Source organism: Corynebacterium nasorum (genome assembly GCF_022345765.1).
In the GTDB taxonomy this organism is placed as follows: Bacteria; Actinomycetota; Actinomycetes; order Mycobacteriales; family Mycobacteriaceae; genus Corynebacterium; species Corynebacterium kefirresidentii.
The window spans coordinates 1-57,671 of record NZ_JAKRDR010000012.1; the positions used below are offsets into that span (position 1 = coordinate 1).

General features: G+C 58.9%; 46 protein-coding genes, 1 tRNA gene and 1 pseudogene (1 of these 48 running past the window's edge). 24 read left to right on the plus strand and 24 right to left on the minus strand.

The genetic code is table 11. The annotated features are described in order from the left end of the window. Positions 1 to 200 precede the first annotated feature (200 nt). A complete protein-coding gene (locus tag MHK04_RS08775; protein WP_411350904.1) occupies positions 201 to 3,920 on the minus strand; it encodes a multifunctional oxoglutarate decarboxylase/oxoglutarate dehydrogenase thiamine pyrophosphate-binding subunit/dihydrolipoyllysine-residue succinyltransferase subunit in 3,720 nt (1,239 codons plus the stop codon). Positions 3,921 to 4,103: 183 nt separating this feature from the next. Continuing rightward, on the minus strand, positions 4,104 to 4,832 hold the full coding sequence (locus MHK04_RS08780) for a hypothetical protein (RefSeq protein ID WP_200287751.1): 729 nt from the start codon (positions 4,830 to 4,832) through the stop codon (positions 4,104 to 4,106). A 116-nt stretch (positions 4,833 to 4,948) separates the two neighbouring features. On the opposite strand from MHK04_RS08780, the gene MHK04_RS08785 reads away from it, so the two are divergent. The 3 genes from MHK04_RS08785 (at position 4,949) to MHK04_RS08795 (ending at position 8,631) form a co-directional block, all read left to right on the plus strand. After that, positions 4,949 to 6,652 (plus strand): carboxylesterase/lipase family protein, encoded by a 1,704-nt coding sequence (locus MHK04_RS08785; protein WP_200287749.1) that lies wholly within the window; start codon positions 4,949 to 4,951, stop codon positions 6,650 to 6,652. Positions 6,653 to 6,733: 81 nt separating this feature from the next. Then, on the plus strand, positions 6,734 to 7,582 hold the full coding sequence (locus MHK04_RS08790) for a DNA primase (protein ID WP_200287747.1): 849 nt from the start codon (positions 6,734 to 6,736) through the stop codon (positions 7,580 to 7,582). 206 nt (positions 7,583 to 7,788) lie between these two features. After that, positions 7,789 to 8,631 (plus strand): hypothetical protein, encoded by an 843-nt coding sequence (locus MHK04_RS08795; RefSeq protein ID WP_239208265.1) that lies wholly within the window; start codon positions 7,789 to 7,791, stop codon positions 8,629 to 8,631. Here the strand turns inward: MHK04_RS08795 and MHK04_RS08800 are convergent. After that, positions 8,628 to 9,152 carry a hypothetical protein gene (locus MHK04_RS08800; RefSeq protein WP_275434376.1) on the minus strand — a complete coding sequence of 175 codons (525 nt, stop codon included), beginning with the start codon at positions 9,150 to 9,152 and terminating at the stop codon, positions 8,628 to 8,630. The genes MHK04_RS08795 and MHK04_RS08800 overlap by 4 nt on opposite strands. Before the next feature lie 106 nt (positions 9,153 to 9,258). Between MHK04_RS08800 and MHK04_RS08805 the strand changes: the two genes are divergently transcribed. Beyond that, entirely contained in the window at positions 9,259 to 10,500 is a 1,242-nt protein-coding gene (locus MHK04_RS08805) for an MFS transporter (RefSeq protein WP_239208266.1), read from the plus strand. A 15-nt stretch (positions 10,501 to 10,515) separates the two neighbouring features. On the opposite strand, the gene MHK04_RS08810 is transcribed toward MHK04_RS08805, so the two are convergent. The 3 genes from MHK04_RS08810 to MHK04_RS08820 all read right to left on the minus strand — a co-directional run bounded on the left by MHK04_RS08810 (position 10,516) and on the right by MHK04_RS08820 (position 15,567). Next, positions 10,516 to 11,730 (minus strand): Nramp family divalent metal transporter, encoded by a 1,215-nt coding sequence (locus MHK04_RS08810; protein ID WP_367404180.1) that lies wholly within the window; start codon positions 11,728 to 11,730, stop codon positions 10,516 to 10,518. 171 nt (positions 11,731 to 11,901) lie between these two features. Continuing rightward, positions 11,902 to 15,024: a DUF3427 domain-containing protein gene (locus MHK04_RS08815; protein WP_239208268.1), complete on the minus strand. Its 3,123-nt coding sequence runs from the start codon at positions 15,022 to 15,024 to the stop codon at positions 11,902 to 11,904. A 147-nt stretch (positions 15,025 to 15,171) separates the two neighbouring features. Further along, entirely contained in the window at positions 15,172 to 15,567 is a 396-nt protein-coding gene (locus MHK04_RS08820; RefSeq protein ID WP_239208269.1) for a (deoxy)nucleoside triphosphate pyrophosphohydrolase, read from the minus strand. A 133-nt stretch (positions 15,568 to 15,700) separates the two neighbouring features. Here MHK04_RS08820 and MHK04_RS08825 point away from each other — a divergent pair, with 133 nt between their 5' ends. Continuing rightward, positions 15,701 to 17,047, plus strand: coding sequence for a YjiH family protein (locus MHK04_RS08825; RefSeq protein WP_239208270.1), 1,347 nt, complete (start codon positions 15,701 to 15,703; stop codon positions 17,045 to 17,047). A gap of 8 nt (positions 17,048 to 17,055) precedes the next feature. Here MHK04_RS08825 and hutG read toward each other — a convergent pair whose 3' ends face one another. After that, a complete protein-coding gene (gene hutG, locus MHK04_RS08830; RefSeq protein ID WP_239208271.1) occupies positions 17,056 to 17,988 on the minus strand; it encodes a formimidoylglutamase in 933 nt (310 codons plus the stop codon). Positions 17,989 to 17,999: 11 nt separating this feature from the next. Further along, positions 18,000 to 19,385 carry an amino acid permease gene (locus MHK04_RS08835; RefSeq protein ID WP_239208272.1) on the minus strand — a complete coding sequence of 462 codons (1,386 nt, stop codon included), beginning with the start codon at positions 19,383 to 19,385 and terminating at the stop codon, positions 18,000 to 18,002. 186 nt (positions 19,386 to 19,571) lie between these two features. Between MHK04_RS08835 and MHK04_RS08840 the strand changes: the two genes are divergently transcribed. The 3 genes from MHK04_RS08840 to MHK04_RS08850 all read left to right on the plus strand — a co-directional run bounded on the left by MHK04_RS08840 (position 19,572) and on the right by MHK04_RS08850 (position 22,572). Next, positions 19,572 to 20,279, plus strand: coding sequence for an IclR family transcriptional regulator (locus tag MHK04_RS08840; protein ID WP_239208309.1), 708 nt, complete (start codon positions 19,572 to 19,574; stop codon positions 20,277 to 20,279). A gap of 75 nt (positions 20,280 to 20,354) precedes the next feature. Next, positions 20,355 to 21,908: a histidine ammonia-lyase gene (gene hutH / locus MHK04_RS08845; protein WP_239208273.1), complete on the plus strand. Its 1,554-nt coding sequence runs from the start codon at positions 20,355 to 20,357 to the stop codon at positions 21,906 to 21,908. 73 nt (positions 21,909 to 21,981) lie between these two features. Beyond that, positions 21,982 to 22,572 carry a flavin reductase family protein gene (locus MHK04_RS08850; protein ID WP_239208274.1) on the plus strand — a complete coding sequence of 197 codons (591 nt, stop codon included), beginning with the start codon at positions 21,982 to 21,984 and terminating at the stop codon, positions 22,570 to 22,572. Here MHK04_RS08850 and MHK04_RS08855 read toward each other — a convergent pair. Continuing rightward, positions 22,555 to 23,340: an SGNH/GDSL hydrolase family protein gene (locus tag MHK04_RS08855; protein WP_239208275.1), complete on the minus strand. Its 786-nt coding sequence runs from the start codon at positions 23,338 to 23,340 to the stop codon at positions 22,555 to 22,557. The two genes, MHK04_RS08850 and MHK04_RS08855, sit on opposite strands and share 18 nt — an antisense overlap. Before the next feature lie 188 nt (positions 23,341 to 23,528). Between MHK04_RS08855 and hutU the strand changes: the two genes are divergently transcribed. Beyond that, entirely contained in the window at positions 23,529 to 25,205 is a 1,677-nt protein-coding gene (gene hutU, locus MHK04_RS08860; protein ID WP_239206546.1) for a urocanate hydratase, read from the plus strand. Next, positions 25,206 to 26,375, plus strand: a complete 1,170-nt coding sequence (gene hutI / locus MHK04_RS08865; protein ID WP_023021800.1) for an imidazolonepropionase — start codon at positions 25,206 to 25,208, stop codon at positions 26,373 to 26,375. It abuts the gene before it with no gap. Here the strand turns inward: hutI and MHK04_RS08870 are convergent. Next, the gene (locus MHK04_RS08870; RefSeq protein ID WP_239208276.1) at positions 26,372 to 27,217 is read right to left on the minus strand and encodes a hypothetical protein; all 846 of its coding nucleotides are present in this window, start codon (positions 27,215 to 27,217) and stop codon (positions 26,372 to 26,374) included. The two genes, hutI and MHK04_RS08870, sit on opposite strands and share 4 nt — an antisense overlap. Before the next feature lie 142 nt (positions 27,218 to 27,359). On the opposite strand from MHK04_RS08870, the gene MHK04_RS08875 reads away from it, so the two are divergent. Together MHK04_RS08875 and MHK04_RS08880 are read left to right on the plus strand one after the other, a co-directional pair. After that, positions 27,360 to 29,219 carry a DEAD/DEAH box helicase gene (locus MHK04_RS08875; RefSeq protein WP_239208277.1) on the plus strand — a complete coding sequence of 620 codons (1,860 nt, stop codon included), beginning with the start codon at positions 27,360 to 27,362 and terminating at the stop codon, positions 29,217 to 29,219. 148 nt (positions 29,220 to 29,367) lie between these two features. Continuing rightward, the gene (locus tag MHK04_RS08880; RefSeq protein ID WP_239208278.1) at positions 29,368 to 30,594 is read left to right on the plus strand and encodes an HNH endonuclease signature motif containing protein; all 1,227 of its coding nucleotides are present in this window, start codon (positions 29,368 to 29,370) and stop codon (positions 30,592 to 30,594) included. A 20-nt stretch (positions 30,595 to 30,614) separates the two neighbouring features. Here the strand turns inward: MHK04_RS08880 and MHK04_RS08885 are convergent, their stop codons facing one another. From MHK04_RS08885 to putP, 3 genes are read right to left on the minus strand one after another with little or no spacing between them, the layout of a single operon-like run. After that, positions 30,615 to 31,064, minus strand: coding sequence for a hypothetical protein (locus MHK04_RS08885; protein WP_023021796.1), 450 nt, complete (start codon positions 31,062 to 31,064; stop codon positions 30,615 to 30,617). 44 nt (positions 31,065 to 31,108) lie between these two features. Then, a complete protein-coding gene (locus tag MHK04_RS08890; RefSeq protein ID WP_023021795.1) occupies positions 31,109 to 31,687 on the minus strand; it encodes an HNH endonuclease family protein in 579 nt (192 codons plus the stop codon). A gap of 37 nt (positions 31,688 to 31,724) precedes the next feature. Continuing rightward, positions 31,725 to 33,290: a sodium/proline symporter PutP gene (putP, locus tag MHK04_RS08895; RefSeq protein WP_023021794.1), complete on the minus strand. Its 1,566-nt coding sequence runs from the start codon at positions 33,288 to 33,290 to the stop codon at positions 31,725 to 31,727. A gap of 179 nt (positions 33,291 to 33,469) precedes the next feature. Between putP and MHK04_RS08900 the strand changes: the two genes are divergently transcribed. The 7 genes from MHK04_RS08900 (at position 33,470) to MHK04_RS08930 (ending at position 42,161) form a co-directional block, all read left to right on the plus strand. Then, complete coding sequence (locus tag MHK04_RS08900) at positions 33,470 to 36,493, plus strand: DEAD/DEAH box helicase (protein ID WP_524811745.1); 3,024 nt, start codon at positions 33,470 to 33,472, stop codon at positions 36,491 to 36,493. Positions 36,494 to 36,496: 3 nt separating this feature from the next. Continuing rightward, entirely contained in the window at positions 36,497 to 37,318 is an 822-nt protein-coding gene (locus MHK04_RS08905; RefSeq protein WP_086588051.1) for an SWIM zinc finger family protein, read from the plus strand. After that, on the plus strand, positions 37,318 to 38,448 hold the full coding sequence (locus MHK04_RS08910) for a metallophosphoesterase family protein (RefSeq protein WP_239208280.1): 1,131 nt from the start codon (positions 37,318 to 37,320) through the stop codon (positions 38,446 to 38,448). Before MHK04_RS08905 ends, MHK04_RS08910 begins: the two co-directional genes overlap by 1 nt. Beyond that, positions 38,448 to 41,033 (plus strand): AAA family ATPase, encoded by a 2,586-nt coding sequence (locus MHK04_RS08915; RefSeq protein WP_239208281.1) that lies wholly within the window; start codon positions 38,448 to 38,450, stop codon positions 41,031 to 41,033. Before MHK04_RS08910 ends, MHK04_RS08915 begins: the two co-directional genes overlap by 1 nt. A 4-nt stretch (positions 41,034 to 41,037) precedes the next feature. Continuing rightward, complete coding sequence (locus tag MHK04_RS08920) at positions 41,038 to 41,544, plus strand: MarR family winged helix-turn-helix transcriptional regulator (protein WP_200287721.1); 507 nt, start codon at positions 41,038 to 41,040, stop codon at positions 41,542 to 41,544. Between the two features lie 5 nt (positions 41,545 to 41,549). Beyond that, complete coding sequence (locus tag MHK04_RS08925) at positions 41,550 to 41,849, plus strand: molecular chaperone GrpE (protein ID WP_239208282.1); 300 nt, start codon at positions 41,550 to 41,552, stop codon at positions 41,847 to 41,849. A 108-nt stretch (positions 41,850 to 41,957) separates the two neighbouring features. Next, positions 41,958 to 42,161 (plus strand): hypothetical protein, encoded by a 204-nt coding sequence (locus MHK04_RS08930; protein ID WP_238801053.1) that lies wholly within the window; start codon positions 41,958 to 41,960, stop codon positions 42,159 to 42,161. 55 nt (positions 42,162 to 42,216) lie between these two features. Here MHK04_RS08930 and MHK04_RS08935 read toward each other — a convergent pair whose 3' ends face one another. Genes MHK04_RS08935 through MHK04_RS08945 form a run of 3 tightly spaced genes read right to left on the minus strand, consistent with a single transcriptional unit; the run spans position 42,217 to position 44,794 of the window. Then, on the minus strand, positions 42,217 to 43,383 hold the full coding sequence (locus MHK04_RS08935; protein ID WP_239208283.1) for an ABC transporter permease: 1,167 nt from the start codon (positions 43,381 to 43,383) through the stop codon (positions 42,217 to 42,219). A gap of 3 nt (positions 43,384 to 43,386) precedes the next feature. After that, entirely contained in the window at positions 43,387 to 44,286 is a 900-nt protein-coding gene (locus MHK04_RS08940) for an ABC transporter ATP-binding protein (protein WP_239208284.1), read from the minus strand. A 1-nt stretch (position 44,287) separates the two neighbouring features. Further along, positions 44,288 to 44,794, minus strand: a complete 507-nt coding sequence (locus tag MHK04_RS08945) for a hypothetical protein (protein WP_239208285.1) — start codon at positions 44,792 to 44,794, stop codon at positions 44,288 to 44,290. A gap of 97 nt (positions 44,795 to 44,891) precedes the next feature. On the opposite strand from MHK04_RS08945, the gene MHK04_RS08950 reads away from it, so the two are divergent. Then, positions 44,892 to 45,689, plus strand: coding sequence for a MerR family transcriptional regulator (locus MHK04_RS08950; protein WP_239208286.1), 798 nt, complete (start codon positions 44,892 to 44,894; stop codon positions 45,687 to 45,689). Between the two features lie 64 nt (positions 45,690 to 45,753). Here the strand turns inward: MHK04_RS08950 and MHK04_RS08955 are convergent. From MHK04_RS08955 to MHK04_RS08975, 5 genes are all read right to left on the minus strand, one after another. Beyond that, a tRNA-Arg gene (locus MHK04_RS08955) sits at positions 45,754 to 45,827 on the minus strand. Positions 45,828 to 45,880: 53 nt separating this feature from the next. Beyond that, a complete protein-coding gene (locus tag MHK04_RS08960; RefSeq protein WP_239208287.1) occupies positions 45,881 to 47,467 on the minus strand; it encodes an alpha/beta fold hydrolase in 1,587 nt (528 codons plus the stop codon). A gap of 119 nt (positions 47,468 to 47,586) precedes the next feature. Further along, positions 47,587 to 48,207 carry a LutC/YkgG family protein gene (locus MHK04_RS08965; protein WP_239208288.1) on the minus strand — a complete coding sequence of 207 codons (621 nt, stop codon included), beginning with the start codon at positions 48,205 to 48,207 and terminating at the stop codon, positions 47,587 to 47,589. Then, the gene (locus tag MHK04_RS08970; protein ID WP_239208310.1) at positions 48,204 to 49,709 is read right to left on the minus strand and encodes a lactate utilization protein B; all 1,506 of its coding nucleotides are present in this window, start codon (positions 49,707 to 49,709) and stop codon (positions 48,204 to 48,206) included. Before MHK04_RS08970 ends, MHK04_RS08965 begins: the two co-directional genes overlap by 4 nt. After that, positions 49,709 to 50,494, minus strand: coding sequence for a (Fe-S)-binding protein (locus MHK04_RS08975; protein ID WP_049361528.1), 786 nt, complete (start codon positions 50,492 to 50,494; stop codon positions 49,709 to 49,711). The genes MHK04_RS08970 and MHK04_RS08975 overlap by 1 nt, the downstream gene beginning before the upstream one ends. 210 nt (positions 50,495 to 50,704) lie before the next feature. On the opposite strand from MHK04_RS08975, the gene argS reads away from it, so the two are divergent. The 4 genes from argS (at position 50,705) to thrB (ending at position 56,166) form a co-directional block, all read left to right on the plus strand. Then, positions 50,705 to 52,357: an arginine--tRNA ligase gene (argS, locus tag MHK04_RS08980; protein WP_023021777.1), complete on the plus strand. Its 1,653-nt coding sequence runs from the start codon at positions 50,705 to 50,707 to the stop codon at positions 52,355 to 52,357. Then, positions 52,358 to 53,695: a diaminopimelate decarboxylase gene (lysA, locus tag MHK04_RS08985; protein WP_239208289.1), complete on the plus strand. Its 1,338-nt coding sequence runs from the start codon at positions 52,358 to 52,360 to the stop codon at positions 53,693 to 53,695. It abuts the gene before it with no gap. Between the two features lie 173 nt (positions 53,696 to 53,868). After that, positions 53,869 to 55,212 carry a homoserine dehydrogenase gene (locus tag MHK04_RS08990; RefSeq protein WP_239208290.1) on the plus strand — a complete coding sequence of 448 codons (1,344 nt, stop codon included), beginning with the start codon at positions 53,869 to 53,871 and terminating at the stop codon, positions 55,210 to 55,212. 24 nt (positions 55,213 to 55,236) lie between these two features. Next, on the plus strand, positions 55,237 to 56,166 hold the full coding sequence (gene thrB, locus MHK04_RS08995; RefSeq protein ID WP_200287707.1) for a homoserine kinase: 930 nt from the start codon (positions 55,237 to 55,239) through the stop codon (positions 56,164 to 56,166). On the opposite strand, the gene MHK04_RS09000 is transcribed toward thrB, so the two are convergent. The 3 genes and pseudogenes from MHK04_RS09000 to MHK04_RS12350 form a co-directional block, all read right to left on the minus strand. Next, positions 56,153 to 56,812 carry a helix-turn-helix transcriptional regulator gene (locus MHK04_RS09000; RefSeq protein WP_239208291.1) on the minus strand — a complete coding sequence of 220 codons (660 nt, stop codon included), beginning with the start codon at positions 56,810 to 56,812 and terminating at the stop codon, positions 56,153 to 56,155. The two genes, thrB and MHK04_RS09000, sit on opposite strands and share 14 nt — an antisense overlap. Before the next feature lie 38 nt (positions 56,813 to 56,850). Next, on the minus strand, positions 56,851 to 57,306 hold the full coding sequence (locus MHK04_RS12345) for a TOBE domain-containing protein (protein WP_411350905.1): 456 nt from the start codon (positions 57,304 to 57,306) through the stop codon (positions 56,851 to 56,853). A gap of 129 nt (positions 57,307 to 57,435) precedes the next feature. Continuing rightward, positions 57,436 to 57,671: pseudogene (locus MHK04_RS12350) on the minus strand (ATP-binding cassette domain-containing protein) (its annotated part continues 181 nt past the right edge of the window); the annotation flags it as partial.

Below are 57,671 nucleotides of genomic sequence, written 5' to 3' on the forward strand. Positions count from 1 at the left end.
CAGCCGCCCGTATTGAACTACCAGCCCGAACCAACGACGCAAACCGCGCCACAACAACAGAATCCGGAACCCATTTCGACTCCACACAATCACCTAACCCATGTCAGGTGTTTCCACGACCGCTAGAAATCAAGACGTTGGCCCGCATGAGTAAACCCCAGTGAGGAGTCCTCACTGGGGTTTAAACATTTCGAAGAGCTCTAGATGTCAAAAGCCTCTTCCAGCAGGTTCTTCTGCTCAATCTGGTGCACCTTGGCATTGCCGGTGGCAGTCGAGGACTGGGCACGGCGGGAAACGCGAACCATCTCAGGCATATCTGGGATCAGGGTGCGCAGGTGCTCATTGTAGAACGGCCATGGACCCTGGTTGGCCGGCTCGTCCTGTACGAAGCGAATCTGGGTGGCATTCGGGTAAGCCTCAAATGCCTCGCGCAGGCGGTTGAACGGAATCGGGTGAAGCATCTCCACGCGGACGATGGCGATGTCATCGCGGCCGTCGGCCTCGCGCTTCTTCTCCAGATCCCAGTACAGCTTGCCGGAGACCAGCATGATGGTCTTGACCTTGTCGGTATCGCCAACCTTCTTGCCGTCAACGTCAACGTAGTTCGGATCGTTGATAACGGACTGGAAGCGCTTGACCTCGGTGAAGTCCTCCACGGCGGAGGTGGCCGCCTTGTTGCGCAGCATGGACTTCGGGGTGAAGACGACCAATGGACGCTTCATCTCACCGAGAGCCTGGCGGCGCAGCAGGTGGAAGTGGTTAGCCGGGGTGGAAGGCTGAGCCACGGTCATGGAACCCTCAGCGCACAGCTGGAGGTAGCGCTCGATGCGGGCGGAGGAGTGGTCCGGACCCTGGCCCTCGTAGCCGTGCGGCAGGAGGAGTACCAGGCTGGACAGCTGGCCCCACTTGGCCTCACCGGAGGAGATGTACTCATCGATAATGGTCTGGGCGCCGTTGGCGAAGTCACCGAACTGTGCCTCCCACGCCACGAGGGCGTCTGGGTTGCCCACGGTGTAGCCGTATTCGAAGCCCATGCCAGCGTACTCGGTCAGCGCGGAGTTGTAGACCATGAACTTGCCGCCATTGCCCTTGGAGGTGGCGATGGCGTGCATCGGGTTGTACTCATTGCCGTTGCGTGGGTCGAATGTAACGGCGTGGCGCTGGGTGAAGGTACCGCGGCGGGAATCTTCACCAGCCAGGCGGACGACCTTGCCCTCGCCGGCCAGGGAACCGAAGGCGATGAGTTCGCCCCAACCCCAGTCGATGCCGCCCTCGCGGGAAGACTTCTCGCGATCCTTGGCTACCTTGCCCACGCGCTTGTGGTACTCGAAGTCCTCTGGTGGGTTGCCATAGGCGGCACCCAGCTCGGCGAGTTCCTCGGCGGTGATAGAGGTATCCAGGCCGCGGGTGAGCTCCTGGGAGGAGGTGATGCCGGTCTGCTCCTTCGGGCGAGCCTTGCCAGCTTCCTTGTGCTCGGCAAAGACGGACTCCATCTGATCGTGGAAGTCGCGTGCGGCTGCTTCGGCGTCTTCGGCGGAGAGGTCACCACGGCCGATGAGGTCGTTGGTGTAGCGCTCGCGCACTGCCTTGTGCTCGTCGATGACAGAGTAAAGCTCTGGCTGGGTCATGGATGGGTCATCGGCCTCGTTGTGACCGCGCAGGCGGTAGACCATGAGGTCGATGAAGACATCCTTGCCAAACTGGCGGCGGTACTCGGCAGCCATCTGGCCCACCCAGACAACTGCTTCTGGGTCGTCGCCATTGACGTGGAAGACCGGGCAGTCGAAGCCCTTGGCCAAGTCGGTGGCGTAGTGGGTGGAACGGCCGGAATCCGGGGTAGTGGTGAAGCCCACCTGGTTATTGACCACGATGTGGACGGTGCCGCCGTTGGTATAACCGCGCAGCTGGGACAGGTTGATGGTCTCCTGGACAATGCCCAGGCCGGTGAAGGATGCATCGCCGTGGAGCATGACCGGAACAACGGTGTGGCCCTCTGGGCCCTTGTCCAAAATGTCCTGCTTAGCGCGCGCGATGCCTTCCATGACTGGGTCCACGGCCTCGAGGTGGGACGGGTTGGCAGCAAGGGTGACCTTGATTTCGCCATCGCCGAACATCTGGAGGTGGTGGCCCTCAGAACCCAAGTGGTACTTAACGTCACCGGAGCCGCCGAGCTGGCCGCCCTTGTAGTTGCCGTCGAACTCGCCGAAGATATCGGCCAGCGGCTTGCCCACGATATTGAAGAGAACGTTCAGGCGGCCGCGGTGCGGCATACCGATGACGACCTCGTCCAAATCCTGGCCAGCGGCAGTATCGATGATGGAATCCAGCAACGGAATGAGGGTCTCAGCGCCCTCGAGGGAGAAGCGCTTCTGGCCCACGTACTTGGTCTGCAAGAAGTTCTCGAATGCCTCGGCGGCATTAACCTTCTGCAGGATGTACTTCTGCTCCGCGTTGGTGGGCTTCGGCATGCCAGCCTCGAGGCGGTCCTGCAGCCAGCTGCGCTCATCGCGGTCCAAGATGTGGGTGTACTCGGAGCCGACCTTCAAGGTATAGGCGGCGCGCAGGCGAGACAGCACCTCGCGCAGAGTCATCTGCTCCTTGCCGCCAAAGCCACCGACGTTGAAGGTGCGGTCCAGATCCCAAATGGTCAGGCCGTGGGTCGCGATATCGAGGTCGCGGTGATCCGGGTTAGGCAGTCCCGGCTGTACCCAACCCAGCGGGTTGGTATCGGCAAGCAGGTGGCCGCGGGAGCGGTAGGACTCGATGAGCTGCATGACGCGGGTGTTCTTGTCCACGCCGGAGTTTGGCACGTCCTGTGCCCAACGGAATGGCTCATAAGGCACGCCCATGGAGGAGAAGAGGTCGTCCCAGAACGCGCCGTCGACAAGCAGCTGGCCAATGGTGCGCAAGAATTCGCCGGACTCTGCACCCTGGATAACGCGGTGGTCATAGGTGGAGGTCAAGGTAACCAGGCGGCCTACGCCTAGGTCAGCCAAGCGATCTGCGGAAGCACCGGCGAACTCGGCCGGGTAATCCATAGAGCCCACGCCGATAATGGAGCCCGCGCCCTTAGTCAGGCGGGCGATGGAGTGGCGGGTGCCGATGCCGCCCGGGTTGGTGAGGTTAATGGTCACACCAGAGAAGTCATCCATGGTGAGCTTGTTCTTGCGGGAACGGGTAACAATGTCCTCATAAGCCGCAACAAACTCGGAGAAGGACTTGGTCTCGCACTCCTTGATGGCGGCAACGACCAGCGCGCGGGAGCCATCCTTCTGCGGGAGGTCAATGGCTAGGCCCAGGTTGATGTGCTCGGGCTGGATGACATAAGGCTTGCCATCCTTGAGCTCGTAGCGCACGTTCATATCTGGGTGCAGCTGCACGGCCTTGACCATGGCGTAGCCGATGATGTGGGTAAAGGAGATCTTGCCACCGCGGGTGCGCTTGAGGTGGTCATTGATCATGGAGCGGTTTTCCCACATGAGCTTGACCGGCATATCGCGCACGGTGGTAGCGGTAGGAATTTCCAGGGATTCTTCCATGTTCTTAGCAATGGCCTTGAACATGCCCTTGAGCTGGCGCTCTTCGCCGCCCTTGTAGTCCGCAATATGGTCCAGCGGGGACTCAGACTTCTTTACGGACTGCTGTGCCTTAGCGGACTTCTCCTGTGCCTTGGACACGGACTTATCCACGTTGGTTTCGCGGACCTCCTGCTTGCGGGCGGTAGTAGTACCCTCAGTCTTCTTCGCGGCTGGCTTAGACGGCTTCGCGACCTCCTTGGCTGGGGCCTTAGACTTAGGCGCGCCGTTTGCCTCGAAGTAGTCGCGCCACTCCTTATCTACGGAGCTCGGGTCCTTGGAGTACTGCTGGAACTGCTCGTCTATCAGCCACGCATTGGGGCCGAAGATATTCGATGTGCTCACGGCAGGTATTCGCCTCATTTCTCTGCTTTAAAATGGTCGTTTATTCGACTTTAGTGCGGCCTTTGTACGAGCGCATACGTCACCCGCCAAAGAGTCTGCCTACATGATACGGGGCATACCCCTAAACTCACTATGTTAGGGGTATCAACAGCCCCACTTTCCGGTTTCTGGCTACCCCTAGCCTTAGGTAAGGGGGGAAAGCTGCTCGCCGGCGTGCTCGATGACCTGCTTGGCCAGCTTGCGATTGGCGGTGGTGCCTAATACCGCGCCAATGCCCATGGGCATCAGTTTGCTTACCCACGCCCACTTGAGGCGTTTGGTGACTTGTTTGGTAAAAAGCTTGGTCAGGCGGCCGTTGATGCCAGATAGAGTGGGGCCGGAGAATCGGGACAGGCTAGCGGCCGAGCGCATACCAGCAACGCTATTGAGGTCCCCGACAAAGGTATCGACCAAAGCGGACCCCTTCGAGCCGGTGAGCACGACGAGTACAAGGGCGCGGCGGCGCTCGGGGGACTTGATGTCATCGCCACGCAGGTAGGCAGAAGCCAAGATGTACCAAGCTGCGGCCTCTAAGAAAACCACGGACTCGCCTGCGATGGTGGCAGCGCCGGTTACCAAACCAATACCCGGGATGGCGGCGGATGCACCTGCGGCCGCACCGGTACCGGAGGTGATATTAAGGAAGTGCTTGTCAATGAGCTCCTGCAGCTTCTGTGGGCTTGCGCCCTTATTGCGCTTTTTCAGGCTCTCGACATACTTGATGATGACGCCAGATTGTATCGATACCGCGCGGTCCAAAGAGTTGAGCAGGGCAGAGGTAAAGCGGTTGCTGTCCTCCGGATCGATGTCATAGGTATCGACGGTATCCACCTCGGTGGAGTTGTCCTTTTTATCTTTAGTGAATAAACCCATGTGTCCTTCTCTTTCGCTAAAACTTATCCGTGCCCAGCATAGTAAAGGCTGCATTAATGTGCCGCCGCGCCGCAATCAGATCGCCCTGGGCGTGCAGGCCACCTAAGCTAGTGGACATGGTTAGGCCGCACGAGAATTACCGCGATTCCGGGGATGTCTTCCCGGAGGAGTCCTCCGCGGCGGCGCGACTGAAGGCGGAGCAGGCGCACGAACGCGCCCGCCGCGCCTACGAGGAAGCTCGAAACGCCCTGGCAGATGAGCTGACGGTGCGCACCACCTCTGGTTGGGTGCGCGGTGTTATTGAAGAGGACCTGCGCCCCGATCGCCCCATTAGCGCCGGGCCGGTGTTGACGTGGCGCGGTATCCCGTTTGGAGATACCACCGCTGGGGACAATCGCTTCCGCGCCCCGCAGCCCGCGCCGGCGTGGGAGGGCGTGCGCGATTGCAGTCAGTTCGGCCCGCCGGCCCCGCAGCCCACGTACTCCTGGACCGACCGCATTATCGGCTCCGAGGACTGCCTGTACCTCGACATCGTGCGCCCGCGCACCGAGGAGAAGCTTCCTGTGGTGGTCTATTTACATGGCGGCAGCTTCATTATGGGTTCGTCTCATATGCTCATGCTTCGTGGTTTCGAGCTAGCCACCCGCATGGACGTGGTCTACGTATCCATCAATTTCCGCCTTAACTCTTTGGGTTATTTGGACCTGCGCAGCCTAGGCGGCGACTGCAGTGCCAACCCGGCGGTGGCTGACCAGATCTTGGCATTGCAGTGGGTGCGCGATAATATCGCCGCCTTTGGCGGTGACCCTGACTCTGTCACCCTCATGGGCGAGTCTGCCGGCGGTGCGGCCGTTTTGACCTTGATGACGAGCCCGCCCGCGGAGGGCCTATTCCATCGCGCCATCGCCCAGTCCCCGCCGATCGCCATGATTCACTCCCGGGCTCAATCCACCTTGTGGGCGCGCGAGCTGGTTCACCGGTTGGCCTTGCCGCGCCGCACCTCGGTAGAGGATCTGCGGCAGGAAAACTTTGCTGATTTGGTGCGCTCCGGCCAGTCCATGATGTGGCGGGCTGGAGAGCTCATTCACCTTAATTCTTGCTATGCGCCCACGGTGGATGAGGAGCTTATTCCAGAACACCCCATTGCCGCCTTTGAAAACGGCCACCAGCATCAAGTTCCGCTGCTCATCGGCACGAACTCGGACGAGGCTAGCTTTGGCAAATTCCTCTTCCAGCGCCAAAGCTCCCGTGAGCGCGCCGCCCTGCGCCTATTGGCCTCCTTCGATCCCCAGCATGCCCCTGAGGTGGTTGCCGCTTATGACGGCGCAGTGGCCCGCGAAGACTTTGCGCACCTGCTTGCCGACGCCCTCTTTTGGGCACCCTCCACCCGCATCGCCGCCGCCCACGCGCAGGTGGCACCAACGTGGATGTACCGCTTCGACTTCGCCTCTGCCGTACTCAAGTGGTTGGGCCTAGGGGCCATGCACTCGATGGAGCTGGGCAACGTCTTTGGTGACCCACATTCTTCGCGCGCGTCCTTCCTTACTAATTGGGGCTCGCGCGCGGAGATGGAAGAACTTACCGCCACCATGCAGCAGCACTGGTCCGCCTTTATCCACGGTGGCCGCCCGAAGATGAGCTGGCCGCGCTACGGGCTCAAGCAGCGGGCCACCATGATCTTTGATGCGGAAGCCTATATTGAAAACGCCCCGCACGAGCTCAAGCGGCAAGCGTGGGAAGGATACCACATGTTGGAGTGGGGAAGTGGGCGCCCAGAGCTGGTGAAATCTTTGGGCTTCCAACCATACGGGTGGGAATAGCGGTAGACTCCACAGTGACCGCGGGCGGCGGCTTGCCTACCGTGGGGACCTCTGCTTCCGAAGGATGGATTTTAAACCACCATGAGCTTTTTCGAAGATATTGCTTCTGCATTGGATGCCGAGGGCATCGAGTCCCGCGTCAATGATGACGTCATGTTCGTTCCAATCACCTCTGATCTGGAAATCCAATTTATTGAAATCGATCCGCTCCTGCCTGCAGCAAATGTCTATATCGCTGCGGCAGACGTTGATGAAGACGATGAGGAATTTGAGGCAGTCTTGGTCTCCGTCGCCTTCTCTGTAGATGACGCCGTGGAGGCGGTTTCTCGCCACATCGCTACCGACCAAGTGGTCACCGTCCTGCGCGACCTGCTGGAGGGCACCGATGAACGCATTGCGGAACTAGAATTTTCCCAAGATGAGCTCAACCCACACCTTGTCGTGGCTGAAGTAGCCAATGACTCGGAGCTGCGCGTGCTTGTGGAAACCATAGACGGTGTCCCTTCTGCCATCGTCCGCTTCCTCGCTTTCGACTTCGACGAAGACGATCTAGATGACATGGAAGATGAGGCCGTCACCCTCGCCTGGGAAGTTGATGAAGAGGATGAGGATCTCGATGAGGCCGACCGCCTCGCCCTCTTTGATAACGCCGACTTTGATGATGTCCCCATCGTGGAGGTTCCTGCCGAGGCCCTCGAGCTTGGTACCTACACCGATTTCGATCGCCTCTTCGACGTCCTGGGGCTTGTTTCTGAGCAAGCTTTGGACTGGGAAGCGCAGCTCGTATCCTTCGATGACGAAGACTATGAAGAACCGGACGTCTACGACATCTTCGGTGAGGATGATGGGGACGAAGAGGAGGACTACTTCGACAACGATGATGCCGACGTGGACGATGAATCCGAGGCCGAAGCAGCTGAAGATAAGTAAACCCTACCTCCCATAGCCCAGCTCACCGCCTTCTTGCGGTGGGGCTGGGCCTTTCTCTTTTTCAAAGCATTATTGCAGGTAGGGGTATAGATTATATATTCCTTATTGTCTTGCTACTTTCACGCGCCGGCAACTAGGCTTTAGAAGGTTCCCGGCCTGGGACTGAAAATCCGCCCCAGGCCAAACCTTATGAGGAGTAGAAAACCATGGCAGTGAACCGCGATACTACGTGGCGATACGTTCTTGTCGTTGTCGCCGTAGCACTCTCGCTTGCCGCGTGGTTTTGCACCGTCCTTGGCGTGTACTCCACGGTGACCGAGACTTTTGAGTCTTATCTGACCGCCAGCGTCTGGGTGCTGCTCTTGGTGGCCGCGGTGCTGTTATACACCTCGCAGTATGGGTTGGTGCCCAATTGCATCCTCTTGTATCCCATCTTCGGTGCCTCGATAAATTTATTGCTGGGCTCGTTGACGGTGCGCTCGCAAGCCCCGTTGTTCTTCGATGCCGTGGGCACCTCCATCGTGGCAATCATCGCCGGTCCTGTGCTGGGTATGGCCACGGGCTTGACCACCACGGTGTTGGGAGGAGTGTACTTTGCCTATGATCTCGCCTTTGCTCCTGTGGGCATCTTTATCGGCGCCGCCGTGGGTTTGATGGCCCGCCGCGGGGTATTTAATAGGCTCTCGTCGATCATTTTTTCCGGCCTCGGTATGGGCATCGGCTCCGGCGTGATGAGCGTATATGTCCTGATCTTTTCGTTCAGCGGGCGTCCACGCCAGGAACCGCAAAACCTTACCAAGTTCTATGAGCTGATCTTTCAAGATGAGCGCCTGGCCATCATCCTGCAAGGCCTTACCTCTGACATCTTGGACAAGGTCTTTACCGTTCTCATCGCCTGCTTGGTTTTGCGTTTTATGCCCAAGGCAATCGCTCGACACTACACGGTGACCTTTAACCGCGAAGTATTGAAAAAGATCCTGCACGCGCCTGACCCGCATGCAGCACCGGATGTGCCGGGGCAGCAGACAAAACAGCCCGTGACCGCTTAGGCGGCTTGGGTTAAGCCGGCGAATAACGACTCGGGGGAGCGGACGGGTTGAAAAGAGCTATCCACGAGCCATACATAGGTGGCATTGGGGCCGCGAGAGACCTCGTGGACGGCATCAACCATCTCCGCCGGCACAAGCGTGCGTACCCAGCCTTCGGCCACGGCAGGTTCCACCGTTTGGCCAAAGTTCTCGGTTATGCGGATGGTGATGAGGTATGCGGGAATGCGGTCTTGCCCAAAGCCGCGCACTCGGGCCTTTACGCGTGAACCCACGCGGTGGCGGGTAATGCTCATGCAGTAGTCTCCGCCCGGTCCACCCGCGGCCGTCGGCAGCTGCTTGAGTGGTGGGCGCCAGGTGGGAGTAGGGCGGGCCAGGGAACGTGGGTGGTGCAGGATAGCGGTAATGGACTCGATGGTGTCGTATTCGTGGTAGAGCAAATCTGCGGCAATCTCGCTGGCGGAACGTGGGAGGAACATCGGGGTGGACTGGGGAAAGTTCTTTTCTGCGTTGTACATGGCCATCACATTAGAACCCTGCGCGGACACTCGCCCACGCTAGTAGAACACCTGTACGAACAGAGATTGAAAATGGCTTTCCTGTAACTGAAGGATTAGAGTTGCAGCCGATATGATGAATACGCCAAGTGGGGAAATAAGCCCAGAACAAAAGCCGCAAATTCCACGCGAGATCTGGGTTATGGTCACCGCCGCATTCATCATCGCGCTGGGATACGGTCTCATCGCTCCGCTCTTGCCGCAGTTTGTGGTGAGCTTCGATGTCTCCATGGCCGCCGCGGGCCTGGTGGTTTCCATCTTCGCTGCCTCGCGCCTGCTTTTCGCGCCGATGTCCGGTTCATTGGTGGATCGCGTCGGCTCACGCCGCGTCTACCTCATTGGCCTCATGACCGTCGCGGTAACCACCGGACTCGTCTCCATTGCCCAAAGCTACTGGCACATCGTGGCCCTGCGAGCCCTAGCCGGCATTGGCTCGACCATGTTCACGGTCTCGGCCATGGGCCTTATCGTGCGCATGTCCCCGCCGTCGATTCGCGGCAAATGTTCTGCCACCTATGCCACGGCCTTCCTGCTAGGCAACGTTGCTGGCCCGGTTCTAGGCGCCAGCCTGTCCTTCCTGGGCTTTCGTTGGCCATTTTTCATCTACGGGGTGGGCGTCGCACTCGCCGCCTTCGTTGTCTGGTGGCAAATGCCCCGCGTCAACCACAAGCAGGCCAATAAGGATAAACTGCCGCCCATGCGCCTGCAGGAAGCCTGGGGTGATACCGCCTATCGCGCGGTATTAACTTCCAATTTTGCACATGGCTGGATCAATATGGGCGTGCGCGTGTCCGTCCTACCTCTTTTTGCCGCCTCTATCTTCCACAATGGCGCCGCGGCATCCGGCCTTGCGCTAGCAGTCTTCGCTGCTGGGAACGCCATCGTCTTGCAATTTTCGGGCAGGTGGTCCGATATCCACGGCCGCAAGCCACTTATCCTTATCGGCCTAGTCGGCTCCGCCATTTTCATGGTGCTCATGGGCCTGGCCACCAGCGTGTGGTTCCTCCTGCTCGTGTCCGCCTTCGCCGGTGCATCGTCCGGGCTCATTAACCCCTCCCAGCAGGCCGCGGTGGGAGACATCGTGGGCAATGAGCGCTCCGGCGGCAAGGTACTATCCACCTTCCAGATGGCCGGAGACTTCGGCCAAATCTTAGGCCCCATGCTCATTGGCCTGCTTGCCGACGCCTCCGGATTCCCCCTCGCCTTCACCGTTTGCGGCGCTATCGCCTTCATTGGCATCATTGCCTGGGCATTCGGCCGCGATCCGCACGCTGAGGTGGGGAATAAGCCGAAGCGGGTGCCGCAGGGGAAGTAGTAATTGGTATTTCGGCTAGAAAAGTTCGACCAATTGGGAAACGCATAGATAAACGAAGGCGACGGAGATTATCGCCATCAAAGTGTTGACGAACCAGCCGTTCCTCCATGTCTTTGGGGTGTGTTTGGTATTCAGCAATACCAGGAGGGTCAGGCCCAAAAATGGCATAAAGAAGGAGCCGAGAACCCCATAAGCGATGATTAGCCCAGTCGGCTTTCCAAGGAGCAGCAGCAACATTGGCGGAAAAGTTAGCCAGATGAGATAAGCACGGTAATACTTTCCACCGGTACTCGTTTGGGGATCGCCTTGCGGGATCTTTTTGAGGTGGCCAATATAGTCAGCGAACATGAGGGACACGCCATTCCAAACACCAAGGCAGGAAGAGAATGCGGCAGAGAAAAATCCAACGATGAACAGTTTGGAAAGAAAAGTTCCGTAGCGGTTTTCGAGTACATCCGCCATATCAACGAGTCCCTGATCGTTATCGGATACTGCGACGTTGGCGCTGTAGAGAAGTTCAGCACCGAGCACGAGTGTAGCCAGAACGAAGATTCCGGTGACTGCATAAGCTACCGTATTGTCCATACGCATAACCTTCATCCATTTCGGCGTGTACCATTCCTTTTCTCGCAGCCAGTAGCCGTAGGCCGCTAGCGTAATAGTGCCGCCCACTCCGCCAGCGATGGATAGTACATAGAGAAAGGAGCCATCTGGAATCTGTGGCACTAAACCCCCGATAATTTCGGGAAGGTTAGGGGCAGTAATGGCGGCGATGCCCACTACAGTGACAAACATAATCCCGACCAAGATGGCTGCAAGTTTTTCAAAAAGCTGATATTGGCCAACCCAAGTCAGGACGAAACAAGAAATGCCAGTAATAATTGCCCACATTTCGAGACTGGTGTTCGGGAAAAGGGCGCTGAGGGCCAGCCCAGTGCCGGACATCGCGGCGGCGCCGTAGACCAGCCCCCAAATAACGATATAAGGGGCAAAGTACCAGGAAGTCCAACGTCCCAACTCGCGCCAACCGTGGAACATCGTGTTTCCGGTGGCGAGGCTATACCGTCCGACACCTTCGACCAGTACGATCTTCATAATAGTGCCGATGATGACCGCCCAAAGGAGTGCGTAGCCATACCGCTGGCCGGCAATCATAGTGGCCACTAGGTCGGCCGCACCTACACCTGTCGCTGCGGCCACTAATCCTGGACCGACTAAAGTCCATTTCACTCTGGCCTGGTCTGTCGTTGCTGCGTCGTGCCTGCTGCCTGCAGGCCGGGCAGAATTTGATTCGTGGGTATGACTCATGGCGCCCTCTCGATCAGTTGTGTTTCTAATCACTATAGGGAGGGTGGTGCTTTTCTATCAGGAAAACGCAGATTTCAGTTTTCGATCGGCCGTCTATGCCACCGTTCTTCCGGCAGCGTAGAGCGCCTTGGGCATTGCTCGCTGGAGCTTCCATTCGAATTGGATCGGCTTTTCTCCATGGTGTGACACATAATCCACAGCGCCTAAATAGGTATAGGCGCTCGCTGTACCGACTTCGTTTTTCTTATTAAAGCGCGAGGCTATGAGAATCTTGCCATCACGATTCTTATGGCCGATGTAGCGTTTAGCCGCCTTCGACTTCAGCGTCGTTGTTGATTGAGACTCCCAGTGTAATAGATCGGGTGAAATTGGATAGTCTCGGTAATTCGTAGAGGCACTTACCTGTTCGTCTTTTTGAAACGTCACCAAGAACAGGTCCGTATTGATATCCGGGAAGTAATTCACGCCCTCGCGGGGAAGGTTTACAAGTTGTGCAAGGCTCCTAGTCTCCAAAGCACCAATTAGTTCGGCCAATGAATAATCCGCGTGCGTTTCCAACACAGAAGTCTCGCTATGCTGCGGAATGATTCGAGAAGAGTCACTGCACAGTTGCATAACCTGTTGCAATTCCCAAGCGACCTGCGGGTGCTGGCGCAAAATTGACAGAGCCTTGTCATAGGAACCGGGATGCGGAGAATTTGAGTTCGCCCAGAACCCGAGGACGAGCATTCGGGTGAAGGCTTGATCGGATTGAGCCATGTCGGCGTAGTGGAGATCTGGGGTGGAAAGGATGCGCAGATAGGCGTCGACTCGGTGCGGATCGTTGACGTGCAGGAAAACCCGAATCCGATTGAGCAGAAATGTTTCAGTCTCATTGGTGTTCTGCTGAATAAGGCCTTCTTCACGAAGAAGCCGCGTCCACGAATACTTTGAGGGGCGGTAGATATCTTCTAGCTGGAGATTTGATTCCTCAAGGAACTCTTTAAGATCTGTAGTTCGAATTTCAGAAAGTAATGCACGTACTTTGCGTAGTGAATTTCGTGAGATCTTCTTGACATTGCGAAGAACCTGCTCGGTTGTCGTTTGGTCTAGCTGAATATGTGATCCCGGCGGAGTTGTGGGAAATCCCTGTTCAATCTCTTCGGTCAAGCGCTTGCCCCGTTTCCGAGTTAGGGCACGGAACTTGCGCTCGAAATCAAAATCCGCATGCTGTTGGCCAATGAAATCGAAAATGACGCAGGAGTCTTTACCTGGAGATAGACGGAGACCGCGACCTAGTTGTTGCAGAAAGACCACGGGGCTTTGCGTCGGGCGGAGCAAAAGTAAGGTGTTAACAGCAGGAATGTCTACGCCCTCGTTAAATATATCTACAGAAAACAGAACTTTGACCTCACCCGTCTCCAGATCTCTAATGGCCTGGGCCCGCTCGGCGGCAGAGAGTTCGTTCGTTACAGCGCGCGCTGGGATTCCAAATTGTTGGAATTGCGTTGCCATATATTTTGCGTGAGCGATAGTGACGCAAAATCCGATCGCTTTCATCTCCGAGAGATCGAAAATGCGCCGGTTCAGCTCGTTAATAATGAAGCGGGTGCGCTTTTCTCCTGCTTTGATGTAGAACTCGGAGAGCTCTCTGGAGTTATAGTTTTTCTTGCCTCGGATCCAGGTCAACGAAGAAAGGTCCGTCCCATCAGCGATCCCGTAGTAATGCATGGGAACTAACAGCTGCAAACGCAAAGCATCCCACAAACGCAGTTCATGGGCTACGCGATAGTCAAAGTACTTCTGAATGTTTTCGCCATCACCACGTTCCGGCGTAGCTGTTAAGCCTAAGAGCTCTCGTGGTTGGAAGTGGTCTAAAAGCGTGTTATAGGTCGGAGCTTGTGCGTGATGAAACTCGTCGATTATTACGACATCAAAGCGTTTGGGATCTAGCTGTTCTAGACGGGAAGCACGTAGGGATTGCACGCTGGCAAAGACAAAATCCCAACGGTGCGGCTCGGCGCCGTCGACAAGCAGCTCGCCAAAGTCTGCGTCTTTGAGAACTTCTCGGAATGTCCGTCGGGCTTGGTGAAGAATTTCCTTCCGGTGAGCCACGAAGAGCAATCGGGGACGTCGCTTCCATTGTTCGCAAAGATTTCGATAATCTAGTGCAGCAACTACGGTCTTTCCAGTTCCTGTCGCAGCTACCAGAAGGTTTCGATGTCGATCCTTTATCTCCCGCTCTGACCGCAAAGCCTCGAGCATCTCTTCTTGGTATGGGTAAGGCGTTACCTCTAGGCCAGAAAGCTCCAATTGGCGAAGTGCTCCGGACGATTCACCGCCTTTGGCTATGCGTAGAGACCGCTCGAGACGCTCCATGTCACTATTTGGGACGAAGGTTTTAAAGTGGCTGTCGTGCCAGTAACTATCGAAAGTCTTGATGAACTTATCAATCACTTCCGGTGTTGCGGTGTTAGAGCCGCGGACATTCCATTCCCAACCATCGACAAGAGCGGACCTTGACAGGTTAGAACTACCAATAAATGCAGTGTCGAAACCGGATTTTCGTCGGAACAGCCAAGCTTTGGCATGAAGGCGAGTGGATTTGTGTTCATAGCAAATTTTCACGTCTGCCTGATACTTCTCGACCAATCGCTTGAGCGCTGCTGCGTCAGACGCACCGCAGTACGTAGAAGTAAGAAGACGGAATGGGATTTTGTTATCGCGAAGATACTCCAGCTGTCTATCGAGGACGCTAATGCCGGAATTCTTGATGAAAGCGCACAGCAGGTCTACCGAATCGGCCGTTTTAATTTCTCTTTCGATCTCGCTGGTTAAACTAGATTCTCCCCGGGCATTGGTAAATAGTGCGCTCTTGGTGAGTGAAACGTCAGGAAGGAGGGGAGGATCCGCTAATCCGGAGTTGTACACAGCATAGAGGAGCTCCTCGGAATCGATTCCTTCATCATCGCCCAGCAGAAGCGCAATGGTGTTGATGAGGGCAACGCGGTCCTCGGGCGACTTCAAACTACGGAGACGGTGCTCTAAGAGTGAGCCGATGTGTTGAGAAACCGCCGAAGTATAGCGGCCCTGAGCTTCCTGATCGGAGCTTCGCCCGATACCGAATCCTGCAGCAGGATGTTGGTTTAACGTTTCCTCCATTCGTTCGCGAATACGGGACGTAATGGGGGTTTCGTATACACCGAAAGGTAGGGAAGAGTCGGGACTGATGCTCATAATGACCAAATTCTAAAGGCTGGGCATCCTAAATTGGCATAAGAGAGCATTAGTGACTAAGTGTTCTCCCGCTGGTGTTGCGTTTAGCGGAGGATATCCGCCGAATTCTGGCGAAAGGATACTATGAAAGAAAGGAACTTTCGTTCCTTAGATGTGATTAGAAGCTAATGCTTCTACCGCTGGAATATCAGCGGGAGCCCAGTTCAAACTGGCGGCCTTTGCGGGGGTAACCCACTTCGTTTCGTCGTGGTCGGTCAGGCGGAGGTCGCCGTCGACAAGCGTGCAATAGAAAGTCGTTAGCTCAATGGTCGCGAATTCGTACTCGTAAGTTGTTGTCGCGAGCTTCGCTCCCACCTCGGCTTTGAGGTTGAGCTCTTCGTGTATTTCTCGAGCTAGGGCTTGCTGAGGCGTTTCACCAGGCTCAATCTTTCCACCTGGAAATTCCCAGTGGCCTTCTAATGGCTTGCCCGGTTTCTTTCGGCAGGCGAGGAAGCGCTGGCCGTCATGGAAAACGGCGCCGACGACGCGAATGGGTTTAGACATGACTCTATTGTGCCTTGGATCTCGAAAACGTCTAGACAGTGAGCTGTTACTTAGATAACATGTCCCCAATGTTCGCGTAAGGCTGTCACGCGGGCTTGATTTTTGTAGGCAAGCTTGAGGGGACGGTTTTACTGTGACTTCTACCGAATCGGTTTACTCCTCCATCCAGAGCCATGACGGGGAAATCCCGCAGCCTGGGGGACGGTGGAAACTCTTTTTATATAGCGCGATTGGCGCGTTCGTATTCTTCCTGCCGGTGACGTATCAGGATAAGCGCTCCATTCCTTTGGACCACATGGTCACGATGGTGCGTGAGGGGATTCCTGCGGCGGTGCCGTGGATTATCTTTGCCTTGGCCGTGTACGGAACGGTGCGCAGTTTTACTACCGGCGCGTTTAAAGAAAGCGTGCTGCAGGCAGTCTTTGCGGTGCTCAATATTGTGGGTGCGGTGGTTTCGTTCCTGATGGTCATCGACGCACTGCCGTGGGTGCTCGGTGACGAGGACCTGGTGCCATTCTTGTGGAACTCCATTGCCACTCCGGTTGGGCTTATCGTGCCGATTGGCGGTGCTTTCCTCGCGTTTCTCATTGGCTTTGGTTTGCTGGAATTTGTTGGCGTGCTTATGCAGCCCATCATGCGGCCACTGTGGAAGACTCCGGGGCGCTCAGCAATTGACGCGGTGGCCTCGTTTGTAGGCTCGTATTCGCTCGGAATTTTGGTCACGGACCGCGTCTACCAAAAGGGCAGCTATACCGGCCGCGAGGCAGCGATTATTGCCACAGGCTTTTCGACGGTCTCTGCGGCCTTCATGGTCATCGTGGCCAAGCAGCTTGACCTGATGAAGGTCTGGGGCACCTACTTCATTGTCACGCTCATCGTGACCTTTGTGGTTACCGCCATTACCGTGCGGATTCCGCCGCTGCGGACGATTCCGGACGAGTATTTTGCGGATGCGCACCCAGATCCGGAAAAGCCGGTAGAAGGCTCGCGCATCAAAAACGCGTGGCGCGAGGCGATGCTGGCGCTACAACGCGCACCATCGTTGTGGGAGTCCATCTGGGAGAACTTGCGCGATGGCGTCCGCATGGCGGCGGCCATTGTGCCTTCCATTATGTCGGTGGGTCTCATTGGCCTGTTGCTGGCGCGCTTTACACCCATCTTTGAGTGGATTGGTTACCTGTTCTACCCATTCGCGTGGGTAGTGCAGCTGCCGGAGCCGGTACAAGCCGGCAAAGGTGCGGCCATGGGAATTGCAGAAATGTTCCTGCCCGCCACCGCAGTGGCAGGCAGCGACAGCATGGTGCTCAAGTTCGTCATCGGCGTGGTGGCAGTCTCTGCCATTATCTTCTTCTCCGCGCTGGTGCCCTGCATCCTGGCTACCAAGATTCCGGTGAAGCTGACCCACCTGGTCATCATTTGGTTTGAGCGCGTGGCGCTGACCATTCTTATCGCCACGCCGATTGCTCACCTGCTGTTTTGATTTAAGAGCTAGGCCTTGATGTGGGCCGTGACGATGTCATCGATAAGCCGCGCCGCCGCTTTGGCGGTGCGGTTATCTATGTCGAAGGTGGGGTTAAGCTCGACGACGTCCACCAAGGCTAGCTTGCCCGTCCGTGCAATAGCTATGGCCATGGCCCGGATGCGCTCATAGCTCACGCCCAGAGACGCCGGGGCGGATACGCCCGGCGCGGTGGATGCCGGCAGGACATCGAGGTCGATGGACAAGTGGACCTTGTCCTTGCCCTCGGTGGCGCGGGCGGCAAGCTCGCCGCACTCGGCTGGGGTGAGATTGACTAGTTCCTCGTCCAGGGTGATGGCGACGTTCAGGCTCTCTGCCTCGTCGAAAAGCACAGCGGTGTTATTGGGGCGGGAGATGCCCAGCACGGTGTAGTCGAAGTCATCGGTGAGCTCCGAAATCTGCTTGAACGGGGTGCCGGAGGTGGCTTGGTTCGCGCGGCGCAGATCGAAGTGAGCATCCAGGTTGATGATCTTGGTGGCGCCTACCGCGCGGTAGAGGCCGCGGTGCGAGCCGAAGGCGGTCTCGTGACCGCCGCCCAAAATGATGGGGAGGGTGCCGGCTTCGACGAGTTCCTGCACTTTATCGGAGAGCGCGTCGTGGGAGCCGTCGAGGTCGTCGGCCTGGGTGGTGATCGTGCCGGCGTCGGCAAGCGCATGCTCATGGTGCACCGCCAAGGAGCCAAGCGCGGAACGCAGCGCGGCTGGGCCTGCGGCTGCACCCTGGCGGCCGCCGTTGCGCAGCACGCCCTCATCGGAGGCAAACCCCAGGAGGGTTACTGGGGCGGGGGATTCGGTGGACTGATTGATAACGCTATGCCAACGGGCATGCTCTGGGCCAGGGCCATCGGAGCGGCCGGACCATTCGGGGGCGGGGGTGAAAAGTTCAGCTTTTTCAGTGTTCATGGTTTTCGATGTTAGGCGGAAACGACGAGTTCTTCTGGCTCTTCGGTGGGTTCATCCTCATGTGTTACCTCGTGCCGGTTGGTGAGGAAATAAACCGCCGTCATAATGGCAATGAAGGCCACACCCACAACGAGGGAAATGCGGTACTCCTCTTGCCAGACCATTATGCCGAAGGTCATGAGGATAAATGCGATGGACAGGTACTGACCATAGGGCCAGAAGGGAACTTTGTATTTGAGGTTCGCTACGTCTTGTGTGCTCATTCCGCGCCGGGAGTACAGGTGAGCCAGCAGAATCATAAGCCAGACAAACACGGTGGCGAAGGTAGCTAGCGAGGCGATGACCTCGAAGACATTCTCCGGCAGGAGGGCATTGAGTATGGTGCCAATGATCATGGTGGCGATGAGGATGATGGTGGTCATTACGGGTACGCCACGCACTACTTTGGACATGAACTTAGGGGCGTGCTTTTGGTGGGCAAGGCCAGTGATGACGCGTCCTGCACCGAAGAGGTCGGCGTTGATGGCCGATAAAGCGGCGGTAATGACCACGAAGTTGAGCAAACCTGCAGCCCAGGAAACGCCGAGGGTATTAAAGATTTGGACGAAGGGGGACTGCTCGCCGGTAATCTCGCGCCATGGGGTGATCATGAGAATGACGGCGATGGCAAGGACATAGAAAAGCAGGATGCGCATGGGCACCGTATTGATTGCTTTGGGTACGGATTTTTCTGGGTGCTGGGCGGCGCTGCCGGCAACACCGATGATTTCGGTGCCGCCAAAGGCAAAGAGAACGAGGATGAAAGAAGCGATCATGCCCGTGGGGCCGTTGGGGAAGAAGCCACCGTCGTTGACGAGGTTGACGGGGCCGGTGGTGTGGGCATCAGAAAGCCCAAAGGCTAATACCGCAAGGCCGCCGGCAATCATGGCGAGTACGGCGCCGACCTTGATGATGGTAAAGGCAAATTCTAGTTCACCGAAGGCCTTGACAGTGGCGAGGTTTGCGCCGCCCACGATGAGCAAGGTGGCTGCAACCCAAACCCACTGCGAGACGTCTGGGAACCAAAAGCGCATATAAACGCCGATGGCGGTGAGGTCCGCAAGCGCTACGATGACCATCTCAAAGGCGAACATCCAGCCGGTGATGTAGCCCGCCCATCCGCCCATGAACATGCGGGCGTAGCCGGCGAAGGAGCCGGTGATGGGGTGGTGCACGGCCATTTCACCTAGGGCGCGGAGCATGAAATACACCACCGCGCCGGCGAGGAGATAGACGACGAGGACAGAGGGGCCGGCGGCTTGGATGGCACCGGCTGAACCATAAAACAGTCCGGTGCCGATCGCGGATCCGAGGGCGATGAAGTGCAGGTGCCTGTGTTTAAGGCCGTGTTGGGACATGGCATCTCCTAGCGTATGAAAAGTTTTATGTAGTCTAAGTCTCTATTTGTCCAAGGTGTGTCGTGGAACATATTTATTTGTCTGGAATTTCAGACTTGGTGCCGTGTGCTGCACTGATAAGCGCCACAGTGGTGCTTAAAATTGCCCTCCGTGAGTACCAACAGAGTCCCGGCGGCGCGTCATGCGATGGAGATCCTCAAGCTTTTGTCCACCATCGACGTCCCTATATCCGCTGCCCGCATCCAAGGTGAGCTCAACCTGCCGCGCTCGTCTACATACCACCTGCTGGCGGAGATGGTTGATGCTGGTTTTGTAGCCCATTTGCCGGAGCACAAGACGTATGGACTGGGCCTGGCGGCGTATTCCATGGCTTCGGCCTATGTAACGCAGCAGCCCTTGGTGCGCATGGCCACTCGGGACTTGGAACAGTGTGCGGCGCTGGTGGGTGGATCGGGGCACCTGTCACGTATGGCTGGTTCGGAAATCTTGTATTTGCAAGAGGTGCGTGCGGCGGGTGCTACCTCCTTGGTCACTGAGGTGGGTGTGCGCCTGCAGGCACATAAGACGGCGTCTGGGCGCGTGATGCTGGCCCATTTGCCTGATGCGGAGGTGCGCGCCGCCTTTGATACCGCAGGAGGTAGCGGCTTTGCTGCATTGAAAGAGCGCTTGAGTTTGGTGGCTGCACGCGGGTGGGACCAGGAGATCGAAGAAATTACCCGCGGTCAGGCCTCTGTGGCGGTGCCTATCTTGGATCACTTGGACCGTCCGGCGGCGGCGGTGGCGGTGACGTATCCGGTAGGGACACCGGATGCGAAGGCGGACGCCGCCATTCGGGCCTTGCTAGAGGTATCGGACAAGGTCGCGGCCAAAATGTACCGCAATCGCAAAAAGTGAGGTAGCATACATTCATCGCGTTGGGCTGTCGCGCGACACATTTTCAACTATTGATCCTATTCAAGGAGATTTGCCATGCCTAACGCCTATCCGTCCACCGTGACCGTAAAAGTCGGTGCGCTGAGCATCGAGGATGTTGTTGCCGTTGCCCGCTATGACGCGCAGGTGGAGATTGCGCCTGAAGCCCTAGAAGAGGTGGCTGCTACCCGCGAGCGCGTGGAAGAACTAGCACAAGATCCCACCCCGGTCTATGGCATTTCCACCGGCTTTGGCGCGCTCGCTCGCCGCCATATCCCAGAGGAGATGCGCGCCCAGCTGCAGCTTTCCCTGGTGCGCTCACACGCTGCGGGTACCGGCCCGGAAGTGGAAGAAGAAGTCATCCGCGCACTGATGCTGCTGCGCCTGTCCACCTTGTGCACTGGCCGCACCGGCGTGCGCCCCGTAGTGGTGGAAACGTATGCCAAGGCCCTTAACGCCGGCATTGTGCCGGTGGTGCGCGAGTATGGCTCGCTGGGCTGCTCCGGCGATTTGGCGCCGCTTGCTCACTGTGCGCTGGCCCTGTTGGGCGAAGGTGAGGTGCGCGTGAACGGCGAGCTGCAGGATGCGGGCGAAGCCTTGGCCGCAGCTGGCATCGAGCCGCTGCAACTGCGCGAGAAGGAAGGCCTAGCGCTTATCAACGGCACCGATGGCATGCTGGGACAGCTCTGCCTGGCCATCACTGACCTGCGCGCGGCCGCAAAGACCGCCGATATTGCCACCGCCATGACCGTGGAAGGCCTGCTGGGTACCCTCGTGGTCTTCGCGGATGACCTGCAGCAGCTGCGCCCGCATCCGGGCCAGGCCGATGCTGCGGCTAATATCCTCCAGGTGGCCGAAGGCTCTGAGATCTTGGAGGCCGCGCTGGAGGAGTTTAAGAAGAACCAAGTGCAGGATGCCTACTCCGTGCGCTGCGCCCCGCAGGTAGCTGGCGGATTCCGCGATACCTTGACCCACACCGCCCAGGTGGCCGAGCGCGAGCTGGCTGCCGCGGTGGATAATCCGGTGGTGACCAAGGATGGTCGCGTGGTCTCTAACGGCAACTTCCACGGCGCGCCGGTGGCCTATGCGCTTGACTTCCTGGCAATTGTCACTGCGGACTTGGCCTCCATTTCTGAGCGCCGCACCGACCGCTTCCTGGACCCGGCGCGCAACCGCGGGCTGAACGCCTTTCTTGCCGACGACCCCGGTGTTGACTCTGGCCACATGATCGCCCAGTACGCCCAAGCCGGCATCGTGAGCGAAATGAAGCGCCTAGCCAACCCCTCTTCGGCCGATTCCATTCCTTCTTCGGCCATGCAGGAAGACCATGTATCCATGGGTTGGTCCGCTGCCCGCAAGCTACGCAAGGCCGTCGATGGCCTGCAGCGCGTGCTTGCCGTAGAAATCCTCACCGCCGCCCGCGCTATCGACATGCGCGAGGGCACCCCAGCCAAGGGAACCGGCGCGGTCATCGCCAAGCTGCGCGAGACCGTCACGGGTCCAGGTGTGGACCGCTACCTATCGCCGGAAATCGAGGAGACCGTGCGCCTGGTTAAGGAGGGTGCGCTTGTCGAAGCCGTTGAGAACGCTACTGGAAAGCTGCGTGGCTAATATGTCGACCATTTCTTGGCACCCACAATCTGAGCCCAACCCCTTGCCGTTTTCCCCTTTTAAAGCGAGCACAGTGCCGCGCCCCATTGGCTGGCTTTCCAGCGTGGACGGTGAGGGCTGCGAAAACATCGCGCCTTATAGCCAGTGGCAAAACCTCACTTTCGATCCACCAATGGTGATGTTTTCGGCCAACCAATACCCGGATGGTCGCCGCAAGGACACGGTGCTTAACGCGGAGGAAACCGGCTGGTTTGTGTGGAATATGGCCACCTATGACCTGCGTGAGGAAGTCAATAAATCCGCCCAGGTGCTTGACTATGGCGACAGCGAGTGGGACCGCCTTTCCGTTACTAAGGAGTATGCGGACAATCACCGCATTCCCATGGTGAAAGAATCGCCGGTGAAGTTCGAGTGCCAGTACAAAACCACGCTGCGCGTGCCCGGTAATTCCAAGGTGGGCAGCATCGACCTCGTGGTAGCGGATGTAAAGACCATCCATATCGATGAATCCGTCATCGATGAGGAAGGCAAGCTCGACATCCTCAAGATCAAGCCCATCGCACGCATGGGCTACTTTGACTACACCGTGGTCACAGAAAAGTTCGAGATGCGCGTGCCTGGTTCCGACGACGCCGCGCGCGCCGGGTTAGAGGGCAGCGCGTAGTGCATCGGCCATGGCCCGCTGACCCGCGTGGGTGGGGTGCATGGGAAAGGAATTGGTCTCCTGGCCCGTGAAATCCACCCACGGTGAGGGGGAGCAGGCGGTGTGGTCTAAGGCGGCGTCGGCAAGCACGTATATAGCCCCATTGCGCTCGGCGGCCTCGCGCACCGCCTGGTTGATGCGCTCGATAGAGCGTGCCAACCATTCCCGGTCACTGGCCGGGATTTTTTCTATGTACGGGCAGGTCTCGCCGCGCTTAATTAGCGGAAGATAACCAGTAGCCAGGACTTTCGCGTCAGGGGAGCGGCGGTGGATCTCCTCGTAGACCTTGTCTAGACGGCGGGGTAGATCGCGAATTTCCAGGTCTATCTGCGGGCCGGATTCCGCCTGGCAGATATCATCCGTGGCGCATTGGGTAAGGCGTACGAAGCTGGCGTCATTGCCGCCGATGGAAAGGCTCACCAGGTCGGTGTCCTCTCGCAGGGCGTCGACCTGGGCGGGGTGTTCGCCGGCCGAGGAAAGCACATCGAGGGTGCTAGCGCCCTGGCAGGCTACATTGGTGAGCTCCGCGTCCATTTCCTTGGCTGCAAGCTCGGGGTAGGAATCCTGCGCACGCACGCAGGTATTGGGCGGATCCAGCGGCAGCGTGGTTGAGCCCATGGCCGCATAGGAATCCCCCAGGGCGACATAGTGGGGTGGCTGCGGCTCCTCGGCGGGGGTGGAACAAGCGGCGACGAGGGCCACGGAAAGGAAGGGGATGAACCGGCGCATGCAGGCCATCGTAGATCATCCCGCCTGTGTCTCATATACGAGACAGTTAGGGTTCATGTGGCATGGTACACAGAGCTGGGTCACAGTACTTTATGACATGTGACGCCGAACAAGTCCTCGGGGACAGCCCCGGGACACCGGCCTAGGGGACTTGGGAGGGCGTCGAAAAAGCACGAAGAAAGGAAGCCATGTCTCAACCACGCGAAGTACGCGCCCCGCGCGGAACCGAACTGTCCGCCAAGTCTTGGCAGACCGAAGCGCCCTTGCGCATGCTCATGAATAACCTCGACCCCGAGGTTGCCGAGCGCCCCGAGGACCTCGTGGTCTACGGCGGCACCGGTCGTGCAGCGCGCAGCTGGGAAGCCTTTGACGCCATCGTAGAATCCCTCAAGGACCTCGAATCCGATGAAACCCTGCTGGTGCAGTCCGGCAAGCCGGTGGGCATCTGGAAGACCAATGAGTGGGCACCGCGCGTGCTTATTGCTAACTCCAACCTGGTGGGAGACTGGGCTAACTGGGAGCACTTCCGCAAGCTCGAGGATGAAGGCCTGATGATGTACGGCCAGATGACGGCCGGTTCCTGGATCTATATCGCTACCCAGGGCATCCTGCAGGGCACCTTCGAGACCTTCGCAGCCGTGGCCAAGAAGCGCTTCAACGGCACCCTGGCCGGCACCTTCACTCTGACCGGCGGCTGCGGCGGCATGGGCGGCGCACAGCCGCTGTCCGTCACCCTTAACGGTGGCGCCTGCCTCATCGTCGACGTTGATGAAACCCGCCTGAAGCGCCGCCAGCATAAGCGCTACCTCGATGAGGTTGTCACCGACCTAGATGAAGCACTCAAGCTGGTTCTTGACGCTAAGGAAAACAAGAAGCCGCTCTCCGTAGGCCTGGTAGGCAACGCTGCCGAGGTATTCCCAGAGGTCCTGCGCCGCCAGCGCGCCGGGGAATTTACCGTGGACATCGTCACCGATCAGACCTCGGCCCACGATCCATTGTCTTACCTGCCCTCTGAAATCACCATGGAGGACTGGCATAACGAGGCCAAGGCAGACCCGACCACCTTTACCAAGAAGGCTCGTGAGTCCATGGCGGCCCAGGTCCAGGCCATGGTCGAATTCCAAGATGAGGGTGCCGAGGTCTTTGACTATGGCAACTCCATTCGCGATGAGGCTCGCAAGGCCGGCTACCAGCGCGCTTTCGAATTCCCCGGCTTCGTCCCGGCTTATATCCGCCCACTCTTCTGCGAGGGCCTAGGCCCGTTCCGCTGGGCCGCCCTGTCCGGTGACCCAGATGACATCAAGGTCACCGACCAAGCGCTCAAGGAGCTCTTCCCGGATAACGAGCACCTGCACAACTGGCTCGACGCCGCCGAGGAGTACGTCGAATTCGAGGGCCTGCCGGCACGCATTTGCTGGCTCGGCTATAACGAGCGCCACAAGGCTGGCCTGCTCTTCAATGACCTCGTGCGCGAGGGCAAGATCAAGGCTCCTATTGTCATCGGCCGCGACCACCTGGACTCTGGCTCCGTGGCCTCCCCATACCGCGAGACCGAGGCCATGCTCGATGGCACCGATGCCGTGGCTGACTGGCCGCTGCTCAACGCCATGACTGCAGTTTCTTCCGGTGCTACCTGGGTTTCCCTTCACCACGGCGGCGGCGTAGGCATGGGCCGTTCCATCCACGCCGGCCAGGTTACCGTTGCGGACGGCACCGAGCTTGCTGCGGCTAAGCTGCGCGCCGTGCTGACCAATGACCCGGGCATGGGCGTTATCCGCCACGTTGATTCCGGCTACACTCGCGCAAAGGAGGTCGCCGATGAGCGCGGCGTCCGCATTCCAATGGAATTCAAGGCAAGGGACTAGATGAGCACACTTTTTACCGGCATTTCAGAACTCCGTACGGTCAGCGAGCGCGGCACGCTTAACGACGCCGCCCTGGTAGCCGAATCCGGCACCATCTCCTGGATTGGCCCGGCATCCGAAGCGCCGGCCGCCGATGAGAAGGTGGACCTGGGTGGCCGCGCCGTCCTGCCGGGATGGGTCGATTCGCACACCCACATGGTCTTCGACGGTGACCGCTCCGCTGAGTTTGAGGCCCGCATCTCCGGCGGCTCCTATGAGGCTGGCGGCATCGCCGTAACCATGGACGCCACTCGCCAGGCCGGTACCGACCGCCTGGATAAGCTGGTGGCAGATCGCGTGGCCGCTGGCCGTCGCGGCGGCACCACCACCTTCGAGACCAAGACGGGCTACGGCCTCAACACCGAGTCCGAGGTAGAGGCCGCTAAGGTCGCGTCCCGCCACGTAGATGACGTGACGTTCCTTGGTGCCCACTTAGTGCCGCCAGGAGCAGATGCGGAAGACTACCTCGACGAAGTCGTTGGCCCGATGCTTGAGGGAGTAGCTCCCTATGTGCAGTGGATCGATGTCTTCTGCGAGCGCGGAGCCTTCAACGAGGAACAATCCCGGCGCGTACTGGAAGCCGGTAAGAAGCTAGGCCTTGGCCTGCGTGTGCATGGCAACCAGCTGGGCGAAGGCCCAGGCGTGGCCCTAGCCGTGGAGTTGGGTGCGGCCTCGGTAGACCACGTCAATCACTTGAGCGACGAGGACGTCGAGCTGCTGGCTAACTCCGATACCGTGGCCACGATGCTGCCGGCTTGCGATCTGTCCACCCGCGAGCCGCTAGCCCCAGGACGCAAGCTTCTCGACGCCGGCGCAACCCTCGCCATCGCCTCCAACCTCAACCCCGGCACGTCCTATACCTCCTCGATGAACTACTGCGTGACCACCGCGGTCCTCCAGCAGTACCTGTCCGTTGATGAGGCCATCCACGCGGCGACCACCGGTGGGGCTACCGCCCTGCGTCGCCACAACGTGGGCAATGGTCTCGACCCGCAGGGCCGACCCGCTAAGGGCACCATCGTGGAAGGTGCCGCCGCCGACCTGCACGTACTCGACGCCCCCAGCGCCGTGCATTTGGCCTACCGCCCAGGCATGCCGCTGAGCTATCGCACCTTTATCGCCGGAGCCTAGCGCTCTGCTAGAAAGGTCGCCGCTATCTGATATAGCCGGCGGCCTTTTTCTTTTGTCATATGTAGCCACGCATCCTTCTTGCCGATAAAGACTGCGCGCGATCCATCCGGATCTTCCACCATAAAGAGGGTTTCTTCGTCTTGTGCACCGTGGACAGTCCACGACTCTGGGTCGTAGAGGCGACGAAAGCGCCCTAGCTCTATCTCTACGTCCCTGCGGGTGATAGCCGGTGGCCGGTAGGGGAGGTTGTCGGGCCCATAGTCCTTTCGCGGTCCTTTTCTTTCTCCGCGTTCAAAATCGCTATAGACCTCGCTCACTTGGGCACGCACCAGCCCATTTTTGTCCTCCGTGGATTCTATGCGCAGGCATAAAGGGTGCCGAGGCCGTGAAGTAAAGCAGGAGTATAGGTGGCCTATCTTAGGCTTATCGACGGCACTAAAGGTCACAAACTTGCCACGGGGTGCGAAATCAAACTCCACCGGAAAGTAGGTTGTGTTCTCGTTGTCCACCACGCTGCCGAGGCTAAGAAGCTTTGGGCGTGCGGCGTATTCCGTGCGGTGAAAGCGCACTGGATCTAGCTCCACCACATAAAATTCAAAATTATCCTCCACCCCGGTTATGCGAAAGACGGGGTTTAGATGAAAACGCCGGTCTGTAATGTGTACATACCCTCCGCTCTGTGGCCGAGGGCTGCGCCTAGTGGGATAGATCAGGCCCGTAGACAGCGAGGACAGATAAAGGTCTACCGGCGGGTCCAGTTCCGTGCTGAACCCTGGATAAGAACTTAGCTTGGCACGGATACGTGCTTGGTCGTCAAGGAATCGTGGGCGTGGATGACTCATAGGCTGCACAGTAGAAGACCGCCCCGATACCACACTTCGGTGTTTTCGAACTGCTTCGAACAGGGCAGGAAATCTGGGCTAGGAAAATCTAGGAGCTGCGCAATGGAGTTTATAGCCACAATCGCGTAGGGTTGGTGAAGCAATGAGCATTACCGATAACGCCACCGGCGGCGTCAACGAGCCGGAAGATTTTAAAAAGTCGGAATCTCAGGACAACTCGCAAGGTGTCACCAAGGACACCAGGGCTGCGAATACTTCTGAGGACACCGGCGCTGAGTCTCAAGACTCGGCCAACGACAATTCCCAGGGGTTCGCGCATCTTGGCCTGCCAGAGAAGATTCTGGAAGCCGTTGCGAAAGTAGGCTTTACCAAGCCGTCCCCCATTCAAGAAGAAACCATCCCGATCTTGATGGAAGGCCGCGACGTAGTCGGCCTTGCCCAGACCGGTACCGGCAAAACCGCGGCCTTCGCGCTGCCGGTTCTGTCGCAAATTGATGCCAAGGCCCGTCACCCGCAGGCACTTGTGCTCGCGCCAACCCGTGAGCTGGCCCTGCAGGTGGCAGACTCTTTCCAGTCCTTCGCCGAGTCCCTCAAGGGCGTCGAGGTACTGCCTATCTATGGCGGTCAGGCCTACGGCATTCAGCTATCCGGTCTGCGCCGCGGTGCACAGGTCATCGTGGGTACTCCAGGTCGCGTCATCGACCACTTGGAGAAGGGCTCGCTGGACCTGTCTCAGCTGCAGTTCCTTGTCCTTGATGAGGCCGATGAAATGCTGAACATGGGCTTCCAGGAAGACGTTGAGCGTATCTTGGAGGACACCCCGGATCGCAAGCAGGTGGCGCTTTTCTCGGCCACCATGCCGAACGCTATCCGTCGCCTGTCTAAGCGCTACCTCGACAACCCTGCCGAGGTCACGGTGAAGTCCGAGCGCCGCACCAATGACAACATTACGCAGCGCTTCCTCCTCATCCCGCATCGCGCGAAGATGGATGCCTTCACCCGCATCCTTGAGGTCATTAATTATGATGCCATCATCGTCTTTTGCCGCACGAAGCACGAGACCGAAGAGGTAGCCCAGACCCTGCGGGACCGCGGTTTTAGCGCCGCAGCCATCAACGGTGATATTGCGCAGGCGCAGCGCGAGCGTACCGTCGATCAGCTCAAGGATGGCCGTCTGGACATCCTCGTGGCTACCGATGTTGCCGCTCGTGGCCTCGACGTCGACCGCATCACCCACGTGGTTAACTTCGATATTCCTAACGACACCGAGTCCTACGTGCACCGCATCGGCCGCACCGGCCGCGCGGGGCGCTCTGGCGAAGCCATCCTGTTCGTCACTCCGCGCGAGCGACGCATGCTGCGTTCCATTGAGCGCGTAACCAATGCCCGCTTGGAAGAAATGGATTTGCCTTCCGTCGATGAGGTCAATGAAAAGCGCAAGGAAAAGTTCGCGCAGTCCATTACCAACTCCATGGACAATAAGCAGGCGGACTTTTTCCGCTCTTTGGTACGCAAGTACTCCGAGGAGAACAACGCGGCCATGGACGATATTGCTGCAGCCCTCGCCGTTATGCTGCAAGGCGGCAAGAACTTCCTGATGGAAGACAAACCGCTTCCGAAGCCAAAGCGCGACCGTCGTGACGATCGCAAGCGCGACCGCGACTTCAAGGGTGGCGGCAAGGGCCGTGGGCCAAAGCGGCCGGATGGTGACTTTGAGACGTACCGATTGGACGTCGGCAAGCGGCAAAATGTGCGCCCGGGAGCCATCGTGGGTGCCATCGCCAATGAGGGTGGCTTGTCCGCCAAGGACTTTGGCCGCATCACCATCGCGGTAGGCCACACCTTGGTGGACCTGCCGAAGAATTTGGATCCAGCTGTGCTCAAGCGCCTAAAAGATACGCGCATTTCCGGCCAGCTCATCAATATTCAAAAGGACACCGGCCGACCACCACGCCGTGATCACGGCGGTGGACGCAAGCGCGGTGGACGCTGGCGCGACTAAATTTTTCGACTCAATGGGCCTCTTCGGAGGCCCATTTTTTCATGCGCTGTGACCAGCAGTTTTACTATAAACGGGGGTAGCGTGTCGGAGCGATTTTATATACTAAAAGCGCAAACATGTTCTAGGGAAACTTCTGCGGGGGAAGTCTATGAATGCGCCCTACTTTGCCAATACCAATTCACAAAATTCAACCTCACGAGCAGCTACAACCATACGCAAGGCCGAATACTTGTTATGGAGGCGCCTGCATCCAGATCCGGATGAGGATATCGAAATCATCAGCCAATCGTTGTCGGACCTTACTGGTACGCGGCAGTCTCGAATTAGAAATATTATCTTCGCCTTTGAGCGCTTAAAGGAGCTACCACACCTTCAAGCGCGGCAGGAAGAGCTCTATCACCTAGATTTAGACCGCTTAATTACTATCGACCAGACACTTTCCAAGCTAGGGGAGATTGACGCCGATAAACGGCTGCTTATCGACGCCGAATTAACCACCTACCTCACCCCCAAGCGCCCCAACCAAAAATTGCCCTCCCATCGCAACCTGCGGCGTAAGTTGCGGGAGCTTATTGTCCGCCTCGATCCCACTATCGCCGCACGCGATCCACGCCGTAAGGAGTCTTATAACCTCGAGCCCACGGGAGGGGAGTGGGCTGCAGTTTGTCTCGACGTGGGCCTAGAAACCGCCGAAATCATTGACCGAAATATCCGCAGCGTGGCTACGGAGAAGGACATTTCCTTTGCCCAAGCGGCAGTTGCTCTGCTCACCGGCAAGGCTGAAGCCAAGGCGAAGGTGGTGCTCAATATGTACCGCTGCGATCTTCCTGATGCGCCAGCCTTCGTTCAAAGTTTGGGTTGGGTCTCGCCAGAGGTTGCCGACGAAATGCAAACGCGGGCGACAACCGTCCGCGATATGGAAAAGGCAGCACAGGACGAAAGTGGAAACTACGTAACTCCGCCCCATATCCGTGCCTTTGTGGAAGGACTCGACGGAACCTGCCGATGGCCCGGCTGCACGCGGCCAGCAATGGCTTCCCAGATGGACCATCGACACGACTTTGCCGAAGGAGGGCCTACGGCGGCGGCCAATCTTGCGTGCCTATGCCAACATCACCACAACATCAAGACTGATGGGCGGGCCTTTTATATAAAGGATCCGATTAGTGGGGACATAGTCTGGCTTTTTGAGGATTCCACGTGGGTCTATGACGAAGCTAGCGGGCCACTCGCAGCGAAAAATCGGAGGTGGGCGCAGACGGTGGCGCAGGCGACACAGCGGCGTCGGCACAATGCGCACGAGGATGCACAGAGATTGAAAGAAGAGCTGGAAAACGAGAAACGGGACAGCGAAGAAACTGTCCCGGAAGAGTAGATGGCCTTCTAGAAGACCAATTAGAAGTGGACGTACATCAGGATTAGGCAGATGATCCATAGGAGGTTAAATACGCCACCGAACGCGGACAGTGGCTTCTTTGCCGCCGCGTAGTCAAAGGTTTCGTTTGACTCGAGGGAGGCCATTGCCTTCTTCTGCTTAGGGATGATGACGAAGAAGAGCAAGCACCACGCGACGATGGCAACCAAGATGGCGATGTGGAAGTTTACCTCGGACTTGTAGGCGCTGATATCGGAGAGAAATACGCCGAGCCCGAGGATAGGCACAATAGCGGAAATGTAGCCATAGGTATTGGTTATGTTATGCAGAACGCGGGCGGAGCCTAGTGCTGCGTGCTCACCTTGTGCTGCCTTTGCCATCTGCGTCTGGAAGCTGGAGGTAGATACGCAGACTGGACCGATTAAGAGAATAGCTGCAGCCACGTGGAGGAATACAAGGAAAGTAGTCATTGAAAGAACCCTTCAATCGCGGAAAGTTGCCACATTTACCCTAATCAATTTCCGGTGAGTAGGGCTATCCGACATTGCCTTTGCATGGCGCGCACGTCCGCGGAAGGGAGCGGAAGCGAGTACTTGCGGGCGATGTCTGCGAGGCGGCGAGAATATTCGCAGCGGTTGGTCGGCGGAAGCCATTCGGCAGGAAGAGCATCTGACTTTTCTTGGTTGAGCTTGCGGCTGGTGGCTACGAGATTGAGCGGATCGTTGCCAAAGCGCACTTTGGTCTCGCGGTCCCACTCGGAAGCGCCCATGTCATAGGCCGCGGAGAGCGGAAAGATGTGGTCGATCTCTATGGGTGAAGTGGCAGGAATGGTGGTGCCACTATAAGGGTCATAGACGGTCCCACTGCGGGCATGGCAATCGTGGAGGGGATCGCTGGCCTGGCTTTCCAGAATGGCCTCGCGGGTGCTACAGGCACCGTGGGGCTGCCAGATGCCGAAATCATCGCGATTGTAACCAGCGGCGTTAGGGCGTGCAGCTACGGTATCGACCTCAAAACGTGGAAAAGGCCACGCATACCATGCGCCGATAAGGACGGTGACGCATGATAGCGCGGCCAGATAATAGGACTTCATGTCCTATTGGACTGCGTGGAGTCCGTGATGGTTCCGATTATTTATCGGTGACCTTTTCCGCGGCCTCCTCGAAGTCGAGGCTGGAGTCATTTTCCACGAGCTTGGCCAGCTTGGTGGCCTCTTCAAACTCGCTAACAACTTCCGGTGCTGGCTCCTTGGTGAGCTTGGTGACGATGACCGCCACAATGAGGGCCAGGAAGAAGCCAGGAACCATCTCGTAGAGGGTATCGGAAAGCGGAGACATGCCCCAGCCGATGGCTACGATGGCGCCGGTGAGCATGCCGGCAATCGCGCCGGTGGCGTTGAAACGCTTCCAGTACAGGGACAGCAAGATGATTGGGCCGAAAGCGGAACCGAAGCCTGCCCACGCAAAGCCCACAAGGCCAAGGATGGAGTCAGACGGGTTGATCGCCAAGAGGGCGGCAATGACCGCGATGGCAACGATTGCGGTGCGGGAGAGGTTGATGAGGACCTGTTCGCCTGGCTTCTTCTTGGCAAAGATGAGGAAGAGGTCCTCGATGAGGGAAGTAGAGACGACGAGCATCTGGGAAGACATGGTGGACATGATGGCGGCTAGAACCGCGGTCAGGACGAAGCCTGCGGGCAACGGGTGCATCATGGCCTGTGCCATGTCCAGGAAGATGGTTTCGAAATTGTCCTGGTCGGTGATGCTGTGGCCGGTTTGGGTGAAGTAAACGGTGCCAGAGAGCGCGACGAAGATTGCGCCGATGACGGACAGGCCCATCCAAGTCACGCCGTAGAAGCGGCCTTGGCTGGCGTCGGAAGGCTTACGCAGCGCCATGAAACGGACAACGATGTGCGGCTGGCCAAAGTAGCCCAAGCCCCAGGCCAGGTTGCCGATGATAACGCCGGCGGATACGCCTGCGAACATGGAGAAGTAGCTGTCATTTTCTACTACGCCATCGGTGCCATAGGGATTATTGGCGGCAAACGAGAAGATCGAGGATGGATCGCTGAGAGAGACAATGGCCATGATCGGCACGATCATCAGGGCGACGAACATAAGAACGCCCTGGACGACGTCCGTGTAAGACACCGCCAAAAAGCCGCCGACGAAAGTGTAGAAGATGGTCACCGCAGCGATGACGAGCATGCCGGTGAGGTAGTCGCCACCGAAGGTGGACTCGAAGTAGCGGCCACCGGAAACCATGCCGGAGGAGACGTAGAAGGTAAAGAAGAAAATAATGATGGCTGCGGAGATGATGCGCAGCAGGCGGGACTTATCGTGCAGGCGGTTTTCAAAGAAGGACGGCACGGTAATGGAGTTGGCCGCGATTTCCGAGTAAGAACGCAGGCGCGGTGCGACCCACTTCCAGTTAGCCCAGCAGCCGACGAGCAGGCCGATGGCCATCCACAGCTCGGACATGCCGGAAAGGAATAGAGCTCCGGGCAGGCCCATGAGTAGCCAGCCGGACATATCGGATGCGCCAGCGGAAAGAGCCGCTACGAATGGGTGCAGGCCACGGCCGCCCAAAACATAATCGTCATATTGGTCGGTTTGTTTGTAGCTCCAGTAGCCAATGGCTGCCATTGCGAGGAGATACACGATCATCGCAATGACGTACCAAGTTGAATCTTGCACGTTTTACTCCTTGTAGTGATATGTAGGACATATTCACGTTAACGGGGTCACAAGGTTAACCCAAGCGAAAATACAGGTGTGACGCATGTCTCCGTTTGGATTTTCTATCGTTCAACTGGGGAAAGAGGGAAATATAACGAGCGTGTAACAAACTTGGAAGGGCTGCTATGCTGGCGGTTATGGCTTCTTACCTCGTGCATGGACTGTGGCTCCCCGTTACGGGGCTTGGTCTGTGGATTGAACAGGTAGAAGGGCACAAGATTGTCATGCCCAATGCCGTTCCTGAAGGCACCTTCCCGCCGGCGGTAGAGTCCATCCTGGGGAAGAAATCTTTCCGCAACCGGGCGCGGGTCTCGCTGCGCACGCCCAAGGGCAAGGACGTGTCCTTGATGGTGCCGATGGCAATGTTCGGCCCAGAAGAGGCCGTCGCGGCGCTTACTCAGATGGAACACCTGAATCACAAGCCGCCTGCCACCATCGCCCCTGACCTCCAGTGGCTGCTCCATGCCTACAGTGGCCTATGCAAATTCGTGCGCGCCGGGCGCGTGACGTTCCGGCTGGCCTACCAGGCCAATGAGTGGTTCCCCATGTGGCAGCTGGCCTCCGGCTTGGGGGAGCGCGGGTGGCTTGCAGAGATGATGGCAGCCGCGCCCGGCATCTTGCATGTTAATAATCGGGCACTGTCGGATGACATGGCCGATGAGCTCACGCACTGGATCGCGTTTCGAGAGCTGCGGCCCGTGGCGGAAGCACCGCGGCCGATGCCGTGGCACGAGTTCGCCCGCGCCCTGCTCGATACGCGGCCGATCCGGCGTGGGCGCGCGCAGCTTTTGCGCGGGCTCAATGAGTGGAAGAATTCCATCTACGAGGTGGAACTCCAATTGGTCTACATCGTGGAAGAACCGGCAGAAGATGACCCGGATGCGGCCAAGTGGCCGGTGCGCGTGCGGGTGCGCTCGGGCACGGATGCTCCGCGGCCGGTGTCAGCGCAGAGTCTGGATAGGGCGAGCGTCGAAAAGCTGCGGGAAGCCCACCGCAAGGCTGTGCGCATCGCGCCCACGCTGGGGGAGACCGCACAGCTGCCGCAGCCCGGCGACGGCGACTGGGATGTCTACCTAGAAACCCACCAACTTACCCATTTTGTTACGCACGAGGTGGACAAGCTCAAGGCCAGTGGCGTGACTGTCATGCTGCCCAAGGCCTGGGCGCAGATGGAAACGAAGGCCAAGCTGGAAACCCACGAGGCCCGCGATCCGGCCGAGGCCGCCACTAAAAAGCACATTGGCATGAATAAGCTGGTGGACTATAACTGGCGCATGTCCGTGGGCGATGTGGAGTTGACCGAGGAAGAAATGGAGGACTTGGTCAATTCCAAGTCCGGACTTATCCAGTTACGCGGCAAGTGGGTCATGGCCGATAAGCAGGTTGTCTCCCAGGTCTCCGGATACATGGATGCGCTGCGGGAGAAGTCCCTGGCGCGCAAGAAGAAGGAACTTGAGCAGCTGGCCGCTACCGCGGAGATAGCCAAGCAGCTCGGCGAACCCGGTTGGGAAGCCTTAATGGCGGACGTGGAGCGGCGCCGCCAAGAGTTCAACGAGGGTGGCGAAGAACACGAGCAGGTTACCGTGGCTGAGCTGCGCGAGCTGGCGCTCGAGTCCATGACCCAAGAACCCATCGAGTTCACTGGCAGTACCTGGCATACGGCCCTGCTCGGCGGGGTGGACAAGGTCGCCCCAGAGCGCGTGGACATTCCCAAAACTGTCCATGCGGAGCTGCGCGAGTACCAGCGTCGCGGCGTCGACTGGCTGTATTGGATGTCTCGCAATGGCATAGGCGCCGTGCTTGCCGACGACATGGGGCTCGGCAAAACCCTCCAACTACTGTCCCTTCTCGCGGTGGAAAAGGAGCGCGGTGAGCAGACTGGCCCCACGCTCGTCGTGGCGCCAACCTCCGTGGTAGGAAACTGGGCGCGCGAGGCGCAGCGCTTCGTCCCAGATTTCAAGGTTATGGTGCAACATGGTCCAAGCCGCCCGCGGGGCGAAGACTTCGCTCAAGCCGCTACTGAGTGCGACCTGGTTATCACCACATATGGCACCGTGGGCCGCGATTTTAAGGACATGGGCGAGGTAGGCTGGCAGCGCGTTGTTCTAGATGAGGCCCAGGCCATCAAGAACTCCGCGACGCGCTCATCCAAGGCCGTGCGCTCGCTGCCCTCGGAGCACCGCGTGGCGCTGACCGGTACCCCGGTGGAAAATCGCCTCTCGGAGATGCGCTCCATCCTGGACTTTTGTAATCCCGGAGTATTGGGCTCCGCCTCGTTCTTCCGCAATCACTTTGCTAAGGCCATCGAGCGCAATGATGACGAAGAGATGTCTGAACGCCTGCGCCAGCTCACCGCGCCGTTTATCCTTCGCCGTGTGAAGACGGATCCGAATATTATCGACGATCTGCCTGAAAAGTCCGAGCAAATCCTTACCGTGTCCATGACCACCGAGCAGGCCGCCCTGTATAAAGCACTGGTCAACCAGGTGAAAAAAGACCTGCAGGAAGCTACGGGAATGAATAAGCGTGGGCTGGTGTTGTCCTCGCTCACCCGTATCAAGCAGATTTGTAATCACCCCGCGCATTACCTGGGCGATAGCTCGCCGGTGACGCTCAAGGGCAAGCATCGCTCCGGCAAGGTTAAAGAACTCATGCGCATCGTGGACGAGGCCACTGAATCCGGCGAGCGCCTCTTGGTCTTTACCCAATACAAGGCCTTTGGCGATATCCTGCAGCCATACCTTAGCGATCAGCTCGGCCGGGAGATCCCCTTCCTCCACGGCGGGGTGAGCAAAAATAAGCGCGACCAGATGGTGGAAGACTTTCAGTCCGAGGATGGTCCGCCGGCGATGATCCTTTCGCTCAAGGCCGGCGGTACCGGCCTGAACCTGACGGCTGCTTCCATCGTCGTCCACATGGACCGCTGGTGGAACCCGGCGGTGGAAAACCAGGCGACGGACCGCGCCTTCCGCATTGGCCAGCGCCGCAATGTGCAGGTATATAAGATGATCACCGCGGGTACGCTGGAGGAATCTATCCAGGACATTTTGGATGGTAAGACGCAGCTGGCCGGCGCCGTCGTGGGCGAGGGCGAGGGTTGGCTCACCGAGCTGGACCCAGATCAGCTGGCCGCACTCATGAGCTACCGGGGGAGGGAGTAATCCATGGCTGTTAAAGGCGATGACAACGTTATCTATGCCAATTTTGGTACCCGCAAGCGGGTAAGCACCCCGGCTGAGGTCAATCACGTCGACCGCAGCGGGCGCATCCTGTCCACGACGGCCTCGCGTATCGCGGCCTTTACCTCCCACGGTGCGGATCGCGGCCGGATTACCCGCGGCCGCCAGTATGCCGAGGGCGGCCACGTCGTGGGGTTGGAGGTGCGCAACGGCGCCATCCACGGCCGCGTGGCCGGCTCCCAGAATGAGCCCTTCGCGGTGCTCATCCAGTTGCCCTACCGCAATAATGACGATATTGCCCAGCTGGCCACCGAATTCGCCCGCACCCCCAATTCCGTTGCCAATGCACGCAAAGGCCTGCTTGCCGACGCCGCCCTAGACACCCTTTTCGCCCCCGAGGCCGAAGACCTGCGCCTGACCTGTGACTGCCCGGACGGCGAGTACGTGTGCAAGCACATCGTGGCGGTGGGCGATAAGCTCGCCACCCGGGCGGATGCGGACCCGGCTGTCATTTTTAATATGCGTGGCTTGGACTTTGCCCGCCTGGAGCGCATGGTCCTCGAACAGGCTAAGACAGTCAGCCGCGAAAGCTTTACCCCAAGTGGGCTGTCCGAGGAAGAAAAGAATGACATCTTCTGGAACGGCCGTGAGCTGCCCAAGCTGCCGCAGCCCAAGGTAGCCCCGGCCATCGATGACTCCGATCCGGACCTCTTGCGCAAGGCCATGCGTTCGGTTTCTCATACCAACCTGGATCTTCTGCGCGCGGTATCCGATATTGAAGACCTCTACTACCACCTCACGCACTAATGACTGCTACCACGTTTATCCATACCTCCGATTTTCAGCTGGGCATGACCCGCTGGTTCTTGAAGGGCGAGGCCCAGGGCCGATTTAATGATGACCGCGAGGCCGCGATCATGCGGCTGGGCGAGCTGGCCGAGGACACCGGGGCGGATTTCATCGTCGTAGCCGGCGATGTCTTTGAGCACAATTCCCTCTCCCGCGAAATCCTCGCCCGCGCCACGGAAATGTTTAAGCGCCTACCTGTACCGGTCTACGTCCTGCCCGGCAATCATGACCCGCTGGTGGCGGACTCGGTCTTTTATAAGACCAGCGCCGATAATGTTCACGTTATTGCGGACTCCCAGCCGATTGAGGTGGCCCCCGGCGTGGAGCTGGTTGGCGCGCCTTATCTGTCCAAGCGCGCGAACCACGACTTAGTCCGCCACGCTCTCGAGCCGCTGGAGCCGGCCGAGGGCATTCGCATCGCCGTTGGTCACGGGCAGGTGGATTCCCGCTCTGGCGAGGATGACGCCGATACCATCGATCTAGCCTTCGTTGAAGACTGCCTGGATCGCGGGGTGATTGATTACCTGGCGCTCGGCGATACCCACTCCACCGAAAGCCTCGGCACCACCGGCCGAGTGTGGTTCTCCGGCAGTCCAGAAACCACGGATTTTAAGGAAACGAGCACCGGCGGCGGCGAGTCGGATTCTGGCAATGCGCTGGTGGTGCGTGTGGGGGATCGCGTGGGGGATGAGGTGGACGTCGAGAAGCGCCGCATCGGACGCTGGACTTTTGAGGCAGTCGATGCCGCCGTGGATTCCGCCGAGGATGTGGACCTGTTCTTGGCACGCTTGGGCGAGTACCCGGATAAGGTGCGCACGGCCGTGAAATATAGCCTGCGCGGCACGCTCGGCGTCGAGGCCCACGCCCGCCTGCAGCGCGGATTAGATGAGTACGAGGCCGTATTTGCCTCCCTTCGCCCCCGAGAGCGCACCATGGATCTCTACCTCGAGCCCAGCGAGGAAGAACTAGCTAGCCTTGATATTTCCGGCTACGCGGCCGAGGCCCTGCAGGAGCTGCTGGATAACCGCGAGGATCCCGTCGCCCGCGACGCTGCCAACTTGCTATTCCGCCTGGAGGGACAGTCCTAATGCGCATCCACCGCCTAGAACTTAATAACGTCCGGGGCATCGAGCACTTGGTCCTCGATGATCTGCCCGAGTCCGGCGTCGTGGTCATCCACGGCGAAAACGAGGCCGGCAAATCCACCATCGTGGAGGCGCTCGACGTGGTGCTCACCGAAAAACACAGTGGCCGATCCAAGCGCATTCGTGCCTTGCAACCGGTGGGCAAGGACGTGGCCCCGGAAATCACGGCTGAACTTAGCGTAGGCGACTACCGCTTTCGCATTGCCAAGCGCTGGCTTTCCAAGAAATCTTGCGAGCTACACATTTCTTCCCCGCGGCCGGCGCAATTTACTGGCAGTCAGGCCGATGATGAGTTGGAGCGCATCCTCTCGGAGCACTTGGACCGCTCGCTTGTCGACGCCCTCTTTATGCGCCAAGACGACACCGGCGAGGCCATCTCGGCCGTCGGCATTCCTAGCCTTACCCGGGCGCTAGAGCGCGAATCCGGCTTGGCCGAGGAAGAGGTCTCCGGCGACGATTCCGCGCTCTTGGCCCGCGTGGACAAGGAATACCAGCGCTACTTCACCGCCGCGAAGGGCAACCCAGCCGGTGAATATAAGGAGTCCGCCGCAGCCCTCGCACACGCCGAAGAAGAACACGCCGAGGCCACCCGCGTTCTGCGGGAGCTGGACTCCGTGGTCGAGCGCTACGAGCAACTCCAGCGCGAGCAATCCGCCGCCGAAGCCGAGCTTCCCGCCGCCCGAGCCGATCTCAGCGAAAAGCAGACCCAGGCGGAGGAAGCCGCAACCGCGCAGGCCACGCTGGATTCCCACAAAGCCACGCTTGAGCGCGCCATCGAGGACCTCGCCCGCGCCCAAGCAGCGGTTACCGAGCGCGCCGGGCTCGTCGCCACAGCCGATGAATCTGCCACGGCTGCCAAGGACGCCGAGCAGAAGCTCACCAGCGCGCAAGAAAAAGCTCAAAAAGAAGCCGCGGAAAAGAAGTCACTGGACAAGCGCCTGGCAGAGGCAAAAGAGGACTATGCCGCGGCCCGCAGCACTCTCAAACAGGCTCGCCGCCTGCAAGATAGGCAGAGTTTTGAACAGTTAAGCGCCCGGTTGGAATCGCTCGACGCCCTCGCCGCCGAGGTAGACCAGGCCCGTGCAGCCATTGCCCAGCGCGGACGCGAGATCACCGCGGCCGATATCAGCAGCCTGCATAAGGCGGACTCGGCGCTGTCTGTGGCCACGCGCCTGCACGAGGCTGCGGCCGCCAAGGTGCACTTTTCGGGTCCGGATGGTTCTAGGATCCGTGTTGATGGGGAAGACATCGAGCTAGGCGAGGACACAGCCATCGAGCTTGTCGACGCCCGAGTTATCACCATTGGTGATATCACCGCCCGCTTTTCCGCTGGGGCCTACTCGGCCGAAGACACCCTGCGCGATGTGGAGCAGGCCCGCACGCGACTGCAGGACCTGCTCGATACCCTTGGCGTGGATTCTGTCGAAGCGGCCGAAAAGACCCATGAGGAGCACCGCGCGCTCAACGACACTCTGGATGCCGCCACCCGGGCTCTTGCCGTGGAACTGGGGCCGGATGATTTAGGCGACCTCCGCGCCCAGCATTCCGCTTTGTCCGAGAAGGTGGCGGACCTTGCGGATGCGGGCGAGGTAGATCTTGCTGCCGCCGAAGCCGCGGAGGAAGAAGCCAGCGAAAAGGTCAATGCGCTCGACCGCGAGCTGGTGCCGTATCGCGAAAGCCGTCTTGCCCACGAGGTAGTGCGCTTAAACGCCGAACTGACCGCCGCCCGCGAGAATACACAGCGCGTGACCAGGGAGCTCTCCTCCGCGCGCGAGCATGCCGCCGACGAGGCGCTCCATGCCGAGGTCACCCGTTTGGAGACCGTCGTGGCGGAGCTGCGCGGGCAGCTGGAGCAGATGGAAGCGGTTGATCTTGATACCGCCAATTCGCTGGTAGAAGGCGCACAGTCCCACCTGGAATACCTCACCGGACGCATCCAGCGTAGTGAGGTGGACCTTGGCAGGCTGTCGAGCGAAATCAACTTCCACTCTGGTGCCGCAGAGCGCGCCCAGCAGGCCACCGCAGCGGTAGAGATGGCTCGCGCGGTGTACGAGAGCGTAGACAAGCGCGCGCAAGCAGCCTGCTATCTGCGCGAACTTTTACTCAAGCACCGCGATGCCGCCCGCCAGCGCTATGCCGCGCCCTTCGTGGACGCACTCTCACAGCTGGCTCGCACCGTCTACGGTGGCGATATCACCTTCGAGCTCGATGAAGATCTCCGCGTGACCGCCCGTACCCAGGATAAAGAGACGGTGAACCTGGCCAGCTTGTCCGGCGGTGCTCGCGAGCAGTTGGCCATCCTCACCCGCTTTGCCATCGCGCAATTGGTAGGGGCGGAGTCGGTGCCGGTCATCGTGGACGATGCGCTGGGTTCTACCGACGCGCACCGCCTGCAACTCATGGCTACGCTCTTTTCCCACGTGGGACGGGATAACCAGGTATTGGTCTTTACCTGCATGCCGGAGCGCTATTCTCGCGTGCCGGGGCGCAGCGAGCGCGCCATTGCTTCCCTCAAAGGGGTAATCTAGTGCCATGCCTTCTCAAACTCGCTGGTTAGACGACGAGGAGCAGGAACTATGGCGCCTGCTCCTTGGCGCTGTGCGCAAGATTAATAGGGGAATGGATGAAACGCTCAAGGCCGGCGGCGAGGTATCTGCCTCCGAGTTTGCTGTCCTCGTTGCCTTGTCTGAGGCACCGGAGCAGCACCTGCGCCTGCACGAGTTGTGCACGCAGCTAGAGTGGGATCGCTCCCGCGCCTCCCACCAAGTAACCCGCATGGAAAAGCGCGGCCTGCTTTATAAAGAACCAGACGCGGTAGATGCCCGTGGGATCAATGTGTGCGTTACTCACGTGGGCCTAGAACACTTGCGGCGCGCCGCCCCCGAACACGTGGAATCAGTCCGCCGCATGGTTTTTGACCACCTGCAGCCCGAGGACGTGCCTGCGCTGCGGCGCTTTTTTAACGGCGTTTTGCAGGCCAAAAACCTCCCCGGCTATGAGGGATACGTACCAGATTCGCTACTACACGGAAGGGATTAAGCTCCATGATGGGACAAGAGCTCTTTGAGCACCCAAAGAAACAATATAAGACCTACGGAATCACCGCGTTGGAGGAGCTTAGTCCACGCATCGGTGACCCCGAAGCGCACCTGGATGATGCCGCCAGCGAGGAACAAGTCTCCGCTATGGAAGAGGCCCTAGAGGCCTCCCCAGACTCCGTGTTGACCTATGACCAAGACACTGAGCTATGGATTGTCGGCGCGGAAGAGGACATCGAGCGTATGCTCGCGGACCGCGAGTCTTTCGTAGAGGCACTGCTCAATAACGAGGACCCCGGAATCTAAGGGCGAAATTTCGGCGTCAATCAAAAGTGCGAGGAATGCGGCCTTATAAGCACTTAACTGTTAAGATATCCGTAGTTAATCCTCGGTGGATCGAAAGGTTTTATCATTATGAACGAGCGTGAGGCTCAGGAACAGCGCGAAGCAGCAGCTCGCGACAAGGGCAATGGCTGGGTTCCCGTATTCCTTCAGTGGATTCCTTCCATGCTGCTGGCCCTGGTGATGGTGGCAGCCATGTTCTTCGGTATGTACTACATCGAGCACGGCACCTTGGACATCACCCAGCCGATCACCAACGAGTTCATTACTCAGTAGCTTCGGCACATAGAAGAATCCGGCTCACCTGCACACGGCGGGGAGCCCGATTGTTTTATTTGCCCACCGCCTGGCGCCAGGTCATCTTGCGTCCATTATTCAAAATGGCGCGGCGGTAGATGCGTCCGACTAGCACGATAATCAGTGCGGTCACCACAGCCATGAGCACATAGCTAGCTAGCAAGCCCAACCAGCTGAGGTTGCCCCCGGCTACTTGCATCGGAGCAACCAGCATAGAAACCGGCGGCAACCAGGTCATAACCTGCATCCACGTGGCATCCAGGTGCATCCAGCCGAACATCGGTACATACATGGTGGCAAAGACAAGGAACAGGATCGGTGCCTGCGTGGACTGGAGATCCTCGGTGCGTTGCACCATGGAGCCGGCTGCAGCGTAGAGGCTGCCAAAGAAAAGCAGGCCTAGAATCTCGCCTACAAGGAGGACGGCTACCAAGCCATAGTCCAGCTCGAGGTCACTAGCCAGGCCGGACGCAGCAATCGAAATCGCGCCACCGCCCAGGATGAGGAGGGTGGCCAAGAAACCGACGATGGTATTGCCCAAAATCTTGCCGGCCAAGAAGTCTACTGGGCGCACGGAGGACAAGATGATTTCCACTACGCGGGAGGACTTTTCCTCCGTGACGCGGCCGCCAATCAGGCCTGCGAAGGTCATGACAGAAAAGACCACCGCCATTGCGCCAATGAGGACCGTGGCTACACCGGTCATCTTTTGTTCAGTGCCATCCTCTTCTTCTAAATTCACCTGATTTACGGCGGTCGAAGGGGTAGCCTTTTCTAACTCTTGCGGGTCAATATTGAGCTTTTCCAACGCCGTTGCTTGTGCTTGAGAAGAAACGATTTGGTTGACGGTGGTAGTCACCGCAGCAGGCGTATCGCCCTTGCTCAAGAGATCCCAGCCGTCGTTTTCTGCCGGCACGAGGGCGGCATCGGCCTCGTCAGTTTCAACCAATTGCTGGGCTTCCGCGCGGTCTTTCGCTGCTGTGGCATCGATGCCGGAATCTTTGAAGGCGGACGCTTCCATCCCCACGACGGCTACGGAATCAGGTTCTTCATCGCCGCTGAAGAAGCTGATAGCAATTGGGGCGATAATGGCGCCGAGGATGAGGAGCAGCATAGTGCCCACTACCATCTTCGACTTCAGCGTGACTGCCATTTCACGCTTGGCTACCACGCCGATGGTCTTCATTGCGGAATACTGCATGGCTTAGGCCTCCTCATTCTGGTTGCTAGTGACGACGTCCTGGAAAAGCTCGGTCAGGTCTGGGATCTTGCGACCGAAGGAATGCACTGGGCCAGCGGCTAGGGCAGCCTGCAGGATCGTCTGGTCATCAACGCTGGGATCTGCTTGGATTACCACGGCGTCGGGAGTTTCGGCCACCAGCTCCGTGCCCTCCGGGTACCAGCCGCGTGCTGGGGTAGCGACCTCAAAGCGCGGCGGGCCCTGGCTGCGCAGCTTATCGACGCCCCCTTCGGCCACCATGTGCCCCTTCGTCACAATGCCCACGCGGTCACATAAGCGCTGCACCAAGTCCAACTGGTGCGAGGAGAAAATGACGGGAACGCCACGGTTGGCGCGCTCGCGCAGCATGTCTGACATGACGTTGACCGCAACTGGGTCCAGCCCGGAAAAGGGCTCGTCCAGAATCAGCATGTCTGGGTCGTGGATAAGGGAGGCCGCGAGCTGTACTCGCTGCTGGTTGCCCAAGGAGAGGTCATCGAGCTTATCGTCCATGCGCTCGCCCAGGCCTAGCTGCTCAAGGAGCTCAGCGCCGGCGCGCTTGGCGGCAGACTTGTCCATACCGTGCAGCGTGCCAAGGAAGACCAACTGGCTGAGCAGCGGTTCTTTCCCGTAGAGGCCGCGCTCTTCTGGCATATAACCAATGCGGCGGCGGTTATCGTCATTAATCGGGGCGTCATCAAAGTAGACTTCGCCGGAGTCTTTCGCCAGCACACCTAGTGCAATGCGCATGGTGGTGGACTTTCCGGCGCCGTTGGAGCCGACAAACCCGAAGATTTCGCCCTCGCCAACGCTAAAGGTCATATCCCGCAGGGCTTGCGTCTCCCCGAAGGACTTATTGAGGTGGTCAATGGTCAAGGTGGGCATATTAGTGCTCCGTGTTCTGGTTGAAGGTTAGTGCGTAGCCGACGGCGGGCAGGGTGGTAGAGATGAAGAAGCTAAAAAGCAGAAAATAGCCGGCCCCAAGTAAGTATTTGGTACCAATAGTGCCGGTAATCCCTCCTCCGAGGAACCAATTTCCCACGAGGAGCGTGGCGAAACCGCCGACAAATAGCAGGGAAGTAGACAGCTTGAAGGCCCTGCGGCGCCACTCATCCAGGACCTGGGCTTCATATTCATCGAGAAAAGACAGCGGCTTGCTGTCCTTGGAATCGATGGTTATGCGCAGAATGGTCCACGGGACGCACGAGAGGACCATTGCTACAGACATGGCCAAGAGAGACCAGTAGGAGGAAAACGCTAGTGCGCAGATGAGGGAAATCGCGGAAATGGCTACGCACAGATACATAGACGCGATTAATCCACGGGTGGGGCCTGGTCGGCGGAACCGCTCGGCACGGACCTTTGTAGAAACAGGGTTGTCGTTTGCTGTCATGCACCCAAGTGTTGCATAAACCCAACACTCTGGCAAGAGATTCTGCAGATTTTCTCTGGGTTGACCCTGACGTGGCGTAAGGCGCGACAATGAAGCCATGGACGACATCGATGAAGTTCTCTATACCGTTGGCGAGGTAGCAGCGCTCTTCCGTATTACGGTGCGCACGCTGCATCACTGGGAGGCGCAAGGTTTGCTGTCACCCACGTGGCGCAGCTGGTCCAACTACCGGCTATATACCGAGGAAGACTGTGCCCGAGTGCAGAAGATTCTCATCTACCGCGCCACTGGTATGAAATTGACCGATATTAAACAGCTGCTAGATGGCGCTGCCTCCGATATAGAACATTTGCAGAGGCAGAGGGAAAGCTTGCTTGCCCAGCGCGACAACCTCAGTGAAATGCTGGCAGCGATTGACACCTTGATGGAGGATGCAATGAATAAACGAAAGCTCACTGTGGAAGAAATCGGACACATTGTCGGCGATGCTAACTTCGCCGCGCATCAACAAGAAGCTGAAGAGGCCTATGGTTCGAGCGAGGACTGGGCAATGTATCAGCAACGCACTGCCGACTGGTCGAAGCAGAACTGGAGCGATGCGCAGGCGGGTGTGGCCGAGGTAGAGGAAGAGCTGGCCCAGGCTGTAGCCAGTGGAGTGGCACCGGACTCGGAGGAGGCCCAGGGGCTCGTCGAAAAGCACCGCGCAGCACTCAGCGCCTTCTTTCCTGTAACGCCGGCAAAGCACTTCTTAATTTCCCGCGGCTACGTTACCGATGAGCGCTTCCGTGCTCACTATGAGGCGCAGCAGGAAGGGCTGGCCCAGTGGGTGGCGGACGCGATTGAGCATGCGGCTAAGGCACAAGGGGTGGATACCGCCAATCCGGAGTGGAAATAGCTAGCGGGTCGGAAGATAAATAAACCGCTGGCCACCAGAAAAACCTGGTGGCCAGCGGTAACTGTGTCCCCGACAGGGATCGAACCTGCGACCTTCGGTACCGGAAACCGATGCTCTAATCCGCTGAGCTACGGAGACATCGCTGGGAAAATTCCCAACGATGTGATTTTAGCGCATGGGGTAGTGGGGGACTAAATCAACCCGGGGGCGTCGGTGGTAGTGACTTCACCGGTGCGCAGGTAATGCAAGCCGATGTCGTCGACAACCTTATTCCCAGAGGCAAAGTGCGCATGGCCGGGGCCATGGACGGTGACCACGCGGGACTGCATCGGCTTGGAGAGGCTCGTGTGGTATTGATACGGCGTTTGTGGGTCGCCCGTTGCTTGAATCTGGAGGGGCTTGGTGGCGAGCTTGGAGCCGTCGAGAGGCGCCTGGCCGGTGACCGGCGCACGGCCACCGCAGCCCGCGCCGGAGCCGTAGAGAGAGTTGAATTGGGTGAAGGGATCAGCGCTGACGAAGTTGGACCACAGGTAGCTCGGGTATAGCAGCGGATTTCCAGGCACGGTATTTTCATTACAGACAATGAGGTTCTGCATATTCGACGCCTGAGCGAGGGACTCTTGCTGTTTGCGCAGGGCCTCCGGGTCGGCCTGCTCCGCATCCATAGGTTCGCTACCGTTGAGGTGCTTGGCAAAGGCATCCCATTGCGAAGGGGTCGGTACAACAAGGAGGCGCGTCATGTTCAGTAACGGGGAAGCTACTTGCAGGGCGTTGGGGTTTTGAATCTTCTGGCTGAGGAACTCCGCCTGCACGCGCAATGGGCCGGTGGCCGACATAATGTCCGCACCGGGCTGACCGGCAAATTCGAGGCCTGGAGGTAGGTCACCAATCTTGGCGTTCGGTGGCAAGACGGTAGGGCGTACACCTGCCTCACGAGCTACCTTTTGAGACCACTTTTCATAGACCTGCAGCGGGGTGGTGCCGAGGTGGTACTTGGCATCATTTTTGGCGATGAACTCAAAGAGATCGTGCAGTCCCTTTTCATAGCCGCGTTGTTGCGAAGCAAAAATGCCATTCCACGCCAGCTTGGGGCTCATACCGGAATCCAACAAGACCTTGCCGGTGTGCTCCGGATACTTGGTGGCATAAGCGGAGCCAAGGTAGGTGCCATAAGAAGTACCGGCGATATCAATCTTGTCCTCGCCCAGGGCGCGGCGTACCATCTCCCAATCCTCCAGGGTATTGGCGGTGGTCAAAGAATTGGTATAGCCCGGGGTGTTCTTCTCGCAGGCATCGCGAGTGATTTTTCCTACCTGCAGGCTTCCTCGGAGTGGGTCGCTGGTAGCCGTGGCATCGCACTTGACAGGGGTGGAGCCTGGAAGGCCGCGTGGCTGTACGCCGATAGTGTCCCACTCGTCGCGCACGGCCTGTGGCCACGGAATAGCGCTATTGCCGGCCCAGCCATAAGCATCGCCGCTTGGGCCACCAGGGTTTGTGAACAACGCGCCACGGCGGGCGCTTGGCTTGGCGGCGGGAACGCGCACAAAACCGACGCTAATGGTGCCGGCCTCTGGGTTGTCGTAGTACGTGGGAACCTCGATGCGTCCGCATTCGGCGTCGTCGATGTCTACCTGTTCAGGGCAGTCTTCCCAGGAAATGGTGGGCTTGGTTTCCTGCGGTGTGGGTGCAGGTGCGGCCGTGGCAATCGGTGCAGCGATGCCAATGGTCACCGCAGCAGCACCGAGCGTGGCTGCAAGCTTAGAAGAAAAAGAAAGCATGGGTTAGGTCTCCAGAATAAAAAGTTATTGGTAGACCTAGCCTATGCTTTTTTGATGCTCTTAGCATCATTTTCACAGCAGGTGGGTGCCCTCACCGGTCGGGGCGAGGGCTATGCAACCTACTTGACGATGAGGACGATGAGGTCACGCGGGCCGTGTACGCCCTCAACACGAGTGAGCTCGATATCGGAGGTAGCGGACGGGCCAGAGATCCAGGTTGCGGGCTTTTCCGGATCCATGCGGGAGATGACCTCGGGGATGCCGTAGACGATCTCATCCTGGTGGACGATACACAGGTGGCGATCCGGGACCAGGGTGAGCGCGCGACGGCCGCAGCGCTCGTCAGACTCGAGCACGATGGTGCCGGTCTGAGCGGAGGTGACGTGGGACAAGGTGACCACTGCGTCAGTCTCGTTGAGGGTGCGCGGATCGACACTCTTATCGTCCGGCTTTGCGTCGAAGCCTTCGAATAGGCTGGCATCCATACCCTCGGCATAACGGATGTCGTTGCACTCGCGGTCCTTAAGGATCTTGGCGATTGCCTGCTTCAGCTCGCCTTCCTCGGTGACGTGCACCTCGGCCTTGTAGTCCTCGAGTCGGTCAATGAGCATATCGCGCAGTTCGTCCGCGTTCAGGGTGCCTTCGTGCTGGTAGTCGCGCGGGGCGTCAACGTGGTCGGGAAGACCAGCCTGCTTCTGAGCGGAGCGGATGCGGTTTAGAATTTCCTGCTTTGCGTTCACTTCTTGGACTCCTCACGGGCCTCGGCAAGAAGTTCCTTGCCTTCTTCGGACTCGAACCACTGGCGGAAGGATTTCTTTGGTGGAACCGCAGTATCGCGGCCTTCAGACCAACCGGACATAAACAGTGGCAGGGATTCGATGGTCTTGTTGGTGCCACCCAGAATGCGGCCCAGGGCGACCATGTGGGTTGCCTTGTTCCACAGCTTCGGGTTGCTCCACAGCATCTGGATGGTCTTGAAGAGCTTCGGCTCGATTGGTGGGGTGGCGTGGGTGACCTTCTGGTGACGGTTTTCCAAAATGACGTCAGAAAGCGGAATCTTAACCGGGCAAACCTCGTCGCAGCGGCCACACAGCGAGCAAGCATAAGGCAGGCTGGCGGAAGGATCGTTGTGGTCCTTCATGCCGGTGAGCTGCGGCGTCAGGGAAATACCAATTGGGCCAGGGTAGACCGAGCCGTAGGCGTGGCCGCCGGCGCGCTCGTAGACCGGGCAAACATTCAGGCAGGCCGAGCAACGGATGCACTTGAGGGCCTGGTGGCCAATCGGGGAAGACAGGGCCGCGGTACGGCCGTTATCCAGCAGCACCAAGTGGAAGTTCTGCGGGCCATCGCCTTCAGTAACGCCGGACCACATGGAGGTGTATGGGTTCATACGCTCCGCGGTGGAAGAACGCGGCAGCAGCTGGAGGAAGACTTCCAGGTCCTGGAAGGTAGGAACCAGCTTTTCAATGCCCATGACGGTAATGAGGGTCTCCGGCAGGGTCAGGCACATGCGGCCATTGCCCTCGGATTCCACGATGTTGATGGTGCCGGTTTCTGCCACGCCGAAGTTGGCGCCAGAGATGGCAACCTTGGCCTTCATGAACTGCTCGCGCAGGAACTGGCGGGATGCCTCGGCCAGTTCGGCCGGCTCCGCCTGCAGGGAGTCATCGGTATTCGGCATCTTGTTGACGAAGATATCGCGAATCTCGGCGCGGTTGCGGTGGATAGCCGGAACCAGAATGTGGGATGGCTTATCTTCACCCAGCTGCACGATGAGCTCTGCCAGGTCAGTCTCGCGAGCGTTGATGCCCGCCGCCTCCAGGTGCTCGTTCATGCCGATTTCCTGGGTGGCCATGGACTTAACCTTGACCACATCGGTCTCGCCGGTGGCGCGAATCAGACCCTCGATGATCTGGTTAGCTTCCTTGGCATCGCGTGCCCAGTGGACAGTGCCACCGCGCGCCTTAACTGCCTCTTCGAACTGCTCGAGCAGTTCTGGCATGCGGGCGGCGACATCTTCCTTAATTGCGGAACCAGCGGCGCGCAGCTCCTGCCAATCATCCAGCTCTTCTACAGCGCCAGAGCGCTTCTCACGAATGGAGGTGGTGGCATGCTGCAGGTTGTGGCGCTGGGTGGCGTTGTTTAGGCCAACGTGTGCGAGGGGAACAAAGGCCTTGCTGCCGCGCAGGTTACCGTAGCCTTCCGGCGCACGCGGTGGGGTGGTATCGAGGAAAGAGGTCATTAGAGCATCGTCTCCTTGGAGTAGGCGGCGGAGGTAGGAGTCCATGGGTGCTCCTTGGTGGAAGCCAAGATCTCAGCCATGTGAACGGCGCGGACACCGGAACGCTGGCGGCTCAGGGCACCACCGATGTTCATCAGGCAGGAGGAGTCACCGCCGGTGACGAATTCTGCTTCGGTCTCCTTAACGTGGCGGGTCTTATCCGTGACCATCGCGCGGGATACTTCCGCATTCTTGATTGCGAAGGTACCGCCGAAGCCACAGCATTCTTCCTTATTAGGAAGGGTGACCAGGTCGATGCCCTCTACTTCTTGGAGCAGCTGCAGCGGGCGGTCGCCCAGTTTCAGGAAGCGCAAGCCGTGGCAGGAGGGGTGGTAGGTCACGCGGTGCGGGAAGAATGCGCCCACATTGGTCACGCCGGCAACGTCGACCAAGAATTCGGGTAGATCCAGGGTCTTTTGGGTGGTCTTGCGGGCGCCGTCGACGTCGGCGGAGTTGCCGAAACGGTCGGCGATGCGCTCGTGCTGTTCACGAACGGCGCCCACGCAGGAACCGGAGGCCGCAACTACGTAGTCAATAGAGGGATCTGCGAAGGCATCCGCATAGGAGCGGATCATGCCCAACGTTTCCTTTTGGTAGCCGGTATTGATGTGCATCTGGCCGCAGCAGGTCTGTTCTTCCGGGAAGACCACCTCGTGGCCCAAGCGGGAGAGAACCAGTGCCGTTGCCTTTTGTACGTCCGGGAAAAGGGCGTCACCAATGCAAGTGGAAAATAGCGCAATGCGCATACGGTGCTCCTCGTTGATTTTTGACATGGGGTAGTCACAACCTTACTCCCTTTAAGCAGTACGTGCGTAATGCGTCTCCTCGTTGACCAGCGATTATTTTGCAATATTAGTGTTGCGGAAAGTCTCTATCAGCCGTTTGTGCAGTAAAGGGGACTTTTAGGGCACGGCCCTTTTCACACTTGACTTTTCAGTCCACTAGAATCGTGCGACATGACACCAGCTGATTTGGCCACACTGATTAAAGAAACTGCCACCAAGGTCATGGAAAGCCATGACCTTGACTCCTCCGTCTTGCCCGAAACGGTAACCGTCGAACGCCCTCGCAATCCTGAACACGGCGATTATGCCACCAACGTGGCACTGCAGGTGGCCAAAAAGGCCGGAGCTAACCCGCGCGAGCTAGGAGGCTGGTTGGCAGAGTCCCTGGCGGAAAATGACGCCATTGCGGAGGCCGACATTGCCGGGCCTGGTTTCCTTAATATTCGCCTTGCTGCCGATGCCCAGGGGGAGATCGTCGCGCAGATTCTCCGCGCCGGCAAGGAGTATGGCTCTAATGATTCCTTTGCAGGCAAGAAGGTGAATCTAGAATTCGTCTCCGCTAACCCCACCGGTCCGATCCACCTCGGCGGTACTCGTTGGGCCGCAGTAGGAGATTCCTTGGGTCGCGTGCTGGAGGCATCCGGCGCGGAGGTTACCCGCGAGTATTACTTCAATGACCATGGCGGCCAGATTGACCGTTTCTCCCGCTCCCTCGTGGCGGCCGCGAAGGGCGAGCCAACTCCGGAGGATGGCTATGGCGGAGCCTATATCCAAGACATCGCAGCGGCCGTGGTGGAGAAGAATCCATCCGCCCTGGAGGGCAGCGATGAAGAAGTGCAGGAAGCCTTCCGCGCAGACGGTGTAGAGATGATGTTTGCGCAGATTAAGCAATCTCTGCATGAGTTTGGCGTGGACTTTGATGTCTACTTCCACGAGAACTCCCTCTTTGAGTCCGGTGCGGTCGACGCTGCGCTGGACAAGCTCAAGGCTGAAGGCAATATGTATGAGGCCGAGAATGCGTGGTGGCTCAAATCCACCGACTACGGTGATTCGAAGGACCGCGTGGTGGTTAAGTCTGATGGCAATGCGGCCTATATCGCAGGCGATATCGCCTACGTAGCTGATAAGTTCGACCGCGGCCATGATTTGAATATCTACATGCTGGGTGCGGACCACCACGGCTATGTGCCGCGCTTGAAGGCGGCAGCGGCCGCCTTGGGCTACGATGCCGATGCTGTCGAGGTACTAATTGGTCAGCTGGTCAACCTTTTGCGCGATGGCAAGCCGGTGCGCATGTCCAAGCGTGCGGGCACAGTTATCACCATGGAGGACCTCGTGGCCGCCATCGGCGTGGACGCCTCCCGTTACTCCCTGGTGCGTTCCTCTGTGGACCAGAGCATCGATATCGATCTCGGCCTGTGGGAATCCCAGTCCTCCGATAACCCCGTCTACTACGTGCAGTACGGCCACGCCCGCCTGTGCTCTATCGGCCGCAAGGCAGCCGAGCTGGGTGTCGATGCCGAAGGTGCGGACCTTTCCCTGCTTACACACGAACGCGAGGGAGATCTCATCCGTACGCTGGGTGAATTCCCGGCCGTAGTGGAAGAGGCAGCGCAGTTGCGCGAACCGCACCGCATTGCCCGCTATGCCGAGGACCTCGCTGCGGTATTCCACCGTTTCTATGACTCTTGCCAGGTCCTGCCCAAGGCCGGCGAGGAAAAGGCTCCTATCCATGGCGCCCGCCTGGCATTGGCACAGGCAGCCCGCGTGGTCCTGGCTAATGCCTTGACCATGGTGGGCGTAAGCACCCCGGAGAAGATGTAAATGGCGGATTTTAATGAGCTGCCCGCCCATGTCTGGCCGCGCAATGCGCAGCGCGAGGAAGACGGCGTAGTTACCATCGCTGGCGTTCCGCTGCCGGACTTGGCGGAGGAATTCCGCACCCCGCTCTACGTTTTTGATGAAGATGACTTCCGGTCCCGCTGCCAAGACATGGCGCGTGCCTTTGGCGGCCCGGAGCATGTGCACTATGCCTCCAAGGCATTCATTTCCAAAAAGATCGTGAATTGGGTCAATGAGGAAGGCCTGTGCTTGGACGCGGCCTCCCTCAACGAGCTCAAGATTGCACTGGCGGCAGAATTCCCGGCCGAGCGCATTACCACGCATGGCAATAATAAGGACGAAGAGTACCTGCGGCTGTGTGTAGATGCCGGCGTGGGTCACGTCGTCATCGATAATGAGCACGAACTCGAAGAACTCAATCGCATCGCTGGGGAAGCGGGCAAGGTCCAGCCGGTCATGATCCGCGTCAAGCCGGGCGTGGATGCGCATACGCATGAATTCATCGCGACAGCGCATGAGGATCAAAAGTTCGGAATTTCGCTAGCCACCGGTGCGGCCTTCGCCGCGGCCAAGCGCTGCTTGGAGGCAGAGAACCTGCACTTAAGCGGCCTGCACTGCCATGTGGGCTCCCAGGTATTCAACGCGGAAGGCTTCAAGCTTGCCGCTGAGCGCGTAATGGGCCTGTACCGCCAGATTTATACCGAACTGGGCGTGACTTTGGAAGAGCTCGATTTGGGCGGTGGCTTCGGCATTCCCTATATGCCCTATGAGGAGGCACTGGATATCGAGCGCGTGGCCAGCGATATGCTCGGTGCGGTCAAGTACACCGCAGAGGAGTTGGGCATTGAGGCGCCCTTCCTCTTGGTCGAGCCTGGCCGTTCCTTGGTCGCCGGCTCTGCGGTGACCGTCTACCGCGTGGGTACCGTCAAGGATGTAGAAACCGGCAAGTCCGATCTGCCCCTGCGCCGCTATATCTCTATCGATGGCGGAATGTCGGACAATATACGTCCGGCGCTTTACGGCTCGGCGTATGACGTGCGCGTGGTCAACCGCTTTAGCGATGGGGAAGAGGTGCCCTCGCGCGTGGTGGGTTTCCACTGCGAATCCGGAGATATCCTCCTTGAGGATGGCGAGCTGCCCAATGATATCCAGCCGGGAGACTTGATTGCCTTTGCGGCTACTGGCGGCTACCAGTACATGATGTCCTCGCGCTATAACGGTGCGGTGCGCCCTGCGGTCGTCGCCACGCGCGTGGGACATACCAAGCCAATGCTGCGGCGCGAGACCATCGAGGATCTTCTCTCCCTCGAGGTCGACTAGCCGGCGCCCGCAGCCCCGCCACAAAACCTAATTTAATTCAGGCCTTGTGGCGGGGCTTTTTCTATCTATGGGTCTATTTAGGGCGAAAGTAGACAGCTTGTTCTGTATAGTGTCCTGTATCCGCACTGAGCGGGAACGACACGTTAACCCCAACTTCAATATGGAGACGGACTATGGCTGCACCGACTAGTGAGCTTCAGGCACAAAAGCATTCCGGCAAAGGCGAAGGCGAGACCGTTGGTATCGCGCTGCTGGGCTTCGGCACCGTTGGCGCTGAGGTCTTCCGCCTGCTGGGAGAAAATGCTGATGCCTTTGCTCACCGCATTGGCGGCCCAGCCGAGATTCGCGGCATCGCCATCCACAATAAGAATAAGCTGCGCCCAGGGGTACCCCAGGAGCTATTGACCGATGATGCCAAGGCACTTGTTGCGCGCGAGGATATCGACCTTGTAGTTGAGGTCATCGGCGGCATTGATTTTCCGCGCGAGTTGGTCCTCGCCGCGCTCAATTCCGGCAAGTCCGTGGTTACCGCAAATAAGGCCTTGGTGGCCGCGCATGCGGATGAGCTGGCAGAGGCCGCTGACCGTGCCGGCGTGGACCTTTACTTTGAGGCTGCCGTGGCCGCCGCCATCCCGGTGGTGGGCATGTTGCGCCGCTCCTTGGCCGGTGATCAGGTAGAGCGCATCTCCGGTATTGTCAACGGCACTACCAACTTCATCTTGGATGCCATGGAGTCCACGGGTGCCTCTTATGATGAGGCACTGGCCGAGGCCACCCGCCTGGGCTACGCCGAGGCTGATCCCACCGCGGATGTTGAGGGCCACGACGCTGCCTCCAAGGCCGCCATTATGGCATCTTTGGGTTTTCACACCCGCGTGAAGTTTGAAGATGTGCACTGCGAGGGCATTACCAAGGTCACGGCCGCGGATATCGCGGCGGCTAATGACGCTGGTTATTCCATCAAGCTATTGGCCATCTGCGAGCGCCTCCAGCGAGAGGACGGCTCCGAAGCCGTCAACGCCCGCGTACACCCCACTTTGGTGCCCAAGGAGCACCCGCTGGCTTCTGTCAGCGAGTCCTATAACGCCATCTTCGTCGAGGCCGAGGCCGCAGGTTCCCTGATGTTCTACGGCAATGGCGCGGGTGGCAATCCTACGGCTTCTGCCGTGCTTGGCGACGTCGTCGGTGCAGCCCGCAATATCGTCCACGGCGGCCGCGCACCGGGTGAAAATACCTACGCCAATCTTCCTATCGCCGACTTTGGTGAGGTGGAAACCCGCTATCACATCGATATGGAGGTACAAGACCGCACCGGTGTGCTCGCGGCTATCTCTACGGCCTTTGCCAATAATGGCGTATCCCTGCGCACGGTACGCCAAGAGGACGGCGAAGATACTGCTCGCCTCATCGTGGTCACTCATGCTGCCAAGGAAGCCACCCTGGACAAGATCGTGGCTGACTTGGATGAGCTAGATGAGGTCAAGGCCGTCCATTCCGTAATCCGCCTCGGCAGCTAGCCCGACGCAATAGACTGAATAGCTATGAGTATCGAAGTTGAAGTCGGCACCAAAGCAATCGTGACCGTTCCCGCTTCTACGGCGAATCTTGGCCCCGGTTACGACACCTTGGGCATGGCGCTAAGCCTTTATGACACCGTCGAGGTAGAGGTCACCACCTCTGGGCTGGAGGTAGAGATTTTTGGTGAGGGCGCAGAAGACCTGCCGCGCGATGGCTCCCACCTAGTGGTTAAGGCGATTCGCTCCGCGCTTTCGACAGCCGATGCTACCGTGCCGGGCCTGCGGGTGGTTTCGCATAATAATATTCCGCAGTCGCGTGGCTTAGGCTCTTCCGCCTCTGCCGCTGTGGCGGGCGTGGCCGCTGGCAATGCACTGGCGGGAAGCCCCCTTACACAAGAGCAGGTGGTGCAGCTTTCTTCCGCTTTTGAGGGCCACCCCGATAATGCGGCCGCCTCCGTGCTGGGTGATGCCGTGGTGTCGTGGACCAATGTCCCCGTCGATGGTCACTCCTTGCCGGACTATCGCGCTGCTTCCATCAAGGTGCATAAAGATATTCGTGCCACCGCGCTCGTGCCGGATTTCCACGCGTCTACCCAGGCGGTGCGTCGCGTTTTGCCGTCGCACGTGACGCATTCGGATGCGGCGTTTAACGTCTCGCGCACCGCGGTGCAGGTGGCTGCATTGCAAAACTATCCGGACCTTTTGTGGGAAGGCACTCGCGATCGCCTGCACCAGCCGTACCGAGCGGATGTGCTTCCTGTGACCGCGGAGTGGGTCAACCGTCTGCGCAACCGAGGATACGCAGCCTACCTCTCCGGCGCCGGTCCGACCGTAATGGTGCTGCATACCGAGGACATCGATGAGAGCATTCTTGCCGACGCCCGCGAGCAAAGCCTCCGCGTCCTCGACCTCGCCATCGCCGGCCCAGTCAGCGTGGAGCTTACGCAGGCTTAATTTCCAGCCTGCATACGTTGTGCGGCTGGCGCGGTACCAGGTTAATGGTGGTGCCTTCATCGGTAGTTTCTTGCAGGAAGCCAGCGTGTACCGCGCAGAGGAATGGTGAAGGCTGGAGTCCCGAAGACACAAACGGGCAGGCACGGAGCTCCATGTCGGTAGAGTCTGGCTGCATGGCGGGGTCAAAGCCCATATCGCGCAGCGTGGAAAAGAGCGTATCGAGCGCGCGGTGGGGGCCCTCCGCGCCTGCAGCGCGTGCCCAGCGGCGCCCGATCTCGATGGCCTTGGCGGACGCGGCGTCGTCTAGGTCTTCCTTGCCCGCCAGCATGGTGGTCAGCACTTCTACCAGGGTGATGTATTCCTCTGCCACGGTCTTATTGTCTGGGACGCGGACTTGGAAAATCAGGGAAGGGCGTCCCCGGCCCTTACTCGGCGCGGATAGCACGTTTATAGCTCCGGCGTTGACCAGCTCATCGATGTGGCCACGGGCGGTGTTGACGTGCATGCCAAGCTCCTCGGCCACGGTGCCAGCTTTGGCGCCATTGGGGTGGCGTTGTAAGGCTGCGAGTACCTCGCGTTGCTTTGGCGAGAGATTGAGGGCCTCGGGGAAGAGTTCGGTGGTGGGCCGGGGTAGTGAGTCAGGCATGGTAGGAAATCCGCCTTGGGGTCTGCATAACAGAGAGTTTATTTGGGGTGGACAAAAACGTTTGCTGTAGATATTGCCAAGGATATGGTGCTACCCACCGCAAAACCTAAAGCAGACTCGCGATCTACCGGTACGGTGGCCTCGTAACCGCCCAGGTCCACGCGCAGCTGAGCGGCTGCGAGGCTGGTGGCCTCTACCGCTAGGACTCGCACAGCCCACTGGTTACAGGCTTCCGGCACGGCACCGATGGTGACCGCATGCGGATCGAATGTCACCGCCACCTCCTGCCCAGGCTGAACAGGTGCGTATTCCGTCGTTGCCAAAATAGTAATCTCCCCGCAGGCGACCTCCACAGTGGAGGCATCTGTGGCGGTTACCGTTCCTTCAAGGCGGTTAAGCCCCGCGAGTGCTGCAACGAAGCCAGTCGGCGGGGCATTAAGGAGCCGCGCGGTAGCGCCGTGCGCTCGCACCTGTCCGGCTTCCATGACCAGCATGTCTTGCGCCAGGTTCGCAATGTCGAGCGCGTTATGGGTAACGAGCAGGGTGGTCCTATCCTCGCGTGCCGCGTGCAGAAAGTGGCGCCACCTCTCAGCCGATTTCACGTCGACTGCGGCAAGTGGCTCGTCCAATATGAGAACGGCTGGTCGCGCGGCTAACGCGCGCACCAGGGCCACGTGGGCGGCCTGGCCGCCGGAGAGGGCTGTTACTGGGACGTCGGCAAGCTCGTGCAATCCTGCTGCCGCGAGAAGCTCCTGCGCACGGGTCCTATCGCGGGTAACCATGGCGACCGCTTGCTGGGCCGTCGAGCGCGGCGGCAAGCCCGGCCGCTGGGTGAGTAAGACGATGCCGGTTGCGCCTG

Excerpts from the sequence above, each read along its gene's own strand:
- MHK04_RS08880 (WP_239208278.1), top strand. The coding sequence starts at position 29,368 with ATGAATGCGCCCTACTTTGCCAATACCAATTCACAAAATTCAACCTCA.
- hutU (WP_239206546.1), top strand. The coding sequence starts at position 23,529 with ATGTCTCAACCACGCGAAGTACGCGCCCCGCGCGGAACCGAACTGTCC.
- MHK04_RS08820 (WP_239208269.1), bottom strand. The coding sequence starts at position 15,567 with ATGTCTAAACCCATTCGCGTCGTCGGCGCCGTTTTCCATGACGGCCAG.
- MHK04_RS08885 (WP_023021796.1), bottom strand. The coding sequence starts at position 31,064 with ATGACTACTTTCCTTGTATTCCTCCACGTGGCTGCAGCTATTCTCTTA.
- MHK04_RS08785 (WP_200287749.1), top strand. The coding sequence starts at position 4,949 with ATGGTTAGGCCGCACGAGAATTACCGCGATTCCGGGGATGTCTTCCCG.
- MHK04_RS08835 (WP_239208272.1), bottom strand. The coding sequence starts at position 19,385 with ATGTCCCAACACGGCCTTAAACACAGGCACCTGCACTTCATCGCCCTC.
- MHK04_RS08855 (WP_239208275.1), bottom strand. The coding sequence starts at position 23,340 with ATGCGCCGGTTCATCCCCTTCCTTTCCGTGGCCCTCGTCGCCGCTTGT.
- MHK04_RS08990 (WP_239208290.1), top strand. The coding sequence starts at position 53,869 with ATGGCTGCACCGACTAGTGAGCTTCAGGCACAAAAGCATTCCGGCAAA.
- hutI (WP_023021800.1), top strand. The coding sequence starts at position 25,206 with ATGAGCACACTTTTTACCGGCATTTCAGAACTCCGTACGGTCAGCGAG.
- hutG (WP_239208271.1), bottom strand. The coding sequence starts at position 17,988 with ATGAACACTGAAAAAGCTGAACTTTTCACCCCCGCCCCCGAATGGTCC.
- MHK04_RS08930 (WP_238801053.1), top strand. The coding sequence starts at position 41,958 with ATGAACGAGCGTGAGGCTCAGGAACAGCGCGAAGCAGCAGCTCGCGAC.
- MHK04_RS08940 (WP_239208284.1), bottom strand. The coding sequence starts at position 44,286 with ATGCCCACCTTGACCATTGACCACCTCAATAAGTCCTTCGGGGAGACG.
- MHK04_RS08970 (WP_239208310.1), bottom strand. The coding sequence starts at position 49,709 with ATGACCTCTTTCCTCGATACCACCCCACCGCGTGCGCCGGAAGGCTAC.
- MHK04_RS08840 (WP_239208309.1), top strand. The coding sequence starts at position 19,572 with ATGGAGATCCTCAAGCTTTTGTCCACCATCGACGTCCCTATATCCGCT.
- argS (WP_023021777.1), top strand. The coding sequence starts at position 50,705 with ATGACACCAGCTGATTTGGCCACACTGATTAAAGAAACTGCCACCAAG.
- lysA (WP_239208289.1), top strand. The coding sequence starts at position 52,358 with ATGGCGGATTTTAATGAGCTGCCCGCCCATGTCTGGCCGCGCAATGCG.
- MHK04_RS08975 (WP_049361528.1), bottom strand. The coding sequence starts at position 50,494 with ATGCGCATTGCGCTATTTTCCACTTGCATTGGTGACGCCCTTTTCCCG.
- MHK04_RS08805 (WP_239208266.1), top strand. The coding sequence starts at position 9,259 with ATGATGAATACGCCAAGTGGGGAAATAAGCCCAGAACAAAAGCCGCAA.
- MHK04_RS08920 (WP_200287721.1), top strand. The coding sequence starts at position 41,038 with ATGCCTTCTCAAACTCGCTGGTTAGACGACGAGGAGCAGGAACTATGG.
- MHK04_RS08900 (WP_524811745.1), top strand. The coding sequence starts at position 33,470 with ATGGCTTCTTACCTCGTGCATGGACTGTGGCTCCCCGTTACGGGGCTT.
- MHK04_RS08950 (WP_239208286.1), top strand. The coding sequence starts at position 44,892 with ATGGACGACATCGATGAAGTTCTCTATACCGTTGGCGAGGTAGCAGCG.
- MHK04_RS08890 (WP_023021795.1), bottom strand. The coding sequence starts at position 31,687 with ATGAAGTCCTATTATCTGGCCGCGCTATCATGCGTCACCGTCCTTATC.
- MHK04_RS08945 (WP_239208285.1), bottom strand. The coding sequence starts at position 44,794 with ATGACAGCAAACGACAACCCTGTTTCTACAAAGGTCCGTGCCGAGCGG.
- MHK04_RS08910 (WP_239208280.1), top strand. The coding sequence starts at position 37,318 with ATGACTGCTACCACGTTTATCCATACCTCCGATTTTCAGCTGGGCATG.
- MHK04_RS12345 (WP_411350905.1), bottom strand. The coding sequence starts at position 57,306 with ATGCTGGTCATGGAAGCCGGACAGGTGCGAGCGCACGGCGCTACCGCG.
- MHK04_RS08800 (WP_275434376.1), bottom strand. The coding sequence starts at position 9,152 with ATGGCCATGTACAACGCAGAAAAGAACTTTCCCCAGTCCACCCCGATG.
- MHK04_RS08925 (WP_239208282.1), top strand. The coding sequence starts at position 41,550 with ATGATGGGACAAGAGCTCTTTGAGCACCCAAAGAAACAATATAAGACC.
- thrB (WP_200287707.1), top strand. The coding sequence starts at position 55,237 with ATGAGTATCGAAGTTGAAGTCGGCACCAAAGCAATCGTGACCGTTCCC.
- MHK04_RS09000 (WP_239208291.1), bottom strand. The coding sequence starts at position 56,812 with ATGCCTGACTCACTACCCCGGCCCACCACCGAACTCTTCCCCGAGGCC.
- MHK04_RS08960 (WP_239208287.1), bottom strand. The coding sequence starts at position 47,467 with ATGCTTTCTTTTTCTTCTAAGCTTGCAGCCACGCTCGGTGCTGCTGCG.
- MHK04_RS08935 (WP_239208283.1), bottom strand. The coding sequence starts at position 43,383 with ATGCAGTATTCCGCAATGAAGACCATCGGCGTGGTAGCCAAGCGTGAA.
- MHK04_RS08815 (WP_239208268.1), bottom strand. The coding sequence starts at position 15,024 with ATGAGCATCAGTCCCGACTCTTCCCTACCTTTCGGTGTATACGAAACC.
- MHK04_RS08875 (WP_239208277.1), top strand. The coding sequence starts at position 27,360 with ATGAGCATTACCGATAACGCCACCGGCGGCGTCAACGAGCCGGAAGAT.
- MHK04_RS08795 (WP_239208265.1), top strand. The coding sequence starts at position 7,789 with ATGGCAGTGAACCGCGATACTACGTGGCGATACGTTCTTGTCGTTGTC.
- hutH (WP_239208273.1), top strand. The coding sequence starts at position 20,355 with ATGCCTAACGCCTATCCGTCCACCGTGACCGTAAAAGTCGGTGCGCTG.
- MHK04_RS08915 (WP_239208281.1), top strand. The coding sequence starts at position 38,448 with ATGCGCATCCACCGCCTAGAACTTAATAACGTCCGGGGCATCGAGCAC.
- MHK04_RS08905 (WP_086588051.1), top strand. The coding sequence starts at position 36,497 with ATGGCTGTTAAAGGCGATGACAACGTTATCTATGCCAATTTTGGTACC.
- MHK04_RS08790 (WP_200287747.1), top strand. The coding sequence starts at position 6,734 with ATGAGCTTTTTCGAAGATATTGCTTCTGCATTGGATGCCGAGGGCATC.
- MHK04_RS08780 (WP_200287751.1), bottom strand. The coding sequence starts at position 4,832 with ATGGGTTTATTCACTAAAGATAAAAAGGACAACTCCACCGAGGTGGAT.
- MHK04_RS08870 (WP_239208276.1), bottom strand. The coding sequence starts at position 27,217 with ATGAGTCATCCACGCCCACGATTCCTTGACGACCAAGCACGTATCCGT.